The 57,671-nt window shown below is 29.4% G+C and carries 64 protein-coding genes and 8 pseudogenes (1 of these 72 cut by a window edge); 68 read left to right on the forward strand and 4 right to left on the reverse strand.

The annotated features are described in order from the left end of the window. From rpsM to DZ67_RS0104570, 45 genes and pseudogenes are all read left to right on the forward strand, one after another. Window positions 1-354, forward strand: partial view of a 30S ribosomal protein S13 gene (gene rpsM, locus DZ67_RS0104355; protein WP_024787456.1) — the 3' portion only. It extends 15 nt beyond the left edge of the window; the window shows 354 of its 369 coding nt (coding positions 16-369); the start codon falls outside the window, past its left edge; its stop codon occupies window positions 352-354. Window positions 355-364: 10 nt separating this feature from the next. Further along, complete coding sequence (rpsK, locus tag DZ67_RS0104360; RefSeq protein WP_024787457.1) at window positions 365-757, forward strand: 30S ribosomal protein S11; 393 nt, start codon at window positions 365-367, stop codon at window positions 755-757. Window positions 758-759: 2 nt separating this feature from the next. Next, window positions 760-1,386, forward strand: coding sequence for a 30S ribosomal protein S4 (gene rpsD / locus DZ67_RS0104365; protein ID WP_024787458.1), 627 nt, complete (start codon window positions 760-762; stop codon window positions 1,384-1,386). A 13-nt stretch (window positions 1,387-1,399) separates the two neighbouring features. Beyond that, window positions 1,400-2,392 carry a DNA-directed RNA polymerase subunit alpha gene (locus tag DZ67_RS0104370; RefSeq protein WP_024787459.1) on the forward strand — a complete coding sequence of 331 codons (993 nt, stop codon included), beginning with the start codon at window positions 1,400-1,402 and terminating at the stop codon, window positions 2,390-2,392. Beyond that, window positions 2,392-2,760, forward strand: coding sequence for a 50S ribosomal protein L17 (gene rplQ / locus DZ67_RS0104375; RefSeq protein ID WP_024787460.1), 369 nt, complete (start codon window positions 2,392-2,394; stop codon window positions 2,758-2,760). The genes DZ67_RS0104370 and rplQ overlap by 1 nt, the downstream gene beginning before the upstream one ends. Window positions 2,761-2,829: 69 nt before the next feature. After that, window positions 2,830-3,126: a NifU family protein gene (locus DZ67_RS0104380; protein ID WP_035907112.1), complete on the forward strand. Its 297-nt coding sequence runs from the start codon at window positions 2,830-2,832 to the stop codon at window positions 3,124-3,126. Further along, window positions 3,101-3,466: a hypothetical protein gene (locus DZ67_RS09810; protein ID WP_024787462.1), complete on the forward strand. Its 366-nt coding sequence runs from the start codon at window positions 3,101-3,103 to the stop codon at window positions 3,464-3,466. Before DZ67_RS0104380 ends, DZ67_RS09810 begins: the two co-directional genes overlap by 26 nt. Further along, a complete protein-coding gene (locus DZ67_RS0104390; protein WP_024787463.1) occupies window positions 3,463-4,665 on the forward strand; it encodes a UDP-N-acetylmuramoyl-L-alanyl-D-glutamate--2,6-diaminopimelate ligase in 1,203 nt (400 codons plus the stop codon). The genes DZ67_RS09810 and DZ67_RS0104390 overlap by 4 nt, the downstream gene beginning before the upstream one ends. A gap of 125 nt (window positions 4,666-4,790) precedes the next feature. After that, window positions 4,791-5,165, forward strand: coding sequence for an aspartate 1-decarboxylase (panD, locus tag DZ67_RS0104395; protein ID WP_024787464.1), 375 nt, complete (start codon window positions 4,791-4,793; stop codon window positions 5,163-5,165). Further along, the gene (locus tag DZ67_RS0104400) at window positions 5,165-5,368 is read left to right on the forward strand and encodes a hypothetical protein (RefSeq protein WP_024790793.1); all 204 of its coding nucleotides are present in this window, start codon (window positions 5,165-5,167) and stop codon (window positions 5,366-5,368) included. Before panD ends, DZ67_RS0104400 begins: the two co-directional genes overlap by 1 nt. Beyond that, entirely contained in the window at window positions 5,358-5,678 is a 321-nt protein-coding gene (locus tag DZ67_RS0104405) for a type II toxin-antitoxin system RelE family toxin (protein ID WP_024790794.1), read from the forward strand. Before DZ67_RS0104400 ends, DZ67_RS0104405 begins: the two co-directional genes overlap by 11 nt. A 28-nt stretch (window positions 5,679-5,706) precedes the next feature. Beyond that, on the forward strand, window positions 5,707-5,967 hold the full coding sequence (locus tag DZ67_RS0104410) for a YbaB/EbfC family nucleoid-associated protein (protein ID WP_369792212.1): 261 nt from the start codon (window positions 5,707-5,709) through the stop codon (window positions 5,965-5,967). Next, complete coding sequence (locus DZ67_RS0104415; protein ID WP_024787467.1) at window positions 5,964-6,854, forward strand: DUF7488 domain-containing protein; 891 nt, start codon at window positions 5,964-5,966, stop codon at window positions 6,852-6,854. Before DZ67_RS0104410 ends, DZ67_RS0104415 begins: the two co-directional genes overlap by 4 nt. A 3-nt stretch (window positions 6,855-6,857) precedes the next feature. After that, window positions 6,858-7,697: a polyprenyl synthetase family protein gene (locus DZ67_RS0104420; protein ID WP_024787468.1), complete on the forward strand. Its 840-nt coding sequence runs from the start codon at window positions 6,858-6,860 to the stop codon at window positions 7,695-7,697. Then, a complete protein-coding gene (locus DZ67_RS0104425) occupies window positions 7,694-7,996 on the forward strand; it encodes a nucleotidyltransferase family protein (protein WP_024787469.1) in 303 nt (100 codons plus the stop codon). The genes DZ67_RS0104420 and DZ67_RS0104425 overlap by 4 nt, the downstream gene beginning before the upstream one ends. Further along, window positions 7,989-8,333, forward strand: a complete 345-nt coding sequence (locus DZ67_RS0104430) for a HepT-like ribonuclease domain-containing protein (protein WP_024787470.1) — start codon at window positions 7,989-7,991, stop codon at window positions 8,331-8,333. The genes DZ67_RS0104425 and DZ67_RS0104430 overlap by 8 nt, the downstream gene beginning before the upstream one ends. A gap of 2 nt (window positions 8,334-8,335) precedes the next feature. Then, on the forward strand, window positions 8,336-10,189 hold the full coding sequence (tkt, locus tag DZ67_RS0104435) for a transketolase (protein WP_035907381.1): 1,854 nt from the start codon (window positions 8,336-8,338) through the stop codon (window positions 10,187-10,189). After that, window positions 10,186-11,283, forward strand: coding sequence for a pyridoxal-phosphate-dependent aminotransferase family protein (locus DZ67_RS0104440; RefSeq protein WP_024790797.1), 1,098 nt, complete (start codon window positions 10,186-10,188; stop codon window positions 11,281-11,283). Before tkt ends, DZ67_RS0104440 begins: the two co-directional genes overlap by 4 nt. Next, a complete protein-coding gene (locus DZ67_RS0104445; protein WP_024787473.1) occupies window positions 11,284-12,093 on the forward strand; it encodes an ATP phosphoribosyltransferase regulatory subunit in 810 nt (269 codons plus the stop codon). It begins immediately after the preceding gene. Beyond that, the gene (locus DZ67_RS0104450; protein ID WP_024790798.1) at window positions 12,086-13,327 is read left to right on the forward strand and encodes an adenylosuccinate synthase; all 1,242 of its coding nucleotides are present in this window, start codon (window positions 12,086-12,088) and stop codon (window positions 13,325-13,327) included. The genes DZ67_RS0104445 and DZ67_RS0104450 overlap by 8 nt, the downstream gene beginning before the upstream one ends. 153 nt (window positions 13,328-13,480) lie before the next feature. Beyond that, complete coding sequence (locus DZ67_RS0104455) at window positions 13,481-13,903, forward strand: flagellar FliJ family protein (protein ID WP_024787475.1); 423 nt, start codon at window positions 13,481-13,483, stop codon at window positions 13,901-13,903. After that, a complete protein-coding gene (locus DZ67_RS0104460) occupies window positions 13,890-14,330 on the forward strand; it encodes a Sua5/YciO/YrdC/YwlC family protein (protein ID WP_024787476.1) in 441 nt (146 codons plus the stop codon). The genes DZ67_RS0104455 and DZ67_RS0104460 overlap by 14 nt, the downstream gene beginning before the upstream one ends. Window positions 14,331-14,343: 13 nt before the next feature. Next, a complete protein-coding gene (locus tag DZ67_RS0104465) occupies window positions 14,344-14,820 on the forward strand; it encodes a hypothetical protein (RefSeq protein ID WP_024787477.1) in 477 nt (158 codons plus the stop codon). Continuing rightward, window positions 14,817-15,983: a nucleotide sugar dehydrogenase gene (locus DZ67_RS0104470; RefSeq protein ID WP_024787478.1), complete on the forward strand. Its 1,167-nt coding sequence runs from the start codon at window positions 14,817-14,819 to the stop codon at window positions 15,981-15,983. Before DZ67_RS0104465 ends, DZ67_RS0104470 begins: the two co-directional genes overlap by 4 nt. Window positions 15,984-16,061: 78 nt before the next feature. Continuing rightward, window positions 16,062-17,105, forward strand: coding sequence for an NAD-dependent epimerase (locus DZ67_RS0104475; protein WP_024787479.1), 1,044 nt, complete (start codon window positions 16,062-16,064; stop codon window positions 17,103-17,105). 52 nt (window positions 17,106-17,157) lie between these two features. Further along, a complete protein-coding gene (locus DZ67_RS0104480; protein WP_035907118.1) occupies window positions 17,158-17,538 on the forward strand; it encodes a four helix bundle protein in 381 nt (126 codons plus the stop codon). Continuing rightward, a complete protein-coding gene (gene galE, locus DZ67_RS0104485) occupies window positions 17,535-18,599 on the forward strand; it encodes a UDP-glucose 4-epimerase GalE (RefSeq protein WP_051428175.1) in 1,065 nt (354 codons plus the stop codon). Before DZ67_RS0104480 ends, galE begins: the two co-directional genes overlap by 4 nt. A gap of 101 nt (window positions 18,600-18,700) precedes the next feature. Next, window positions 18,701-18,931: an antitoxin gene (locus DZ67_RS0104490; protein ID WP_024787482.1), complete on the forward strand. Its 231-nt coding sequence runs from the start codon at window positions 18,701-18,703 to the stop codon at window positions 18,929-18,931. Beyond that, complete coding sequence (locus tag DZ67_RS0104495; RefSeq protein WP_024790799.1) at window positions 18,924-19,235, forward strand: type II toxin-antitoxin system PemK/MazF family toxin; 312 nt, start codon at window positions 18,924-18,926, stop codon at window positions 19,233-19,235. Before DZ67_RS0104490 ends, DZ67_RS0104495 begins: the two co-directional genes overlap by 8 nt. A gap of 9 nt (window positions 19,236-19,244) precedes the next feature. Then, the gene (gene galU, locus DZ67_RS0104500; protein WP_024787484.1) at window positions 19,245-20,057 is read left to right on the forward strand and encodes a UTP--glucose-1-phosphate uridylyltransferase GalU; all 813 of its coding nucleotides are present in this window, start codon (window positions 19,245-19,247) and stop codon (window positions 20,055-20,057) included. A gap of 1 nt (window position 20,058) precedes the next feature. After that, window positions 20,059-21,786 carry a glutamine--fructose-6-phosphate transaminase (isomerizing) gene (gene glmS / locus DZ67_RS0104505; protein ID WP_024791787.1) on the forward strand — a complete coding sequence of 576 codons (1,728 nt, stop codon included), beginning with the start codon at window positions 20,059-20,061 and terminating at the stop codon, window positions 21,784-21,786. Window positions 21,787-21,826: 40 nt separating this feature from the next. Next, window positions 21,827-23,148, forward strand: a pseudogene (locus tag DZ67_RS11240) (mannose-1-phosphate guanylyltransferase/mannose-6-phosphate isomerase). A 69-nt stretch (window positions 23,149-23,217) separates the two neighbouring features. Continuing rightward, window positions 23,218-23,310: pseudogene (locus DZ67_RS11245) on the forward strand (four helix bundle protein); the annotation flags it as partial. 27 nt (window positions 23,311-23,337) lie between these two features. Further along, window positions 23,338-23,754: pseudogene (locus DZ67_RS11250) on the forward strand (GDP-mannose 4,6-dehydratase); the annotation flags it as partial. Window positions 23,755-23,832: 78 nt separating this feature from the next. Then, window positions 23,833-24,372, forward strand: coding sequence for a PDDEXK nuclease domain-containing protein (locus tag DZ67_RS10855; protein WP_236620019.1), 540 nt, complete (start codon window positions 23,833-23,835; stop codon window positions 24,370-24,372). Beyond that, a pseudogene (locus tag DZ67_RS11255) lies at window positions 24,368-24,713 on the forward strand (NAD-dependent epimerase/dehydratase family protein); the annotation flags it as partial. The gene DZ67_RS10855 and the pseudogene DZ67_RS11255, both read left to right, overlap by 5 nt. Before the next feature lie 140 nt (window positions 24,714-24,853). Next, a pseudogene (locus DZ67_RS0104530) lies at window positions 24,854-25,078 on the forward strand (phosphoadenosine phosphosulfate reductase domain-containing protein); the annotation flags it as partial. A gap of 862 nt (window positions 25,079-25,940) precedes the next feature. Further along, window positions 25,941-26,113, forward strand: a pseudogene (locus DZ67_RS11260) (adenylyl-sulfate kinase); the annotation flags it as partial. A gap of 11 nt (window positions 26,114-26,124) precedes the next feature. After that, complete coding sequence (locus tag DZ67_RS11265; protein ID WP_442911234.1) at window positions 26,125-26,241, forward strand: adenylyl-sulfate kinase; 117 nt, start codon at window positions 26,125-26,127, stop codon at window positions 26,239-26,241. 74 nt (window positions 26,242-26,315) lie between these two features. Beyond that, window positions 26,316-26,695, forward strand: a pseudogene (locus tag DZ67_RS11270) (3'(2'),5'-bisphosphate nucleotidase CysQ family protein); the annotation flags it as partial. Window positions 26,696-28,029: 1,334 nt separating this feature from the next. Continuing rightward, window positions 28,030-28,305, forward strand: a complete 276-nt coding sequence (locus tag DZ67_RS0104550; RefSeq protein WP_024791790.1) for a hypothetical protein — start codon at window positions 28,030-28,032, stop codon at window positions 28,303-28,305. 77 nt (window positions 28,306-28,382) lie between these two features. Beyond that, a complete protein-coding gene (locus DZ67_RS0104555) occupies window positions 28,383-28,589 on the forward strand; it encodes a hypothetical protein (RefSeq protein WP_024791791.1) in 207 nt (68 codons plus the stop codon). Window positions 28,590-28,715: 126 nt separating this feature from the next. Continuing rightward, window positions 28,716-29,063, forward strand: a complete 348-nt coding sequence (locus tag DZ67_RS09835) for a sugar transferase (protein WP_330216780.1) — start codon at window positions 28,716-28,718, stop codon at window positions 29,061-29,063. A 182-nt stretch (window positions 29,064-29,245) separates the two neighbouring features. Next, complete coding sequence (locus DZ67_RS0104565) at window positions 29,246-30,400, forward strand: type II toxin-antitoxin system HipA family toxin (RefSeq protein ID WP_024787500.1); 1,155 nt, start codon at window positions 29,246-29,248, stop codon at window positions 30,398-30,400. Next, the gene (locus tag DZ67_RS0104570; RefSeq protein ID WP_024787501.1) at window positions 30,369-30,590 is read left to right on the forward strand and encodes a helix-turn-helix domain-containing protein; all 222 of its coding nucleotides are present in this window, start codon (window positions 30,369-30,371) and stop codon (window positions 30,588-30,590) included. The genes DZ67_RS0104565 and DZ67_RS0104570 overlap by 32 nt, the downstream gene beginning before the upstream one ends. 113 nt (window positions 30,591-30,703) lie before the next feature. On the opposite strand, the gene DZ67_RS0104575 is transcribed toward DZ67_RS0104570, so the two are convergent. The 4 genes from DZ67_RS0104575 to DZ67_RS0104585 form a co-directional block, all read right to left on the reverse strand. Further along, window positions 30,704-31,888, reverse strand: coding sequence for an ATP-binding protein (locus DZ67_RS0104575; protein WP_024787502.1), 1,185 nt, complete (start codon window positions 31,886-31,888; stop codon window positions 30,704-30,706). A gap of 303 nt (window positions 31,889-32,191) precedes the next feature. After that, window positions 32,192-32,380, reverse strand: coding sequence for a sugar transferase (locus tag DZ67_RS11275; RefSeq protein WP_201767441.1), 189 nt, complete (start codon window positions 32,378-32,380; stop codon window positions 32,192-32,194). Further along, a complete protein-coding gene (locus DZ67_RS10700) occupies window positions 32,368-32,748 on the reverse strand; it encodes a sugar transferase (protein ID WP_201767418.1) in 381 nt (126 codons plus the stop codon). The genes DZ67_RS11275 and DZ67_RS10700 overlap by 13 nt, the downstream gene beginning before the upstream one ends. A 362-nt stretch (window positions 32,749-33,110) precedes the next feature. Next, a complete protein-coding gene (locus DZ67_RS0104585) occupies window positions 33,111-34,241 on the reverse strand; it encodes a Wzz/FepE/Etk N-terminal domain-containing protein (RefSeq protein ID WP_024791792.1) in 1,131 nt (376 codons plus the stop codon). Window positions 34,242-34,286: 45 nt separating this feature from the next. Here DZ67_RS0104585 and DZ67_RS11280 point away from each other — a divergent pair. The 23 genes and pseudogenes from DZ67_RS11280 to DZ67_RS0104710 all read left to right on the forward strand — a co-directional run bounded on the left by DZ67_RS11280 (window position 34,287) and on the right by DZ67_RS0104710 (window position 57,647). Further along, window positions 34,287-35,609, forward strand: a pseudogene (locus DZ67_RS11280) (nucleotide sugar dehydrogenase). After that, window positions 35,610-37,346 (forward strand): ABC transporter ATP-binding protein/permease, encoded by a 1,737-nt coding sequence (locus DZ67_RS0104605; RefSeq protein ID WP_024791796.1) that lies wholly within the window; start codon window positions 35,610-35,612, stop codon window positions 37,344-37,346. It abuts the pseudogene before it with no gap. A gap of 24 nt (window positions 37,347-37,370) precedes the next feature. Beyond that, window positions 37,371-37,652, forward strand: coding sequence for a glycosyltransferase family A protein (locus tag DZ67_RS0104610; protein ID WP_024791797.1), 282 nt, complete (start codon window positions 37,371-37,373; stop codon window positions 37,650-37,652). Between the two features lie 377 nt (window positions 37,653-38,029). Continuing rightward, entirely contained in the window at window positions 38,030-38,359 is a 330-nt protein-coding gene (locus DZ67_RS0104615) for a methyltransferase domain-containing protein (RefSeq protein WP_024791798.1), read from the forward strand. A gap of 138 nt (window positions 38,360-38,497) precedes the next feature. Then, window positions 38,498-38,770 carry a hypothetical protein gene (locus DZ67_RS0104625; protein WP_024791799.1) on the forward strand — a complete coding sequence of 91 codons (273 nt, stop codon included), beginning with the start codon at window positions 38,498-38,500 and terminating at the stop codon, window positions 38,768-38,770. Window positions 38,771-39,571: 801 nt separating this feature from the next. Next, window positions 39,572-41,398, forward strand: coding sequence for an asparagine synthase (glutamine-hydrolyzing) (gene asnB / locus DZ67_RS0104635; protein WP_024791800.1), 1,827 nt, complete (start codon window positions 39,572-39,574; stop codon window positions 41,396-41,398). A 122-nt stretch (window positions 41,399-41,520) separates the two neighbouring features. Beyond that, a complete protein-coding gene (locus DZ67_RS09850; RefSeq protein ID WP_201768316.1) occupies window positions 41,521-42,492 on the forward strand; it encodes a glycosyltransferase in 972 nt (323 codons plus the stop codon). After that, window positions 42,464-44,614: an STT3 domain-containing protein gene (locus DZ67_RS0104645; protein WP_024791801.1), complete on the forward strand. Its 2,151-nt coding sequence runs from the start codon at window positions 42,464-42,466 to the stop codon at window positions 44,612-44,614. The genes DZ67_RS09850 and DZ67_RS0104645 overlap by 29 nt, the downstream gene beginning before the upstream one ends. After that, window positions 44,614-46,380, forward strand: a complete 1,767-nt coding sequence (gene asnB / locus DZ67_RS0104650; protein WP_024787515.1) for an asparagine synthase (glutamine-hydrolyzing) — start codon at window positions 44,614-44,616, stop codon at window positions 46,378-46,380. Before DZ67_RS0104645 ends, asnB (DZ67_RS0104650) begins: the two co-directional genes overlap by 1 nt. Beyond that, a complete protein-coding gene (gene pglA / locus DZ67_RS0104655) occupies window positions 46,361-47,464 on the forward strand; it encodes a N,N'-diacetylbacillosaminyl-diphospho-undecaprenol alpha-1,3-N-acetylgalactosaminyltransferase (protein WP_024787516.1) in 1,104 nt (367 codons plus the stop codon). The genes asnB (DZ67_RS0104650) and pglA overlap by 20 nt, the downstream gene beginning before the upstream one ends. Further along, window positions 47,457-48,062 carry a sugar transferase gene (locus DZ67_RS0104660; RefSeq protein WP_024787517.1) on the forward strand — a complete coding sequence of 202 codons (606 nt, stop codon included), beginning with the start codon at window positions 47,457-47,459 and terminating at the stop codon, window positions 48,060-48,062. The genes pglA and DZ67_RS0104660 overlap by 8 nt, the downstream gene beginning before the upstream one ends. Beyond that, window positions 48,049-48,990, forward strand: a complete 942-nt coding sequence (locus DZ67_RS0104665; RefSeq protein ID WP_024790831.1) for an ATP-grasp domain-containing protein — start codon at window positions 48,049-48,051, stop codon at window positions 48,988-48,990. Before DZ67_RS0104660 ends, DZ67_RS0104665 begins: the two co-directional genes overlap by 14 nt. Beyond that, a complete protein-coding gene (locus DZ67_RS0104670; RefSeq protein ID WP_024790832.1) occupies window positions 48,974-49,597 on the forward strand; it encodes an HAD family hydrolase in 624 nt (207 codons plus the stop codon). The genes DZ67_RS0104665 and DZ67_RS0104670 overlap by 17 nt, the downstream gene beginning before the upstream one ends. After that, window positions 49,594-50,250: a type II toxin-antitoxin system PemK/MazF family toxin gene (locus DZ67_RS11160; protein WP_330216776.1), complete on the forward strand. Its 657-nt coding sequence runs from the start codon at window positions 49,594-49,596 to the stop codon at window positions 50,248-50,250. Before DZ67_RS0104670 ends, DZ67_RS11160 begins: the two co-directional genes overlap by 4 nt. Window positions 50,251-50,260: 10 nt before the next feature. Next, window positions 50,261-50,572, forward strand: coding sequence for a DegT/DnrJ/EryC1/StrS family aminotransferase (locus DZ67_RS11165; RefSeq protein WP_330216777.1), 312 nt, complete (start codon window positions 50,261-50,263; stop codon window positions 50,570-50,572). Window positions 50,573-50,610: 38 nt separating this feature from the next. Continuing rightward, window positions 50,611-51,141 (forward strand): DegT/DnrJ/EryC1/StrS family aminotransferase, encoded by a 531-nt coding sequence (locus tag DZ67_RS11170; protein WP_330216778.1) that lies wholly within the window; start codon window positions 50,611-50,613, stop codon window positions 51,139-51,141. Continuing rightward, window positions 51,128-51,409 (forward strand): nucleotidyltransferase domain-containing protein, encoded by a 282-nt coding sequence (locus tag DZ67_RS0104685; protein ID WP_024787521.1) that lies wholly within the window; start codon window positions 51,128-51,130, stop codon window positions 51,407-51,409. Before DZ67_RS11170 ends, DZ67_RS0104685 begins: the two co-directional genes overlap by 14 nt. Continuing rightward, the gene (locus DZ67_RS0104690) at window positions 51,397-51,843 is read left to right on the forward strand and encodes a hypothetical protein (RefSeq protein ID WP_024787522.1); all 447 of its coding nucleotides are present in this window, start codon (window positions 51,397-51,399) and stop codon (window positions 51,841-51,843) included. The genes DZ67_RS0104685 and DZ67_RS0104690 overlap by 13 nt, the downstream gene beginning before the upstream one ends. Next, window positions 51,827-53,566, forward strand: a complete 1,740-nt coding sequence (locus DZ67_RS0104695; protein WP_024787523.1) for a nucleoside-diphosphate sugar epimerase/dehydratase — start codon at window positions 51,827-51,829, stop codon at window positions 53,564-53,566. The genes DZ67_RS0104690 and DZ67_RS0104695 overlap by 17 nt, the downstream gene beginning before the upstream one ends. A 48-nt stretch (window positions 53,567-53,614) precedes the next feature. Continuing rightward, window positions 53,615-54,733, forward strand: coding sequence for an HlyD family secretion protein (locus DZ67_RS0104700; protein ID WP_024791802.1), 1,119 nt, complete (start codon window positions 53,615-53,617; stop codon window positions 54,731-54,733). 47 nt (window positions 54,734-54,780) lie between these two features. Then, complete coding sequence (locus DZ67_RS09865) at window positions 54,781-56,067, forward strand: DHA2 family efflux MFS transporter permease subunit (RefSeq protein ID WP_236620003.1); 1,287 nt, start codon at window positions 54,781-54,783, stop codon at window positions 56,065-56,067. Between the two features lie 5 nt (window positions 56,068-56,072). Next, the gene (locus DZ67_RS10865; protein WP_236620004.1) at window positions 56,073-56,291 is read left to right on the forward strand and encodes a hypothetical protein; all 219 of its coding nucleotides are present in this window, start codon (window positions 56,073-56,075) and stop codon (window positions 56,289-56,291) included. 54 nt (window positions 56,292-56,345) lie between these two features. Beyond that, on the forward strand, window positions 56,346-57,647 hold the full coding sequence (locus DZ67_RS0104710; protein WP_024791803.1) for a TolC family protein: 1,302 nt from the start codon (window positions 56,346-56,348) through the stop codon (window positions 57,645-57,647). Window positions 57,648-57,671: the final 24 nt, after the last annotated feature.

Consider the following 57,671-nt stretch of genomic DNA (forward strand, 5'->3'; position numbering starts at 1 on the left):
GGTGTGGACTTACCAAAAAACAAAAAAGTAGAATATGCGCTTCCGTATATTTACGGAATCGGATTAACTCTTAGCAGAAAAATCTTAAAAGACACTGGGATTGATCCAAACAAAAGAGTTTATGAACTCAGCGAAGAAGAAGTTTCAACATTAAATAAAGAAATTCAAAGCAATTACATAGTAGAAGGTGAACTTAGAAAAATAGTTCAGCTTAATATCAAAGAACTTATGGATTTAGGGTGTTACAGAGGATTAAGACACAGACGCGGCCTTCCTGTAAGAGGGCAAAGAACAAAAACAAATGCAAGAACCAGAAAAGGTAAGAAAAAAACTGTTGGTGCAAAAGCAAAATAAAGGGTGAATGATGGCAAAAAGAAAAGTAGTTAAAAAGAAAAAAATTAAAAAACAAGTAGGACGCGGAATAGTTTATATTTCAGCTACATTCAATAATACAATGATTAGCGTTACTGATGAAATGGGTAATGCTTTATGCTGGAGCTCTTCAGGGCATTTGGGATTTAAAGGAAGTAAAAAATCCACTCCGTTCGCCGCACAGCAGGCAGTTGAAGATGCTATGGCTAAAGCAAAAGAATATGGAATTAAAGAAGTGGGAATTAAAGTACAAGGACCAGGTGGCGGTAGAGAGACAGCAGTTAAAACTGTCGGTGCAATTGAAGGAATTAAAGTACTTTGGATGAAAGACATTACTCCTCTGCCACATAACGGTTGTAGACCAAGAAAAAGAAGAAGGGTGTAACGATGGCAAGATATACAGGACCGGTTGAAAGAATCGAAAGAAGACTTGGAGTAAGTTTAGAGCTTAAAGGTGAAAGAAGATTAGCGGGTAAATCCGCACTTGATAAAAGACCTTACGCACCGGGTCAACATGGACAAAGAAGAACAAAAATTTCCGAATACGGATTACAGCTTAGAGAAAAACAAAAAATTAAATATTATTACGGTGTACTTGAAAAACAATTTAGAAAATTTTTCCAAGAGGCAAACAGACAAGAAGGCTCAACAGGGGAAAACTTAATTAAATTACTTGAGAGAAGACTTGACAATGTTATTTACAGAATGGGATTTGCATCTACCAGAAGATTTGCAAGACAGCTTGTAACGCACGGACATATTTTGGTTAACGGTAAAAAAGTCAATATTCCTTCATATTTGGTAAAAGAAGGTGACAGAATAGAAATTAAAGAAAAAACCAAAAACAATCCTCAAATTCAAAGAGCTTTAGAACTGTCTAAACAAACTGGAATAGCCCCTTGGGTTGATGTAGATATTGATAAAAAAGTAGGCGTATTCCAAAGAATTCCTGATAGAAGTGAAGTAAACATTCCGGTAGAAGAAAGATTAGTAGTTGAGTTGTACTCTAAATAATAGGGGTTAAAAAATGAATAAAATTAAAACAGAAGTTATTGTCCCAAGTGAAGTTTCATATAAAGAAGAAGAAAATAAAGCAAATATTGAAATTTATCCTTTTGAAGCGGGATTTGGGGTAAGCGTAGCCCATCCCATAAGAAGGGTTCTTATTGCCTCCACTCCAGGTTTTGCCCCAGTCGCTATGAAAATAGAAGGGGTAAAACACGAGTTTGATTCACTAAAAGGTATGCTTGAAGATGTTGCAAGCTTTATTATTAATATTAAAAACATCAGATTTAAATTAAAAGAAGGTGACGAGGCAGTCGTGGATTATCATTTTGTAGGTCCTAAAGAAATTAAAGGGGCCGACTTGGAAAATGATAAAATAGAAATTGTTACACCTGAATCATATATAGCCACGCTTAATGAAGAAGGCGAGCTTAAACTTACATTAATTATAAAAAGAGGAATGGGATTTGTAGCCGTTGAAAATTTCAGAGATTCCCTTCCTGAAGGATTTATAGGACTTGATGCATATTTCAGCCCGATTAAAAAAGTTGTTTATAATATAGAAAACATATTGGTTGAAGACGACCCTAATTTTGAAAAAGTTATTTTCGAAATTGAAACAGACGGGCAAATTTCTCCTATAGAGGCGTTTAAAAATGCAATAGATGCGTATTTGAAACAATTCAGTATATTTACAAAAGAATTTAACATTGAAACAAAAACAGCCAAAAATGTAATTTTGGATGATACTTACGATATATTATTCGAACCGATAGAGGGCTTAAATCTCAGAAGTAGAAGTTTTAATGCGCTTGATAGGGCCGGAATCAAATATGTCGGTGAACTTGTTTTAATGGGTAAAGAAAAAATAGCCAATATTAAAAATCTAGGGGCAAAATCACTTGAAGAAATATTTGATAAATTAGATGAAATAGGATTTTCTATCAATAAAACACTGCCGCTTGAAATTAAAAAAGTTATTGAAGAAAAACTATCAAAACTTAAGGAGATTTAATGAGACACAGACACGGATACAGAAAACTGGGAAGAGACAGCGAGCACAGAGCTGCGCTTCTTAGAAACTTGGCATGCGATTTGATTGAGCATGAAAAAATTGAAACAACTGTTCCTAAGGCGAAAGAACTTAGAAGATATATTGAAAGATTAATAACTCGTGCAAAAAATGCGGATTTTAATACGCACAGATTCATATATTCAAAACTTGGAAGCAACAAAAGAGCAAAAGCGGCGACTCAGAAATTAATTGATATTATTGCTCCTAAATTCAAAGAAAGAAACGGCGGATATACAAGAATTATCAAAACAAGATTCAGAATCGGCGATGCGGCTGAATTGTGTACAATTGAACTTATTCAGGATTAACCCTCTTTTTCTTTTCCCCTATTGATTTAATTAATTTAATTTGTTATATTTAGCAAAAAAAGGATAAATATGGCTGAAATTCCATTTTCCAATGAAGAGCTTAAAGAGGCTGTAGGCAGCGTAATTGAAGAGCTTCGTCCGATGCTTCAGATGGACGGGGGCGATGTTACATTGATAGATGTTCAAAAACCTGTTGTATTTGTTCAGCTTCAGGGAGGGTGTGTCGGATGTGCTAGTGCCGGGGCCACGCTTAAATACGGTATTGAAAAAGCCCTGAAAGAAAAGATTCATCCGGATTTGGCAGTAATGAATGTACCGCACGGATATGAGGATAAATTAGATGAGTTACTCAAATATTCATTCTGAAATAAAAGCTATTTTAAAAGAGGCGATTGAGAAAAAAGATTATAAAAAAGTTATGAAAATAATAAATTCCCTGTTTTTGGAAAATGATATAAATCCTGAAGCAATGAACGGTATTTTGTTTAAAGATGTAAAAGAAATCATTAAAACAAAAGAGGATTTGGAAAATATAATTCTTTCAACCAAAGTAATTTTTGAAAAAAAAGAAGAAGTGCTTGAATTTTTTGAACTTTTATTAAAATACGGATTCAGGGAAAACGCTATTAATTATTTTGAAGAATTGATATTTAATATAGATGATTTGGATTTAATAGAAGGATTTAATACACTTTTAAAACAATGAATTATGAAGAATTAATAAATAAAAATTTAATTACCGATAATACAGAAGAATTAAATAAAAATAAAATTTTTTTAAAAACTATTCAAAACGCAAAATATTCAAAACATATAACCTCTTTTTTAACCCCGGAAGATTTGTTAAAAGATGTAAAAACAAAATTTATAGGAATAACCGGTACCAACGGAAAAACAACCACCGCTTTTGTACTCGGGTATCTGCTGAAAAATTTAGGATACATTGTGGCTGTTCAGGGAACGGAGGGACTTTTTGTAAACGGAAAAAAAGTTGAGGAAAAAACGCTTACAACCCCTTCAATATTTACTACAATAAAAAGGCTTTACAGATATAAACCAGATTTTTTTATTATGGAAGTAAGCTCACACGCAATTGCGCAAAACAGAATTGAAGGAATAAAATACTCGGCAAAAATTCTGACTTCTTTTTCGCAGGACCATTTAGATTATCATAAATCAATGCAGGAATATAAAAAAGTAAAAGAGAGTTTTTTTCAGGACGAAGCGGTAAAAGTAATAAATGGTAAGTTAAAAGTTAAAAATGAAAAGTGTAAAGTGGAAATATGTGGTTATGATTTTAATGTAAATTGTGAAAATTTATATGTTTTAGAAAAGCCAATTGTTGATAATATCCCTATGGCTGGAGAATTTAACAAAATGAATTTTTCTCTTGCAATTAAAACAGTTGAATTATTAACTAACTATTCACTGCTCACTACTCACTATTCACGTTTTAGAGGAGTGCCCGGCAGAATGGAAACAGTATCCATTAATCCTCTGATAATTGTAGATTTTGCGCATACTCCTGACGGAATGCAAAAAGTAATAAGCTCCGTTAAAGGTAAAAAACTGGTTGTTTTCGGTGCAGGAGGAAACAGGGACAGGGAAAAAAGAGCAAAGATGGGTAAAGTAGCTGATAATTTGGCTGAATATATAATTCTTACAAACGATAATCCAAGGTGTGAAAATCCTGTTAATATAATAGAAGATATAAAAAAAGGAATTAAAAAAACGCCTTTTGAAATAATCGTAAATAGAAAAGAGGCTATAAAAAGGGCTGTTGCAATTTCAAAAAATTTTGACGCAGTTCTGATTTTAGGAAAAGGAGATGAAAAATATATGGAATTTTGCAATAAAAAAATCCATTTTAATGACAAGCAAGAAATATTGAAATACTTGCACTAAATTAATATTAGATTAATGTTTTAATATATAATGCGAATGTGATATAATAATATAAAGATATATAAATGCAAATACCAAAAAAAGAATATTTAATTGAGGGGGAATTCTGTGCTTAAGGAGATCAAATGAATATAAAAATGCTTTATAGCAAAATTCACAGGGCAACCGTAACAGATGCCAATTTAAATTATGTGGGCTCCATTACCATAGATGAAGAACTGATTGAAAAAGCAAAAATGCTTGTAGGTCAAAAAGTGGATATTGTAAATATCAATAACGGTGAGAGATTTTCCACTTATGTAATTAAAGGAAAAAAAGGCAGCGGCGAAGTGTGTTTAAACGGTGCGGCGGCAAGAAAAGTACATGTAGGGGATAAAATTATTATTATTGCATATGCATCTATGGATTTACAAGAAGCAAAAACTTTTAAACCATCTGTTATAATTGTAAATGACAATAATGAAATAATTGAAATTACAGATAATTTAAAGGCTGAGTGATGAAAACTATTGAAATAAAAATAAAAGATAACGATTTAGAAACAATTTTATCAATTTTAAATAATTTGAAAGACGGTCTTATCAATAAAATAACCGTTAAAGAACTTGAACAAGAATTTAAAGAAGTAAAAAGGGAATTAAATTACTTAAAAAATAATAAAATTAAACCTCAAAAATTAGAAGATTTTTTAAATGAAATATGAAGTTAGGATTTTAGAAACTGCTAAAAAAGATATTAAAAAATTAACAAAAAAATATAAAAATATAAAAGAAGATTTAAAGGAATTATTAAATATTTTAGAAAAAAATCCTAAAAACGGGATAGAATTAGGAGATTCTTTTTATAAATTAAGAATAAAAAATTCTTCTTCTAAAAGAGGAAAACGGGGAGGATTTAGAGTTATATATTATTTGATAGAAAAAGAGAATGAAATTTGGATATTAAAAATTTATTCAAAAAGTGAAATAGATAATTTACCTAAACAGTATCTGTTATCTTTATTAAAGGAGTAAAATGTATGGAAATATGGATTTAAACGAAATGATGAAAAAACTTCAGGAAAGTATGGCTGAGGCTGACACTAAAACATATACCGCTACTGCGGGAGGGGGAATGGTTGAGGCAACCGTAAACGGAAAATTTGAAATAATAGATTTGAAAATAGATGATTCCCTGCTTGATGACAAAGAATCAATGCAGATTTTAATTATGAGTGCTGTGAATGATGCTGTTAAAATGGCTTTGGAAGATAAAAAATCGCAGGCTCTCAATATGTTCGGCGGGCTTAATTTGGGACAATGAAAAAAATAATATTTATAATCCCCCTTTTTCTGTTTGCTTTTATAGATTTAACTCCCTGTCTTAAAAAATATTCTTTTATTGAAAATTCAATTCCTGTTTCTAAAAATTCAAGTATTATTTTTGGTAATAAAAACTGTATAAAATACGACCCTTTTACAGGAATGTGCCTAATTAAAGAAAAGAATAAAAAAACGGTTAAATTTTATGATAATCCAAAGCTTGCATGGTGGATGGCATCAATTAAAAAAAATAAAATTTATGTGGGGAATTTTGCTGAGGATATGAACTTCTTAACCCCCGCAAAAATCAGTGTAAAAACACTTAAAAATTCTGTTATCTCAGATATGTTCTGTAGGGCTTACGGGATAGGCAGGGGAGATGGCTTTATAAAAAGTGAATATATAAAACATTTTATAAAGTACGGCTGTTGGGGGGATGTAGGAATTGATACTGATGAAAATATGAAAATTATCTCTTTTGACCCTTTTTATGTAAAAGGGCTCAGGCTGGGAGAAAAAATAATTTCAATAAATGCCCGTCCGGCAACCCCGCAGATTTTTTCAAAATATATTTTGCTTGGAAAACCAGGAAATATTGTAGAGATTAAAACTGCCAAACATATATATAAAATCAAGATTAGAAAAAAAGAATACGGTTTTACACCTCTAATGCATTTCGGAATTGTTGTAGATAAAAATTTAACAGTTATAAAACTTCCAGATAATCTGAAAGAAAAATATTATATTAAAGAAGGCGCAAAACTGATAAAAATAAACAACAAAAAAATTTCTTCTTTCAATGAGCTTAAAAAGGTACTTTCCACTTATAAAAATGTTACAATTACATTGAATTTTCAAGGTATAATATTAAATATTCCCTTAAGGTAAGTAATGGAAGATTTTATAAAAAAAAATTTAATTAGTGCCAAAAGCTTTCATCCTTTTTTTGAAAAAGCATTAAACGAAATGCTAATAGCTGGAGGAAAGAGATTCAGACCCAGACTTCTTTTGGCGGTGGTAAACGCATATAACCCGCTTTTAGCGGATAATGCAAAATATGCGGCTTTTGCTATTGAGCTTATTCACACATATTCTTTAATTCACGATGATTTGCCCGCAATGGACAATGCGGCTCTCAGACGCAATCATCCAACCCTTCATACAACTTATGATGAAACAACCGCTATTTTGGTCGGGGATGCCTTAAATACATATGCTTTTGAGGTTTTAAGCAAAGCCCCTATGCATAATGATATAAAAACAGAACTTATTAAAACTCTCTCAAATGCGGCAGGTCCGAACGGAATGGTTTTAGGGCAGGTAATTGACTGTTATTTTGAAAATAAAAAGCTTAATTTGGATGAGCTTAAATTTTTGCATATAAATAAAACGGCAAAATTAATTGCGGCAAGTCTTAAAATGGGTGCGATTATTGTAAATAAAACCGATTTGGCGGAAAAATTATATGATTTTGGTATTAAACTCGGACTTCTTTTCCAAATTCAAGATGATTTACTTGATTTGCTTGATTCATCAAAAACAGGTAAAACAACGGGTGTGGATGAAAATAAAAATACATTCGTTACTGTTTTGGGAGAAAAAGAAGCAAGAAAAAAGGCGGATAATTTAGCAGGTGAAATAGAAAAAGAAATGGGAAATTTTGATGAAAATTTAAAAAATGAATTGAAAAAACTGTTAAATAAATATTTAAATAGGCATAATACAAAATGAAAAGTATAAAAAATAAGGTTTTAGAGTATTTAAAAGAAAATAAAGAGTATTTTAGGAAAAAATATGGAATAAAAAAAATTTATCTTTTTGGAAGTGTGGCGAGGGGAGAAGATAATGAAAACAGTGATATTGATATTATGGTAGAGTTTATATCAGATAAATTTCATACTTTTGATAACTATTTCGATTTAAAGTATAAATTAGAAGATAAATTTAAAAGAAAAATTGATTTAGCTACAAAAGAGATGATAAGAGAAAAGTTAAAAAAAAATATTTACAAGGATATTATTAATGCATAGAGATAAATCTCTTTTTTTAGATGACATATTAGAATCTGTTAATGCTATTGAAAGTTATGTTGTTTATATAGATTTTGATGAATTTAAAAATGACAGAAAAACTTATCAGGCGGTAATTAGGGAATTTGAAATAATAGGAGAAGCTACTAAAAATATTTATCAAGATTTAAAAAAAGTTTATCCGAATTATGATTGGAGAAAAATTATAGATTTTAGAAATATTGTTTCTCATAACTATTTTGGAATAGATTTTTTAACAATATGGAATACAATTTTTGATAAATTACCAGAATTAAAACAAATAATAGAAAAAATTTTAAAGGAAGGATTAGAATGAATATGAAGAAAAAAATGGCTGATACAATAAGGTTTTTGGCGGCTGATATGGTGCAAAAGGCGAATTCGGGGCATCCCGGAGCCGCTTTGGGCTTGGCGGATATAATGGTGGAGCTCAGTGAAGTTATTAATCTGACCCCGCATAACCCTCATTTTATAAACAGGGACAGACTGGTTTTTTCAGGCGGGCATGCAACGCCGCTTATTTATTCTATGCTCTATTTATGGGGGTATGATATTACAATGGATGATTTGAAAAATTTCAGGCAGCTTGGCAGCATTACTCCCGGACATCCAGAATTCGGGCATACTCCTGGGATTGAAGTGACAACAGGTCCTTTAGGTCAAGGCGTGGCAAATGCCGTAGGCTTTGCAATGGCCAAAAAATTTTTACATAAAAAATTTCCGGAAATTGACCATAAAATATGGTGTCTGTGCGGTGACGGGGATTTGGAAGAGGGCATAAGTTATGAAGCCTGTTCAATTGCCGGAAGCGAAGGGCTTGAAGATTTGATTTTAATATACGACAGTAATAATATTTCTATCGAAGGAGAGGTTGGCAAAGTATTTAAAGACGATATTAAAAAAAGGTTTGCTTCCCAAAATTTCAGAGTGCTTGAAATGAACGGGCATGATTATGAAGATATTGCCAAAACGCTTAAAAAAGCGCTTCAAACGGACGGAAGACCTACAATTATAATAGCAAAGACAATTATAGCAAGGGGTGCTGTCGGGCTTGAGGGAAGCGAAAAAACCCACGGAGCGCCTCTTGGTGAAGATGTTATAAAGAAAAGTAAAAAAGCGGCAGGATTTCCTAATGATAAAACTTTTTTTGTGCCTGATGATGTACTGGTCAGGTTCAGGTGTGTAAAAGAAAAAGGTGAATTATTAGAAGCCGAATGGAGAAAAAAAGCAAATACCAAGGAAATTGAAGAATTTTTTAACAGGGATTTTAATAAAATTAAATGGCCTGAATTTGAAAAAAATGTCAGCCTTGCCACAAGAAAAAGCAACGGAGAAATTTTAAATGCAATTGCAAAGGCAGTTCCGTCTTTTCTTGGCGGAAGTGCGGATTTGGCCCCTTCAAACAACACCCATTTAAAAAATGAAGATGATTTTCCTCACGGGAGAAATTTGCATTTCGGTATCAGGGAACACGCAATGGGGGCTATAAACAATGCCTTTAGCGCATACGGGTTTTTGCCTTACGCTGCCACATTTCTGGTATTCAGCGATTATTTAAGGGGAGCACTGAGAATATCGGCGCTAAGTTCACATAAAAATTACTGGATATTCACACACGATTCCATTGCTTTAGGGGAAGACGGGCCGACCCATCAGCCGATTGAGCATTTAACGGCGCTTAGGGCTATTCCTAATCTTTATGTTTTCAGACCTGCGGATGCGAATGAAAATGTAAACTGCTGGAAGGCGGCACTTAATATCGATGCACCGGTTGCTTTTGCCCTCAGCCGTCAGGGGCTTAAAAATATAACCCCTAAAAATATTGATTTAAGCAGGGGGGCTTATGTTTTAAGGGAAGGCGACGGAATTACAATCCTTGCTAGCGGAAGTGAAGTGAATTTGGCTGTGGAAATTGCCGAAAAAATTAATGCAAGGGTTGTAAGTGTGCCTTGTTTTGATCTGTTTGATAAGCAGACACAGGAATTTAAAAAAGGACTCTTAAAAGGAAAAGTTATTGCCATTGAAGCCGCACGGGGGCTTGAGTGGTATAAATATGCCGATATGGTGATTGGAATGGAGAGTTTTGGCTCAAGCGGAAAGGGAAGCGAAGTTTATAAATATTTTGGATTTGACGCTGAAAAAATTATAAATAAAATAAAGGATAACAAATGATTTTAGCAACACCGGGACCGGTAGAAATTCCTTATTTTGTAAGGGAAACTTTTTTGGGTGAAACAATACACCACAGAACCCCTGAATTTAAACAAATTCTGCTTGATACTCTTGAAAGATTTAGAAAAGTGACCCATCTGCCCGAAGCAGTATTTTTGACAAGTTCCGGAAGCGGGGCTATGGAGGCGGCTGTAACGAACATTGTAAAACAAAAAGCCCTAACAATAAATGCCGGGAAATTCGGTGAAAGATGGGGGAAAATCTGCAGTGCGTTTAATATCCCTTTCAGGGAAATAAAATATGACTGGGATACCCCCGCTGCGGCAGATGATATTGTTGCGGCTGTCGAGGAAGATGAAGAAATAGATTCAATATTTATTCAGATTTGTGAGAGTGCGGGAGGGCTCAGGCATCCTGTTGAGGACATTGCGGCCGAAGTTAAACTGATAAACCCCGATATTATAATAGTGGCAGATGCTATTACCGCTATGGGGGTTGAAGATATAGATACCGCAAATATCGATGTTTTGGTAGGCGGAAGCCAAAAGGCGTTTATGCTTCCTCCGGGACTTGCAATGTTAGGTCTCAGTGAAAAAGCCGTTCAACGAATAGGAAAAGGAAAAGGTTTTTATTTTAACCTTGCAAATGAAATAAAAAAACAGCGTGATGGCTCAACATCTTTTACGCCTGCAACAAGTCTTGTTATTGCATTAGATGAAGTGCTTAAAAAATTAGAAGAAATCGGATTTGATAAACATTATGAAAATACTGCTAAAAGACACAGTGCGCTTCTTGCGGCTATTGAAGAAATAGGACTTACTGTTTTTCCTCAGGTGCCGGCACCTTCAATGGCTGCGGTTTACAGTGAAAAAGCGGAGGAAATTATAAAAATTTTAAAAGAAAAATATGAAATCAATGTTGCGGGAGGCCAGGATTTTATGAAAGGCAAACTCTTTAGAATCAACAATATGGGAATAATTGACGAAAACAAAATGCTTTATATCGTAAATTCGCTTGAACTTGCCTTAGATGAGCTTGGAATTAGAAAATATGACGGCAGTGCACTCAGAATATATACCGAGGAGAGAAAATAGATGATTTTTAAACATGAAATTCCGTCCGGGAGCAGATTTTATTTCGGCAGGAGTGCCAAAATAAAAAGGGAAATAGAAAATGTGGCAAGTGAAGTTTTTGATGCCAATGAGTTCGAAGAAATAATCACCCCCTATTTTTCCTACCATCAGCAAATTGCGTTAAGCGAAAAAGAAATAATAAAATTAACCGATACCCAAAATAGAAATCTGGCCCTCAGGGCCGATTCTTCCATCGATGTAATAAGGCTTGTTATTAAAAGGCTTAAAACCGAAGCTAAAAAATGGTTTTATATTCAGCCTGTTTTCAGATATCCGAGTCATGAAATATATCAAATAGGCGCTGAATGGCTTGAAGGGGATTTAAAAGAAATTGTAAATATAAACAAACAGATTTTTAAAAGGCTTAACAAAAATTACACCCTTCAGATTTCACATATTAAAATTCCAAGGGTTGTATGTGAATTAACGGGGCTTCATTTGGAAGATATAAAAAAAATGAGAATATACAAATTTAACGAAACCTGGCTGCAAAAACTTCTTTTTGTAAATTCAAAAAAGGATTTGGAGGATTTAAGCGTTTATCCGGGCGAAATTCAAAAATACTTAAAAGAAATTAAAGATATTGCAAACGAAGAAGACATAATCGCCCCTCTTTATGTAACGAATTTAAGATATTATACGGGAATTTTTTACAGATTTATAAAAGATAATGTTGTTTTTGCAAAAGGCGGAAGATACAAGGTGGACGGAATCGAAAGTGTAGGCTTTTCTGTTTATACGGATAATCTTTTAAAGGATATGAATGGTTGATTTGATTGTAGGACTTCAATGGGGAGATGAGGGAAAAGGGAAAATAGTAGATTTGGTTGCAAAAAACTATGATGTTGTAATCCGCTCTCAGGGCGGGCACAATGCGGGACACACCGTTGTATTGGACGGTAAAAAATACGCCCTTCATTTACTGCCAAGCGGTGTATTAAATCCAAACGCCGTGAATGTGATAGGCAACGGGGTTGTTGTTTATCCTCCCCAGCTTATAAAAGAGATAAAAGATTTTGATAAGAATATAAAAAACAGACTGCTTATTTCCGATAAAGCGCATATGATACTCGATCATCACATAGCCATCGATAAGGCCCGCGAAAGACTCAGGGGTAAAAATGCAATAGGTACGACAGGCAGGGGAATAGGCCCTGCATATGCGGATAAGATTGTAAGAGCCGGTGTAAGGATGGGTGAACTTAAAGATATTGACAAACTGATTGGAAAACTGAGTGATTATTATGAAATGAACAAAGGCTATTTGGAATATCTCGGGGTAAAAATTCCTGATATTAACGATGTTAAAAAACGGTTAATCTTTTATAAAGAGGAACTTTTTGAAAACATTACAGACACTACAAAATATCTTTGGGATAACATAAGTAAAAATATGCTGCTTGAAGGTGCCCAGGCAACGCTTCTTGATATAGACCACGGGACTTATCCGTATGTTACAAGCTCAAACACGATAGCTTCCGGGGCGTTAACCGGCAGCGGAATTCCCCCTAAAAAATTAAACAAAGTCACAGGCATTGCAAAAGCGTATACAACAAGAGTCGGCAACGGCCCTTTTCCTACAGAGGAATCAGGTGAAGAGGGAGAGAGAATAAGAAAACAGGGAGCAGAATTCGGTACCACCACCGGAAGGCCTAGAAGATGCGGATGGTTTGATGTTGTGGCGGCAAAATACGCCATTACCATTAACAGCTGTGATGAAGTGGCGTTGATGAAGCTTGACGTGCTTGACGGATTTAAAGAGGTAAAAGTGGGTGTGGGATATGAAAGAAACGGAAAAAGACTTGATTATTTCCCGAGTGATTTGGATGACGTAAAACCGGTTTATGAAACACTTCCCGGATGGGACGGAAGCAGCGGGGCAAGAAAATGGGGCGATTTACCTGATAATGCCAAAAAATATATAGAATTTTTGGAAGAAAAAACAGGTTGTAAAATAAAATATATCTCAACCGGGGCCGAGAGGGAAGATACGATAGTGAGGTGATGAGTTGTGAGTTGTGAGTAGCCAAGAGGCCAAGCAATTAAGTGAAAAGTGTAAAATGAAAAATGGAAAATGGAAAATGAGCGAAAATGAGCAAAACGAATTACGCTCATCTGGCTATCAAAAGCGGCCATGATGAAAAATGAAAAGTGAAAATTGAAAACAAAATTCAGTTCTGTTGTAAAAATAAAAAAACAGGTTGTCCAGAAACTTGAAAAAGATGTACAAAAAATAAATTTTTCTATAACTAAGCTGAATAAAAAAATAGAAAACCTGCAAAATATTCTTTTTTCCCTGACTCTTCCTGAAAACGGGAATTTCTCTCTTTTTTCACAGATTAAATCCCAGCAGCATCTGTTAAGGGGGGAGATGGAAAAATTAAAAAATCAAATTATTGTTTTAGAAAACAGAAAAAATGAACTTATGAATGAGCTTAAAAAAGCCAATATTGAATATGAAAAAATGAAATATTTGGAAAATGAAGAAATAAAAAAAATACTTAAAAAAGCAAAACTGAAAGAAGCCAAAGAAATGGATGAAATTGCAATACTTCTTAGGAAAAAAAATGAATCCAAATAAAATTTATTTAACTCAAACCGATACAACCGCCGGATTTTTATCACAGGATAAAGAAAAATTAAATAAAATAAAAAACCGTCCTTTAAATCAGCCCATATTAATGGAAGTCGACAGTTTAAAAACTTTAAAACAATTTACAAGGGTGCCGGACAAGTTTAAAAACAGGGTTAGAAGAAGCAAAAAAACCACTTTTATATATCCCAATAAAAAAAGTTTCAGGGTGGTAAGAGATGAGTCGCATTTAGAATTTTTGAAAAAATTTTCCTGGATGTATTCCACTTCCGCCAATAAAAGCGGCAGAGAATTTGATGAAATGTGGGCTAAAAACACAGCCGATGTTACAGTGGAAAATAAAAGAGGCCTTTTTGAGGGAAAACCTTCTAAGATTTATAAACTTTCAAGAAATAAAATAAAAAAAATAAGATAATGGAAAATTGACAATGGATAATGGAAAATTTAATTTAAAAAAGTCATTTTACATTTTACATTTTACATTTTACATTTTTATTTTTGGTTGTGCCACTAAAACAACGCCTGTGTATGCGGTAATTGACACTCCTTTTGTAAAAGCGGCCGATCAGGGATTTTTGGAAAAAGGATTTAATTATAAAAAACTTATAATTTATAAAGACGCCAGTGTTCCGGTTGAATTTACTATTTACAAAAACAGTGTTTGCTTAAATAAAAAATGTGTTTCAAAAAATAGATTTATCAAAAAACTCTCCCCCGGTTATCCAAAAAATCTTATAGATAAAATCATAGAAAAAAAACCTATTCAAAATTTGGGTAAAATTATAAAGTTAAAAAAAGGTTTTTTGCAAAAAAATGAAAGATTTTATTATTTGGTAACTAAAAAAAAGGTTTTATTTAAAGATAAAAAGAAAAAAATTTTAATTATGATAAAGGAAATAAAATGAAGATAGCAATAGCTGGAACAGGATACGTGGGGCTAAGCAATGCGGTGCTTCTTTCACAAAACAACGAAGTTGTGGCTCTTGACATAATCCCTGAGAAAGTGGAAATGGTAAATAAAAGAATGTCTCCTATCGAAGATAAGGAAATAACCGAGTTTTTTCAGACAAAAAAACTGAATCTAAAAGCCACCACTGATAAAAAAGAGGCTTACGACGGGGCTGAATATGTGGTAATAGCAACTCCTACGGATTACGACCCTGTTACCAATTATTTTAACACAAAATCCATTGAGAGTGTAATAAAAGATGTAATAGAAATAAATCCATCAGCCACAATAGTAATCCGCTCAACCATCCCGATAGGATATACAGAAAGAATAAAAAAAGAATTTAATTTTAAAAATATATTTTTTGTGCCTGAGTTTTTAAGGGAGGGGAAAGCTTTGTATGACAGTCTGTATCCGAGCAGGATTATTGTGGGTGAAAAAAGCGCTAAAGCCGAAATATTTGCCAATTTACTCAGAGACGGGGCATATAAAGAGACAATTCCGCTTGTTTTTACAAACAATACAGAAGCCGAAGCGGTTAAACTGTTTGCAAATACCTATCTTGCCATGAGGGTTTCATTTTTTAATGAACTGGACAATTTTGCCATATCAAAAGGTCTTAATACAAAAGAGATAATTGAAGGTGTGTGTCTGGACCCGAGAATCGGAATGCATTATAACAACCCTTCATTCGGATACGGCGGATACTGTCTTCCAAAAGACACAAAACAGCTTTTGGCAAATTACAGGCTTGATAACGTTCCGCAGAGACTTATTGATGCGATAGTGGAATCAAATGTAATAAGAAAAGAATTTATTGCAAAAAGAATACTTGATAAAAAACCGGAAACAGTCGGTGTTTACAGGCTCATTATGAAAGCGGGAAGCGATAATTTCAGAAGCAGCGCCATATTTGATGTGGTTGAAATGTTAAAACCTTTTGTAAAAATAGTAGTTTATGAGCCAAAGGCAAAAGGGAATGAAATAGAGGGTGTTGAATTTAGCGACAGTTTGGGCGAACTTAAAAAATGCGATGTGATTTTGGCAAACAGAATTGATGAAAATTTAGAGGATATTAAAGAAAAAGTTTATACAAGGGATATTTATTCTAAAGACTAAATATTAATTAATAATGGAAAATGGAAAATGTAAAATGGAGAATAAATATAAATAATAAATAAGTAAAAAAGGAATAATATGAAAATATTAGTAACAGGAACGGCAGGATTTATAGGATTTCATTTGGCCAACAGACTTGCAAAAAGAGGGGATGAGGTAGTAGGGCTTGATAGTATAAATGATTATTATGATGTGAATTTAAAATATGCAAGATTAAATGAGGCCGGAATTGACAAGGAAAAAATAGAATATAACGAAATTGTAGAGTCTAGTAAATATCCGAATTACAGGTTTATAAAACTGAATCTTGAAGATAAATTTAATCTTTTTAAACTTTTTGAAAAAGAAAAATTCGATAAAGTATGCCACCTTGCGGCACAGGCGGGGGTGAGGTATTCCCTTAAAAATCCGGATGCTTATATCAGTTCAAATATAGTAGGGCATATGAACATACTGGAAGCCGTAAGGCAAACAGGTGTAAAATCTTTAGCTTATGCAAGCAGCTCGAGTGTATACGGGCTAAATAAAAAACAGCCTTTTTCAACAGATGACAATGTGGACCATCCGGTCAGCCTGTATGCCGCCACAAAAAAAGCAGAGGAGCTTATGAGCCACACATATTCATATCTTTACAACATTCCTACAACGGGGCTGAGATTTTTTACCGTTTACGGGCCCTGGGGAAGACCCGATATGGCTTTATTTAAATTTGTAAAAAATATACTCAAAAATAAACCGATTGATGTATATAACTATGGCGATATGCAAAGGGATTTTACATATATAGACGATATTGTTGAAGGTGTCGTGAGGGTAATTGACAATCCTCCAAAACCAAATCCTCAGTGGAACGGAAGGCCGAGCGAGAGTGTGGCTCCTTATAAAGTTTACAATATAGGAAACGGCGCTCCGGTTAAACTTATGGATTTTATAGAGGCAATTGAAGAAGTACTTGGTAGGGAAGCTAAAAAAAACCTGCTTCCAATGCAGCCCGGGGATGTTGCAAGCACGTGGGCCGATACAACTGATTTGCAAAAAGATTTAGGCTATAAACCTTATACAGATGTTAAAGAAGGGATTAGAAATTTTGTTGAGTGGTACAGGGAGTTTTATAAATGTTGAATGATGAATGATAAATGTTGAATGATGAATGAGAAATTTTGGATGTTAAATTATGAATAAGAAAGGAAAAATTAAAGAAAATAATTTAATAGTTAAAAAGAGTTATGAATTTGCTCTTGAAATTGCAAAAATTTATAAATATATAATTGAAGTGAAAAAAGAATATATAATGTCAAAACAATTATTAAGATGTGGGACTTCAATTGGAGCAAATGTTCAAGAAGCTCAAGCTGGTATAACTAAAAAAGATTTTATTGCTAAAATGAGTATAGCGGCTAAAGAAGCAAGAGAAACAAGGTACTGGATAAAATTATTAATAGATAGTGGATATTTTGAAGAAAATAAAAATTTGTTAAAAGAAATTGATTCAATAATCAATATTTTGACTAAAATTATTAAAACATCACAACAAAATCAAAAAGGGCTAAAATGAAAACAAATTCAACATTTAACATTAAACATCTAACATCTATCTTAGTTACCGGCGGGGCCGGATATATAGGAAGCCATGTGGTAAAGCTTTTATTAGAAAACAGTGATTATGATGTAACTGTAATAGATAATCTGGTGAGTGGATTTAAAGATACAATTGATACTCTAAAAACAATTAGAGATTTTCAGTTTATTGAAGCAAATCTTAGCAACTGGAATGAAATTGAAGGTATTTTTAAAACAAAGCAATTTGATGCGATTATCCATTTTGCGGCAAGTCTGATAGTGCCTGAGAGTGTGGAAAAGCCTTTAAAATATTATTTAAACAATACAGCAAACACTGCTAATTTAGTAAATTTGGCCGTTAAATACGGAGTGGAAAAATTTATATTCTCTTCTACGGCGGCGGTATACGGCGAACCGGATATAAAAGTGAAAAGTGAAAAGTTAAAAGTGAAAAATGTCGGTATTAGTGAAGATTTTCCTACAAATCCGATAAATCCGTACGGACAGAGTAAACTGTTCAGCGAAAATATTATTCAGGATGCTGCTAAAGCTCACGGATTAAAATATGTAATTTTCAGATATTTTAATGTGGCGGGGGCGAGCCCCGATTTGATGATAGGGCAGAAAACAAAAAATGCAACCCATTTAATAAAAGTGGCTAGTGAATGTGCAGTGGGGAAAAGAGATAAAATGTATATATTTGGAGATGATTATCCTACACCTGACGGAACCTGCATAAGGGATTATATTCATGTAGTTGATTTGGCAGATGTGCATATAAATGCAATTGAATATCTAGATAATAATAAAAGTGATATTTTTAACGTAGGATACGGCAGGGGTGCCAGCGTAAAAGAGGTAATTGATACAATGAAAAAAGTCAGCGGAGTTGATTTTAAAGCGGAAAATGCTAAGAGAAGGGCGGGAGATCCAGCAATGCTGATTTCAGACAATTCAAAAATAAAAGAAAAAATGAAATGGCAACCAAAATATGATGATTTGGGATTTATTTGTAAGAGTGCATATGAGTGGGAGAAAAAGCTAAATAAATTATGAATGTTGAATTATGAATGTTGAATTATAAATGTTGAATTATAAATGTTGAATTTGATTTTTAATGTATATTTGTATATACTTTTAATAAAAAAGGTTCTTATATGGAGGCAATAGCAAAAGTTTTTATAAGTGGGAATTCACAGGCAATTAGAATACCTAAAGAATTTCAAATAAATTCAGAAAAAGTAAAAATAATAAAAGAAAATGATAAATTAATAATTATTCCAATAAATAGCAGAAAAGGTTGGGATGAAGCATTTAAAAAAATGCACAAAAATAATGATGATAAACTTTTAATTGATGATAGTTTAGATTGGGATATGGATGTATAATCAATATTCAATAGTGCTTGTAAATTTAGACCCTACAATTGGTTCTGAAATTAAAAAAACAAGGCCTTGTGTTATAATTTCTCCAAATGAAATGAATTTTAATATAAATACTCTAATAATTGCACCGATGACTTCTAAAACAAGAAATTATCCAACTAGGATTAAAGCAGGAGAAAATTCTTATATTGTATTAGATCAAATAAGAACTATTGATAAAAAAAGAATAATAAAAAAATTAGGAAAAATAGATAGAAAAGTTATTTATGAAGTAAAGAAAATTATAAATCAAATGTTAGTAGAATAAGGAGAAAAAATGATAAAAAAAGTACTGTTTCCTGCGGCGGGGTATGGCACAAGATTTTTACCGGCCACAAAGTCGGTTCCAAAAGAGATGCTGCCGGTTGTTAATAAACCCCTTATTCATTACGGAATAAAAGAAGCTATGAATGCGGGAATTTTTGAAGTAGGGTTTGTAACAGGAAGAAACAAAAGGGCTATTGAGGATTATCTGGATTTTTCCCCAGAACTTGAAAATAAAATAAAAGATTCAAGTAAAGCCTCTTTGCTTAAAGAAACAAATGAAATGATAGAAAAATGCACTTTTACATATGTAAGACAAAAAGAGATGCTTGGACTCGGACATGCGGTTTTGAGTGGCGAACCACTCATTGGCAACAATCCTTTTGCGGTTGTTTTGGCGGATGATTTGTGTGTGGGGGAAGTTTTAACACAGATGGTTAAACTTTACAAAAAATATAAATGTACAATAATAGCTGTTGAAGAAGTGGATAAAAACGAAGTAAATAAATATGGAATTGTAGCAGGAAAAGAGATAGAAGATGGTGTAATTATGGTAGATGATATGGTTGAAAAACCGGATGTTGACAAAGCACCAAGTAACTTAGCAATCATAGGAAGGTATATTTTAACTCCTGATATTTTTGATTTATTAAGAAATGTTAAACCCGGAAAAGGCGGAGAAATTCAGCTTACTGACGCTATAAAAATGCAGGCAAAAGAAGGTATGGTAATAGCATATAAGTTTAAAGGAAAAAGGTTTGACTGTGGAAGCATTGACGGGTTTATAGAAGCAACTAATTATATGTATGGAAGAATGAAAGGTTAATATGTGCGGAATAGTAGGGGTTAAAGGGATTAAAAATCCACAGGATTTTTTACTTGAAGGTCTTAAAGAACTTGAATATAGAGGATATGACAGTGCAGGAATTGCCTTAATAGATGAAGGTGAGCTAAAAGTAATAAAAGCAGTAGGAAAGCTTAAAAACTTGGAAGAGAAGGTAAAAAATGTTACATTCAGTAATCCTACTCTTGGAATAGGCCATACAAGATGGGCAACTCATGGAAAACCTACAGAACTTAATGCCCATCCTCATATAGGAGAATTCAGTGCAGTTGTGCATAACGGAATCATAGAAAATTATCAGGAAATTAAAAAAGAGCTTGAAAAAGAGAATATCTCTTTTGTTTCACAAACAGATACTGAAGTAATTGTTAAACTTTTTGAGCATTTTTATGAAGGAGATGCTTTTGAAGCTTTTAAAAAAACTTTTGAAAAAATTGACGGTGCTTATGCGATTTTATTAATTACTGAAAAAGAGCCTGAAAAAATATTTTTTGCAAAAAAAGGAAGTCCTTTAATAGTTGCTAAAAACGAAGGTAAATTTTTCTTCGCTTCATCTGATGCACCGCTAATTGGCTATGCAAATACAGCTCATTATGTAGAAGATGGAGAATTTGGATATGTTGACAGTTTTAAACCTCTTCCTGCAAATAAAGAATCAGCAAAAAAAGGCGGATTTAGGTTTTATATGGAAAAAGAGATTTATGAACAATATGATGTTTTAAAAGAAAATACACTTGGCAGAAATACAAAAGATGGTATTGTGTTTGATGAATTAGACAAAAGCTTTTTTGAAGGAATTAATAATATAATTATTTCAGCATGCGGGACTAGTTATCATGCAGGACTTGTTGGAAAGTATTTAATTGAAAGAGATGCAAAAATAAGGGTAGATGTAGAAGTTGCAAGCGAACTTAGATATAGAAAACCTCTTCTTAGTAAAGATACTCTTTTTATAGTTATTTCTCAAAGTGGAGAGACAGCAGATACACTTGAAACTCTTAAAATGGCTAAAAAAGCTGGACTTAAAACCCTTGCACTTTGTAATATGGATAACTCTTCAATAGTAAGAGAGGCTGATAGGACAATACTGCTTAGAGCTGGAATTGAAAAAGGAGTAGCTTCTACAAAAGCATTTGCTACGCAAGTTATGACTTTATGGATGCTTAGTAATTATTTAGCAGATAAAAACGAATATGAAATTATAAATCAGGCAATTGAAGCTACAAAAGTAAATTCTAAAATTCATGAAAAAATAAAACGCCTCTCAAAAAGATACCTTCACGGGCACGGATTTTTCTTTATAGGAAGAGATATTTTTTATCCTCTTGCACTTGAAGGAGCATTGAAACTAAAAGAAATAAGCTATATTCACGCAGAAGGATACCCGGCAGGCGAGATGAAACACGGACCTATTGCCTTAGCTGACCCTGAGCTTTTTGTAGTAGCGCTTCTTAGCAAAAACATACTATTTGAAAAAACAAAATCAAATATTGAAGAACTAGCTGCGCGTGATGCCACAGTGTTAACAGTTTCAAGTGAAGAGATTGAATTAACCGATGATTATGTTAAAATTTCATTAGCAAATCATCCGATGATAGAATTTTTTGAAATGATGGTTATAACCCAGCTTTTAGCACTTGAAGTGGCTATTAGAATGGGAAATGATGTAGATATGCCAAGAAATTTAGCTAAATCGGTTACGGTTGAGTGAAATTTTTGGTAAAATTATGAAAAATTTTTAGGAGAAAGTTATGAAAAAAATAATATTATGCGGGGGGAGTGGAACAAGGCTATGGCCGTTAAGCAGAAAACTAATGCCAAAGCAGTTTATAAAACTTTTTGATAATAAATCACTTTTTCAGCTTACAGCAAAGAGAAATTCAAAACTATGCAATTCACAGCTTATAGTATCAAATGAAAATCAATATTTTTTAGCATTAGATCAATTAGAAGAGATAAATAAATTAAATAATACAAACTTTTTACTTGAACCTATAGGAAGAAATACTGCCCCGGCAATAGCTTTAGCTTCATTTAATTCAGATGAGGATGAAATACTTTTTATAACTCCAAGCGATCATTTAATAAAAAATGAAAAAAAAATATGAAGAAGCGATAACAAAAGCAAAAGAATTAGCCCAACAGGGATATTTAGTAACATTTGGAATAAAACCAAGTGAAGCTCATACAGGATACGGATATATAGAAGCAGAGATGTTATTAAATTTCATGAAAAGCCAGATTTTGGAATAGCGGAATGTTTATGTTTAAAGCGGGAGTGTTTTTAGAAGAGCTTAAAAAATATGCTCCTGAAATTTATGAAAAAAGTTTAGAAGCTTATAAAAATGCAAAAAAAGATAAAAATATTTTAAGAATAAGATTAGAAGATATGGAAAGTATTCCAGAAGAGAGTATAGATTATGCAGTAATGGAAAAGAGTGATAAAATAAAAGTAATTAAATCAGATTTTGAATGGAATGATGTAGGAAGTTTTGATAGTTTAGTCAAAGAAATAGATTCAAATGTAAAACCTGTTGAGATAGAAAGCAAAAATAACTTTTATTACAGCGATAATCCAAAAAAAACAGTTGCTACAATAGGACTTGAAGATTTTATTGTAATAGATACCAATGATGCTTTACTCATAACAAAAAAAGGCAAAACACAAAAAGTAAAAGATGTGGTAAAAAGATTAGAAAAAGAAAACAAAGACTTAACAAAGTTTCATACGAGAGTTTATAGACCGTGGGGAGTGTTTGAGAATTTAATAGATGAAAACGGATATAAAATAAAAAGAATAATAGTAAAACCCGGTAAAAGACTTTCCCTTCAAAAACATTTCCACAGAAGCGAACATTGGGTGGTAGTAAGCGGGACAGCAGAAGTTCAAGTGGGAGATAAAAAATATTTAGTAAGACCAAATGAATCAACATACATAAAAATGGGAGAGATTCACAGATTGTCAAATCCAGGTAAAATACCTGTGGTATTAATTGAAGCACAGGTTGGAGAATATACAGGCGAAGATGATATTGTAAGAATTGAAGATGATTTTAATAGAAGTATGTGCTAAGTGATAGGTGCTAAGATATGAAATGTGAAAAGTTAGATTTTTGGAAAAAATCTTCAAGAATGTGTGCTAATGGCATTATCTATAGCAAGTAATATTGCAGAAGGACTGGAAAAAGAATCTCTAAAAGAACAGATTAGATTTATAGAAATTTCAAAAGGTTCGGTAGCAGAATTTATTACTCAAGCATATATTGGAATAGAAATAGAATATATCGGTCAAGATGGGAGTTATTTAGCAGAATTTTTACTTGAAAAAGGTTATGAAGTTCATGGTATAAAAAGAAGAACAAGCCTTTTTAATACGAAAAGAATAGACCCCCGCATGAAGAAAATGTAAATTTCTTTTTACATTACGGAGATATGACAGACAGTATGAATATAACGCAGCACAATCACATGTAGCAGTTAGTTTTGAAGAACCGGAATATACTGCAAACGCGGATGGTATAGGGATTTTAAGAATTTTAGAAGCTGTAAGGCACACCATTTTATCCAAGAAGTCCTTATGCAGTAGCTAAACTCTATGCGTATTGGATTACGGAGTCCAAGACGTGGAGAAACATTTGTAACAAGAAAAATAACAAGAGGAATGGCAAGAATCCTTTTAACTTCAAAACCTTTTAAAAAGAAAACTATCAAGAAAATTGATAATTTTAAAAAGATTTAAAATTTAAATAAAAAAATTATTGAAGTTCAAAATAATTATAAATGGGGAAGTAAATTTTTAGAAAATCTAAGTAAAGATTTATCAAAAGCATTTCCTGATGTAAAAGGATTTTCTTATAGAAATTTAAAATTTATTAGACAATGGGTAAATTTTTGGGATAATGAAAAAGGGAAACAACTTGTTTCCTTATTGTTTCAAATCCCATGGGGACATAATATAGTCATAATTCAAAAGTGTAAAGATATTAATGAAGCTATATTTTATGTGGAAAACACTTTAAAAAACGGAATTAGCAGGAATGTTTTAATACATCAAATAGAAAGTGACCTGTATCATAAACAAAAAAAAGCTGTAAATAATTTTGATAATACTTTGCCAACTATTAGTGAGGATTATAAAGAAAAAGAGTTAGAAAATGCCTTAATTGAAAATATAAAAGATTTTTTAATTGAACTTGGCAGTGGGTTTGCATTTGTGGGTAAGCAGTATAAATTAGAAATAGAAAATCAAGAATTTATTGTTTTATCATCTAAAACTTCATTCATTTGTAGTAATTGAATTAAAAAATGGTGAATTTAAACTCTGGAATAAAAATAGTAAAATATATGTAGCAGGAGGGACAGGACTTGTAGGAAGTGCTATTATTAAAATACTTATAGAAACAGACAGCCTTTAAATGATAAAGTTAAATGGATAAAATTAGATTTATTAAATCAAAATGATGTGGAGGAGTTTTTAAAAAATGAAAAACCTGAATAGTATTTTTAGCAGCAGCAAAAGTTGGGGGAATTATTGCTAATAATACATATAGAGCAGATTTTATTTATGAAAATCTTCAAATTCAAAATAATGTAATTTATAATGCATATAAATACGGACTAAAGTTGTTATTGGTAATTCGTTATTAGTTATTGGGGAAAAAAGTTCAAAAGAAGGCAAACCAATGCGAGAATTTTTATATTCAAGTATAAAACAACATTAAAAGAAGGAATTGAAAAGGTATATAGAGTAGAAAATAATCTACCGACGACTGACTACTTGCTCATTATGGAAGTTTCGCGAAATGATAGAGTTTAGAGATAAAAGAGCAAAAGAGCTTGGAATGGAACTTTTAGTATATACTAACCCGGAAGGGATTGAAATGAACATCAATCCTTTTATTCATGGAAGTAAAGTTCATACTGATATAATGAAAACAGAGGCTCTTAAAAAAGCACTTAATAAATATGGTTTTGATGCAATAATTGGTGGAGCAAGAAGGAACTCTTGGATGTTATCCTTTAACGGGGGCTATAAATTCAAATGCTGATACTCTTCCTAAAATGACTTATAGATAAAGATCAGGAAGGCAGTATGGAAAAGAAAAAGATAGAATTAATAGTTAAAGGAATTAAAAATATTGTAGTTTTAAAATAAACTCTATATCTTTTTGAAGCATTTGTAGTTTGGATGGATGGAAGAACCTTTTAAATATAAAGAAGAATATATAAAGATTTATACTTCAAAAATTTTATTTAAAAAAGATGTAAATCATTTGATTTGTATGAAGAGAATAAAGGAACAGGAGCTTTTATATTAATAGATAAAATTACAAACAATACTGTGTAGTTTTAGAAAATTAACTAAAAAAGAGTATAAAGTTGATAAAGCATTAGAAGATGTCTCGATTTGTATAAAGAGACAGAATATTCGTTCAATTGTAAAAGGGATTAGCTGGCGTTTTATAGCTACCGGTACTACAATGAGTATTGTGGATTATTGGAAACAATAGCAAAAGTTGGGTTATATTGGGGGCATGAAAAAGCATGGCAAAGAATAAGATGGGGTAGAAAAAGAATTGAGCCTTTTAATTTTTACAGGACTTCCTCTAAGTGGTAAAACAACTATTGACTGAAGAATAGGACACTTAATCCAAACTCTTCAAAAAAATTCAGTTTCTACAGTTTGCAGTTTTGTATCTAGTATGTAAAGAAACATTATGTTAAATGAGACGATAGACAATAGTCAATAGACGATAGTCGATAGTATTTTTAACTATGTTAAAAATTTAAAAAACAGCACGGCAAAGCATTGCTTTTATTGACTATTGTCTGGAGTCTATAGTCTGGATACTGGAAAGGATTTTTATGAAAAACATTGTATGGCATCCTAATAAAGTTACAAGAAATGACAAAAAGGCTGTGTCCTTTGGTTTACAGGGTTAAGTGGAAGTGGTAAGAGCACTATTGCAAATGAATTAGAATATGAGCTGAATAAAATGAGATATCATACATATTTACTTGATGGAGATAATATAAGGCCAGAGAAATTATAGGAACTTTAAATGGAGAGATTAAAAATTTCACAGGAATTGATTCTCCTTATGAAAGACCATTAAGTCCATATTATTTCATCAGTAAGTTTAATAATAGATTATTTAAAAAATAAAAAATATTTAGACTTTAGATAATAGACGATAGACAATAGTATAATAAAATATTTAAAACAAATTTGAGTTTAATATAGATGATGTTTTAGAAATAGCAAGAAAAGCAGGAAAAGAAGTTTTAAATATTTATAATAAAGATTTTGAAGTAGAATATAAAGATGATAAATCTCCTTTAACTATGGCAGATAAAATATCTCATAATATAATTATAAAAGGACTTAAAAGAAAAAACTGGGAATATTTTTGGATGATAGACCCACTTGATGGGACAAAAGAGTTTATCAAAAAAAATGGAGAATTTACTATAAATATAGCTTTCCAATAGAAACAAAAGATCTATCAACTATCGACTATGATTTTATCTCTATTGGCAGTAGCTTAAAACTATGTCTTGTAGCAGAAGGAAAAGCAGATATTTATCCTCGCCTTGCTCCTACTATGGAGTGGGACACATATATCAACTGATTATGTATTTGATAATAAAGAAAAACTTAATGAAATATTTAGCAGTGTTATGATATGTAATATTTTTATATTCATATCAAATATCGCAATATTTGATTATTGGATTAAGTAATATTTTTGGAATTCAGACAATGCTTAATTTTAATAGAAATCCTTAATAATAGTGCCCTTATTTCAAGAAATAGGTTCAGCAATTTCAGTATTAGTTGTAGAATTATTCATAACAATTACTATGTATGGGAATTGCTATGATGAGAGAATTGAAAATATATTAGTACATAAAATTGAAAGAATTAAAGATAGTGAGGTTACAGCAAGAGTGCCGGTTTTTATTGGAAAAGATGATAGACACCATACTATCCAATCTTTGGGTATATACAAGAATTACCTCCAAAAGAGTTAAATGAACCTTGGGAAAAAGAATTTGAAATTAAAAATTTAAATGATTGGTTATGGCTTATGGATGATGATGGAAAACCATTTAATAATGAAACTTTAATAAAATTAAGAAATTTTCATAAAATAAGTGGATTGTTAGTATTAAAAATTTTATCTATAAAAAATAGAACTTTTTTATATAAAAACTGCTTTTTATAGGGAAAAAAATATCAAAAAAATAATTACCGAAATAATTATGTCTAATACCTTAATATTTTTTTTTTTTTCCTATTATTTTTTTTTTGATAAGTAAAAATATAAATAAAACGCTAGTTTTTTTTTCTATATTTATTATATTTTTAGCATCTGTAAATCATTTAATTTTAGCTGTCTTTTGCAACCTGATAATTTTTTTATGATAATTAAAAGAGTAATATTAATATTACATTCATTTTCATCTTTTGAAAATTTATCTAAATTAAGTTATAAAGGGAATTAGGTCTAGTTAATGTTTTTATAATATTTGTTCTGTTTTTTTATCAATTAAAAAGAAAAAATATTTTTACTTTTTATGATAGAAAATTTATTATAATATTTTTATTACTTATAGGTTTTTTTGTTTTTTATTATTGTTTATTAACGTCATAGACATGAAGTAGGTCATGTTTTAAAAGCATTAAAATTAGATAAACCCATAGTTATATTAATTAGAAATCCACAAGATGCTGTTATTTCGTTTTTTCTAAGAGAGAATGTGTCTATAAAAATAGATATTATATACATTTTTTTACAATACAGAGCTTTTAAAATATATGAAAAAATTATGGAAGAATGTACTATAAAATGAAAATATTAATGGTTCATAATAAATATAATTCTTTGCCTTTTGTTTCATTTTGGGTAGCAAAAAAATTTAAAATACCTGTGGTTTTAAGTCTCTTTCTTTGGTAACAAATATTCATAAATATATAAAAACATGGCATAGCAAAGTTGATAAATTTATAACATTAACGAATTTTCAAAAAAATAAATTTTTATCTTCTAATATGAATATTTCTGAAGAGAAATTTTTAGTTAAATCTAATTTTGTAGATGATTTTGGAAATGGATATAAAAATAGAGAAAATTATTTTGTATATGTTGGAAGATTGTCTATAGAAAAGGGAATAATAACTATGTTAAAAGCTTTTGAAAATACTAAATATAATAAAAAATTATAAACAATTAAAAGATAAAAAATATAGTTTTATTATCTGAAAAAAAAATTTCTAGTTATGTATGTGTAACAAATGTTCATATGTTAATAGAAGCATATTTGGATAAAAAATTTAAAGAAGTAGTAGATAATGCTGACATTGTTATTCCGCAAAAGATATTAAAATATTTATGGAATAGATCAAGACAGAATTGCAGGTATGGATTTAATGCCGGATTTAATAAGAGAATGTGCAAAATAAAAAAAGATATTTTTATTTTTGAAGAAATAGAAAAAAAAGCAAAGTGAATGAAAATGAAAAAAATAATATTATGGTTATATAGATTGATTCAAGATCCAAAGAGACTTTGGAAAAGATATTTATCAATTGTTTTAATATAAAATTCTAAATAAATTTTTGACATTGCGTTTTCTATTTTTACTAGATTAAATGGAAAAGAAATTAATTTGTATAAATTTAAAACTATGTATGAAAATAATGATAAAATTTTGAAAGAATTTTTAGAAAAAAATTCTCAGGCAAAAGAAGAGTGGCAAAAATACAGAAAACTAAAAACATATGATCCAAGAGTTACTCCCATAGGCAGATTTTTAAGGAAAACTTCTCTTGATGAGCTACCTCAATTTATAAATGTTTTAAAAGGTGATATGAGTGTAGTGGGACCTAGGCCTTATATAATGTCAGAATTTGAAGAGTATAATATTCCTAAAGAAATAGTGAATAAACTTTTATCTGTCAAACCCGGAGTTACAGAGTTATGAGTTATGAGTTGAATGGTGAGTTATGAGTTATGAGTTATGAATAGGGTCAGGACTTTATTTTTTAACTAAAATTAGTGATGAGTATGGGGAGGGAATGAAAGATTAAATAGATGTATAAAATACTTTACATTTTATTAAAAAATTGATATACTTGTAAAGTAATTTAAACAAAAAGTAAAATCATGATAGATATATTTCATCATAAACAACATATCGCAACTTTTGATAAAGAAGATAAAAAGTATATTTTAGAATATAAAAACTTTGATATTGAAAATTCAATTTCTCTTTCTCTCCCAAACACTCAAAAATATTATATAAAAGAAAATGAAATAATCCCTTATTTTGATACTTTTTTACCAGAGGGGTATTTGTTTGAAGTTTTTAAAAATTATTTAACAAAAAATTATGGATATATAGACGATTATTTGCTTTTTTCAATTTTGGCCCCGAATATAGAGGGGAGGATTAAATATGGTCAAACAAATGATTTTGATGTAAATTTTGAATTAGATTATATTTTAAAAAATGATACTAATGATACTTTTAATTATTTATTAAAAACTTTTTTGAAAAAAAATGCAATATCCGGGGTTCAGCCAAAAACTATGGCTGTTTTAAAAGATAAAGAAAATTTTGTATTTAAAAATTATATAATTAAAACCTGGGGAGATGAATTTGAGTATTTGGCTGAGAATGAATATATTTGTTTAAAAACATTAGAATTTGCCGGAATTAAAATTCCAAAGATATATCTTTCTAAAAATAAAAAATTTTTAGTAATTGAAAGATTTGACAGTGAAAATATAGGATTTGAAGAAGTAATTTCTCTTATGGATAAAACAAAAATTTTTAAATATACAGGAAGCTACGAACATGTTGCAAAAACAATTTATCAATATGTTAGTGATGTAAACGATATGGAGATTTTTTTTAAAATGATTGTAATGAATTATTTTTTAAAAAACGGAGATGCTCATCTTAAAAATTTTGGGCTTTTGTTTAGCGATGATTTTAATAAAATTTGGCTTGCCCCTGCTTATGATGTTGTAACTACAACTGCTTATATTTTTAAAGACAAACCTGCCCTTACAATGTTTGGAAGAAAAAAATGGTATGATGAGGAATTGATTGAATTTGGAGAAAAATACTGTTTTTTAAATAACGCAAAAGAGCTTTATTTAGAATGTAAAGAAGCTTTAAAAAAAGGGATTTCTTTTTTAAAAGAATATATTTCTAATAATCCTCATTTTGAAATAATCGGTAAAAGAATGCTTGATAGCTGGCAAAATAAGGAAATAACAGATGATATTATCAGATCTTGGAAAAATAATTAAAAAATTAAGAAAAGAAAAAAATTTATCACAGGAAGAATTGGCAAAAAAGGCTAATATTTCCCGTGCGACACTCTCTAAACTTGAAAACGGAAATTTAACTAAAATAAGTGTTGCAACATTTGATAAGATTTTAGGAATTTTGGGTTATACTATTGATATTAAGCCAAAAAATCCTTTTGTAAAAAGATAAAAACTATAGGGTCAGGAGTTTACTTTTTAACTGAAATGAGTGATTAGTTATGAATGTTAAATGTTAAATGTTGAATGTTAAATTAATTTCAATATTTTTTATTTTTATAAATTTTAATATAAAAATCCAAATAACCAAAGTGGAATTTTGTTTTGATGACCTATTTCAACACCGTCCACAACTATGAAAGAATTTTTTACATCTTTAATTTGGGAGAATGATTTATTTTTCCCTCCAATTTCAAAAGTATACCTCTCATCTACCAAAAAATCACCATTTTTAGGATAGGTTAACTTGTGTTCATATAATTGATTAGCAAAGAATGTTTCTCTAAGTGTTCCTGTTTTTGAATTTTCGCAGTAACAATAATTTAAATTTGTATTTTTAAGGTAAATTTTTTGAGGTTTTACAAAAATTGCATCTCCTCTTGTTTTGGAGTTTAAAATATTAAAAATATCCCCTTTTTCTAAATAATATATATACTGGTATAAATAATTTCTGCTTATTTCTATTTTTTGAGATAATTTTGTGATATTAAGTTCAAACGGTTCAGAAACACAAATCAGATAAATCAGTTTTTTTAGTTTGATTAAGTTTATAGGTTTAATATCGAAAATTAAAGACAAATCAGAATCAATAGAAGCATTTACAGCTTCTTCAAGTTTTAGACAATAAGTTTCGCTGTTATCAAAATAAAAAGGATAAGCCCCTTTTTGTAAATATTCATCAAAATATTCAAACGGTTTAATTTTTGAAATAATTTCAAATGTAATATTTTCATGATTTTGCAAAATCTCTTCTAACGGATAACTCTCAAAAGTATGATTTGTTTTTAATTCTAAAAATTCTCTGAAAGATAAATTGTTCATTTTGTAAACTACCGCTCTTCTGCTAAGGTCCGCTTTAGAATGTTCGAGTTTTATAGCGGACGAACCGGAAAAAATTACCTGTAAATCAAGGGTGTCATAAATTAATTTTAAGTCTTTTTCAAAATTAGGATATTTATGAATTTCATCAATCACTAAAACTTTTCCGCCTTTTTTTTCAAATTCTTCTGCTAAATCATAGAGTTTTAAAAAGCTGTATTCTAAAAATTCTGCGTTTATATAAAGTTTTTTATTTAAGGGAAAGGGGTTTTCTTTTAAATATTGCAGTAAAAATGTTGTTTTTCCCACACCTCTTGCGCCTGTAATTCCAATTAATTTTTCACTAAAATCGACTTTTTTAAAAAGATATCTTTTATAAGGTTTTGAGAAATTTGAAAGAAGTTTGGCAAATCTGTTTTTAAAATTTATCATATGAAACCTTTAGTTAACAAATTAATTTTTAACTTGTTTATTATACTTAACAAAGTCTGACCTGTCAAGTATATAGGGTCGGGACTTTACTTTTTGATTAAAATGTTATTTTATCCTTTTATAAAATGACAAAATATGATATAATTATCCTTGTTAACAAAGAAAAAAGGTTTTAAATGAAAGAAAGTTTTATAAAAATAAGAAAAAATAAGGGTCAGGATTTTACTTTTTAAATAATTTGAAAAAGTTAAAAGCGAAAAAATTGAAAAAGTTAAGTTTAATTAAAAATTGTCTTTAAAAAAATTATAACCCTTTCTTCCCAATCATCAGTTTTATAGTCTTAAAAATAGTTTTAATTTCAAGCCACAAAGACCAGTTTTTGATATAATATAAATCATACATAAGTTTTTGGTAAGTGTCTTCAAGATTCTTGCCATATGGATAATTTACTTGTGCCCAGCCGGTTATTCCCTGGGCGTTTATATGGCGTATATGGTAATAAGACCACTCTTTTCATATTTTTTAACAAGTTCATCCCATTCGGCTCTTGGTCCTATTATATGCATTTCACCTTTTAGGACATTCCAGAGCTGAGGAAGCTCGTCTATCCTGCTTTTTCTCATAAAGGCACCCCACGGGAAAATTCTCGGATCGTTTTTTTGTGTATAATGGTTAAAAAAATCAATATCTGTTCTCATTGAGCGAAATTTATAGCAGGTAAAAGGTTTTTTGTTTTTTTCAATTCTGGTCTGTTTAAATAAAATAGGTCCATCAGGGGATTCTTTTTTTATTCTATAAGCTGAATATATCATAATAGGAAGTGAAATTATTCCAAGAGGGATAGCTTTTGAAAAATCCATTATTCTTTTTAGGATGTATTGTCTTTAGAAAAAGGTTTTATTTTTTCAAGAAAAGAAGCTTCGTTTATCTCTTTTGGAATGTATAATTTATGAAGGTATTTTTCAAGGAAATTTTCAATTGTTATATATTTTATGCCTTTAAGCTCAAGCGAAGTTAGATATTTTATTAGTTCATTTGGAATAGTCGCTTTTGTGTTTAGAACAATTAATTTATATTTTTCTTTTTTTAGTTCATTTTCTATTTTTTTTATAATTTCATCTGAATTTTTTTCTTTATAAGAAATAAAATTTAGTTTGAATCCTTTTTTTTTAAGTAAATCTTTTTCTAACTCAATAAATTTATATTTTTCTCCCTAAAACAATCATTCTTCTTTAAAACCTTTTATAAATTCAATAAAAAATGCTAAAAATATTGAAAGTATAAATCCTGTAATAAAAGCTAATATTATTATCAATTTTTTCTTTGGTTTTATTGGATGGTCAAACATTAGAGGTTTGCCAATTTCTTTTGCTGCAAAAGTATTTTTTAGGGCAAGGTTAATTTGAACTATTTGATTTTTTAGATTTTCAATTTGTTGAGGGATATCAAATTTTAAAGATTTATTTAAATTATCGATTTTATTTTGCAAATTTTTAATATCGTCGTAAATATTAGGTATTGTTTGTGAAATTATTTTATTTTTTTGAAGGGATAAATCTTTGATTTGATTGGTGTAATCAGTAATCATGTTTTGATAGGAAATTATTTTATTTGAAATAATTAAATTAGAACTTATATTATTATTATTATTATTATATTTTATTAATTGATCTATAAGTTTTTTGTATTGGTTTATATTTTCATTTAGAAATTTTATTTTTTGAGCTATTGCTTTTATTTGGTTTTTATAATAATTAATCAAATTGTTTTTTAAATTAATTTTATTTTCTAAAAAATTTATTTGAGTTTTGATATTAGGAACAGTAACATTTTTAATTTTTTGAATTTGAAATTGGATGTTTTGTATTTCATTTTGTTTTTGAAGTTTATATTTTTCTATTTTATCTCTAAATCCGTTATGAATGGTATTTAACACTTCTGTTAATTTTTTTAAATCATAATTATTTGAAAGTCCGTTAATTTTAATAGTGATAAATAAATTCGATTTTTTAGGTACTGTAATGCCTGATAAATAAGCGTTAGGCATTTTTTTGAATTTTTTTTCCAATTCAACTTTGTAAATTGAACTTAAATATTCTCTTAAATTTTCAGGTGATATTATTGGTTTTGAATTTATCTGTCCTATAAGAATAGAGCTTTGAATTTCCCAAATAGGAGTTTTTAAAAATACATATAATCCTGCTAAAAAAGTAACTATAAAAGTAAAAATAATTATAAATTTTTTGTATTTTAAGATTGTTTTAATAAGCTCTTTTAAGTCTATTTCATCTTCTTCGCATTGATTAACAGGGATATATTGAACTGGTATTATCTGAGGTTCTTTTTTTTCCATTCTTTGCCTTTTTTTATGGTATTATACTAAATAAAAAGGCTAATTATGAAAATAATTTCAGTAATAGGCTTGGGCTATGTAGGGTTGCCACTTGCAGTAGCATTTAGCAAGAAATATAAGGTAATAGGATTTGATATAAATCATACAAGAATAGAAGAGCTTAAAAAGGGGATAGACAGAACCCTTGAAGTAAGTGAAGAAGAGCTAAAAGAATCAATAAATAATGGACTTGAATTTACAAGCAATTTAGAAGATATTAAAAAGGCAAATATTTATATTGTAACAGTTCCAACTCCAATAGATAGACATAAAAATCCTGATTTAACTCCTCTTATAATGGCTAGCAGAAGTGTTGGGAGAATATTAAAAAAAGATGATATTGTAATATATGAATCTACAGTATATCCCGGATGTACAGAAGAAGTGTGTGTGCCAGAGCTTGAAAAAGAGAGTGGTTTAAAATGTATTTTTTCTTCAAACTCACAACTCACAACTCACAACTCACAATTTTTTTGTTGGATATTCACCTGAGAGAATAAATCCGGGAGATAAAGAACATACTGTAACAAAAATAAAAAAAGTAACCAGTGGTTCAACTCCAGAGATTGCAAAAGAGATAGATGAACTTTATGCAAGTATAATTGAAGCAGGGACACATTTAGCTCCAAGCATAAAAGCGGCAGAAGCAGCAAAAGTAATAGAAAATTCACAAAGAGATATAAATATAGCTTTTGTAAATGAACTTGCTTTAATTTTTGATAAACTCGGAATTGATACATTAGATGTATTAGAAGCAGCAGGAACAAAATGGAACTTTTTAAAATTTAAACCAGGATTAGTTGGAGGGCATTGCATAGGAGTTGACCCATACTATTTAGCATATAAGGCAAAAGAGATAGGATATCATCCAGAAATTATTTTAGCTGGTAGAAGAACGAATGATAATATGGGAATATTTGTAGCGAATAAAGTGATTAAGCTAATGATACAAAAAGGACATACTATTAAAGGCAGCAAAGTATTAATCCTTGGAATAACATTTAAAGAGAATTGTCCAGATATAAGAAATAGTAGAGTTATAGATGTAATAAGAGAGCTTCAAGATTTTGGAATAAATGTAGATGTTTATGATCCTTGGGCAGACCCAAAAGAGGTAAAAAGAGAATACAATAATGATTTGTTAATTACATACTTAATCAAAAAAATACAAAATTAAAAAATTATGATTCTATTGTTCTTGCAGTAGCACATAATGAGTTTAAAGAAATAGAAAAAGAAATAAAACAACTCAAAACCCAAAACCCAAAACTCACAATTTATGATATTAAAGGCTTTTTTGATAAAAGTTTAGTGGATAAAAGGCTTTAATTGTTAAAAAAACTTAATTTTCTTCTTACAAAAAGAGATAAACTTTTTCTTTTATTTTTGCTTCTTTTTTCTATTTTTGTTTCTTTAATTGAAACAATAGGAATCGGTATTATTATGCCTTTTATTAGTGTTGCAAGTGATTTTAAAGAGATTCATTCAAATAAATATTTTGAATATTTTTATACTTTATTTCATTTTAAGAGTGAAATTAATTTTGTGGTAATGTTTGGAGTTGTTTTAATTATATTTTATATTTTAAGAAGTGTGATTAATCTATTTTATTTTTATTTGCTTAACAGATTTTCTTTTGGAAGATACCATTTGGTAGCATACAGGCTTTTTGAAAATTATATGGGGCTTAGTTATGAAAAATTTATAAATAAAAATTCTTCTCTTATGATAAAAAGCATAATAAACGATGCTAATAATGTAATAAACATTATTTCAAATTTTTTGTTTATGCTAAGTGAAATATTCGTAATGATTTTTATTTATGCAATGCTTGTATATGTAAACTGGAAAATGACTTTGCTTTTAACTCTATATCTTTTAATCAATGTGGCTATTCTTAAAATATTTGTTACTAAAAAAATAAAAAAAGCCGGAATTGAAAGGGATACTTTTCAGGCAAAATTTTATGAAATATTAAATAGCTCTTTTGGAAATTTTAAAATAATAAAACTTAAAACAAAAGATAAAGAAATTTTAGATAAATTTTCTTTTGCTTCTTTTGGATTTGCTAATGCTAATATTAAAAATCAAACCCTTGCTCAATTTCCAAGACTTTTTTTAGAAATGGTTGGATTCTCACTTGTAGCTTTTATAATTATTTATTTAGTTTTGAAATATCATACGGATATAAGAGGGGCACTTCCAATTCTTAGTATTTTTGTTTTAGGTCTTTATAGACTGCTTCCGAGTGTTAACAGGGTGTTTTATTCTTATAATCAGATTGTTTTTTATTCAAAATCATTAGATGTAGTGCATAATGAATTGATTTATGAGCCTGAAGAGTTAGGGGATGAAAAGATAGAGTTTAAAAAAGAGATAAAATTAGATAATGTCGGTTTTTCTTATGGAGAAAAAGAGGTTTTAAAAGATATAAATTTAGTAATAAAAAAAGGTGAAAAGATAGGAATTGTAGGTGAGAGCGGCAGTGGAAAATCTACTTTAATAGATTTAATTATAGGACTTTATCGTCCAAAATACGGTAAAATATTTATAGATGAAAATCTGCTTAATGAAAAAAATATAAAATCTTGGAGGCAAAAAATAGGATATATTCCTCAGATGATTTATTTAAAAGATGGAAGTGTGGCTGAGAATGTTGCTTTTTTAGAAAAGATTGATGAACAAAAAGTAAAAGAAGCTTTAAGAAAAGCCAATATTTTAGATTTTTTAGAAAAACATCACGAGGGAATTTATACTCATATAGGCGAAAATGGAATAAAGCTCAGTGGAGGTCAAAGACAAAGAATAGCAATAGCAAGGGCTTTATATAATGATCCTGAAATTTTAGTTTTAGATGAAGCTACAAGTGCACTTGATAATGAAACAGAAGCAAAAATTATGGATGAAATATATAAAGTAGGAGAAAATAAAACTATGATAATAGTAGCCCATAGACTTTCAACCCTTGATAGATGTGATAGGATAGTTAAAATAGTAAATGGTGAAATAAAGTTACTCCTACTTTTAATAGAGCTAATAAACTTCATAGAGTGTTTAATAGTATAAATAATCAAACATTAAAAAAAATTGATGATAAATATATTTTTGAATGATTCTACAAAAGAACTAGTTAAAAAATGGCAAAAAGAAGTTGATTGGCCAATAATTTATATTAAGCAAGAAAATAAAGGTAAAGCACAGGCTTTAGTAAAAGGTATTGAGATAACAAAAGGAGAGTTAACATTAATTGCTGACAGTGATGATGAGTTTTTACCTGAAACTTTTGAAACATTTTATAATATTTGGAATTCTTTTAGTAACAAAGAAAAAGATAAATGTAGCGGTATAGCAGTTTGGGGTTGTCCTTCTTAAAGAGAGTGTATTTAAATGGAAAAATTTACCATTAGGTGAAACTTGGGCTGCTATAAATTCTAAAAATTTAAAAAAATATTTTGTTATTCCAGAAGAGGCTAAAAAATTAAAATTTATTCCTGAGAGTTTTTTTTGGGATAAAATTGCTAATGAAATTATTAGTTTTTCATTTGTGATTCATATAGTTCTGTAACAAAGTATTTGAAAATTGCTTGGCGATATCCAAAAGTCTATTTAAAGCATATTATTAAGTTAATCTATTTTTCGTGGGGAATGGAGCAAGATAAAGCAGGAGAAAATTATTGGAATTCAGTTTGGAAGGAAAAAATGGTTATAGATGAGATAGATATTAATTGCATTAACTGAAAAACTATTATATGAATTATAAAGCTAATATTTTTCATCGTGATTTTTTTTCAAAAGATGAAACAGACAAATATGATATATTAACTTCTTTTGGTGTATTTGAACATTTTGAAAATATTGAAGATAGTATTGCTCATACAAGGCATTATTTGAAAGATAATGGAATTATACTTACTGTTATACCTAATATGAATGGTATTATTGGATTACTCCAAAAGTTACTAAATAAACCTGTTTATGATGTTCATATTCCTTATACAAGAGAAGATATTAAAAATGCACATGAAAAAGCAGGTTATAATACACTTTTTTGTAACTATTATGGTCTTTATGGTTATTAATTTGACAGGTAATAAATTTGGAAATATACTTCGTAAGTTGTTAGCGATACCAGGAAAACCTATATATTACCTTTACAAACTAACTAAAATACACTCTTTATCAGTTCCTCACTCTCTTCCGGTGGCGCAGAAAGAGTAATGTCAATTCTTGCTAATAAATTTGTTGAAACGAGAGAAGCTGTAATTGTTACAATGGCAAAAACTGACTCTTTCTATCCTTTGCATAAAAATATTAAACATATTAAACTTGATCTATTAAAAAATTCAAATAATATTTTCCAAAGTGCTATGAATAATTTATACAGAATAAAAGCTTTTGTAAAAATGTTTAAAATAGAAAATCCTGATGTAATTATTAGTTTTATGACAATAATTCCATGTAAAATTGCTACTATGGGTCTAAAATTCTAAATATTATTCGTCGATTTGTTTATCCATTTAGTGATGCTTTTATAACGCAAACTTATGCAGATCTTAAAAATTATAGTTTTTTAAAGCATTCTTATGTAATCTATAATCCAATAGAAACTGAAAGTTTTGACACAAATATAAAAAAACAAAATATAGTTTTAGGAGTAGGGCGACTTGATAAACAAAAAGGTAAAAATTAATAAAAAATTTTTATTTAGAGGAACTCTTCAAAAAAGGAGGGATTTCCAAATGTATTGATAGAAGCAATGGCTTTTGGTTGCAGTTGTTAGCTTTGATTGCCCTTATGGACCTAATGACAATGAAAGTTAGGGAAAAATACAGTATAGAAAGAATAGTAAATAAGTGGGAAAATATAATAAAAAAGGTTGTAAATGAATAAAATAACTGTTTTAATTTTCTAAGGCTTTTGATCTTTGGGCAATTACAGATTATTTTTTATCAAAATATTGAAATAATATTAAAATAATATTTAGGAGCAAATGGTGAAGGGATATATCTTTTTCAAAAAGTTTATTAAGTTATTTAGAAAGTGAAGTAGATAACTCTAAAATAGAAAAAGCTTTTGAATTTATAAAGTCAAAGAATGGAGTGTATTTAAGACGAAATAAAAGCTGGAAAAGGGTTAAATATAGAGATAAAGTTTTCAGGAAAAGTAGATAAGATTATTGCAAATTCTTATGCAAGTATTGAGTTTCATAAAGCGATTTTATAGCATTGTGGAATAGTTGTTAAGCCAAATAGTGTGGAGGATTTATATCGAGATTTTAAAAATCTGGTAAAATGTGTGGAATAGTGGGGTTTAATTTTAGTAATAAAAATTTACTAAATGAAATGCAAAAAGAAATTGCTCACAGAGGTCCTGATGACAGAGGAGAATTTATAGATAATAGTGTTAGTTTAGGGCATGTAAGACTTTCTATTTTAGATTTAAGTTCTTATGGGCATCAACCTATGGAGTTTGAAAATTTGGTTTTAGTTTATAATGGAGAGATTTATAATTTTAAAGAAATAAGAAAAGAGCTTGAAAAAGAAGGGTATAGATTTTTTTCTAATAGCGATAGTGAAGTTTTATTAAAAGCTTTTCATAAATGGGGTAAAGAGAGTGTAAATAAATTTAGAGGTATGTTTGCATTTGCAATATATGATAAATTAAATAAAAAACTTACTCTTTGTAGGGACAGGGTAGGAGTTAAGCCTCTTTATTACTATTTTGACGGTAAAAATTTTATTTTTGCAAGTGAATTAAAAGCTATTAGAAAATATAAAAAATTTCAAATAGACAAAATTTCTTTGGCTCAGTTTTTTGAGTATGGATATATTAGTAGAGATAGAAGTATTTTTGAAGGAATAAAAAAACTGCTTCCGGCTCATTTTTTAGAATTTAGTTTAGAAACTAAAAAAATTAATTTAAAACAATATTGGAAATTTAAAAATTATTTTAATATTTCTGCAAAAAAAGAAGAAGATATTATTGATGAATTAGAAGAAATATTAATTGAAGGTATTAAATACAGAATGGTTAGTGATGTTGATGTAGGGGTTTTTTTAAGCGGAGGAGTTGACAGCAGTTTAGTTAGTGCTGTTTTACAAAAATATTATGGAAACATTCATACATTTACTATTGGATTTAAAGAACAAAAATATAATGAAGCAAATTATGCAAGAAAAGTTGCTAATCATATAAAATCAAATCATACTGAATATATTTTAGATATAAATGAAGCAAAAGAAATTTTATTAAATAAATTTAGTGATATCTATGATGAACCTTTTGGAGACAGCAGTGGAATACCTACTTATTTGGTTTCAAAGATAGCAAAAGAAAATGGAGTAAAAGTTGTTCTTAGTGCAGATGGGGGAGATGAACTTTTTTGCGGTTATGAAAGGTATTGGTATGGGTATAATTTAGGCAGTAAAATAGAAAAAATTCCTTTAAAAAATTTATTTTATAAATTTATTAGTAATTTTGAGAGTTTGTTAATGAATATTCCTATAAAAAATATGGAACATAAACTTGGATTTTTAAAAAAAATTTTAAAAGAGAGTGAATGGCAGTTTATTTACGAAACAATGATTAAAAATTATAGAGATGATATAAAAAATTTGGGATTAAAAGAAAATAGAGTTATTAAAGATTATTTTAAATTTGGAGAAAAATTTTCTATTATGCAGGCAATGATGCTTTGGGATTTTTACAATTATTTGCCTGATGATATTTTAGTTAAAGTGGACAGAGCTACTATGGTAAATTCAATTGAAGGAAGAGAACCTTTACTTGATAATAAAATTATAGAATATTCAGCAACAATTCCGTTTAATTTAAAATATAAAAATGGTGAAAGTAAATATATATTAAAAAAAGTTTTAGAAAAATATCTTCCAAGAGAACTTATATATAGAAAAAAACAGGGTTTTGGAATTCCTATTTTTGAGTGGTTTAAAAGTGATTTGAAAGAATTGTTTAAAAAATATTTTAATGAAGATGATATTATAAATATGAATTATGTTAGAGATTTACAAAAAAGTTTTGAAAATGGCAAATATGTAAATATTAATAAATTGTGGTTTGTTTTAGTTTATAAAATGTGGAAGGAGAAGTATTATTAATATTTCAATTTTAATTTATTCCCTTGCAAGCGGAGGGGCAGAGAGGCAGGTTAGTATTTTATTAAAAAAGTTTAGTAAAGAGTATAATATAACTCTTGTTTTAATGAATGATACTATTTTTTATGAACCATTTGAGAGTGGAGTTAAAAAACTTCTTAAAGCTTCCTTTTTTAGCACTAAAATATAAAAAAATATTAAAAGAAAAAAATATAGATGTGAGTATTAGTTTTATGAATAGGCCTAATTATATAAATACTTTAGCTAAAATTTTTTGGAGTAAAACAAAAACTATTATTAGTGAAAGGGCTATGCCTTCACTTCAACATAAAAGTAGTATTCAAGGTAAAATAAATAAATTTTTAATTAAAGCTTTATATAAAAAAGCTGATATTGTTTTGGCTAATTCAAAAGGGAATCAAAAAGATTTAATAAAAAATTTTAATGTTAAATCAAAAGTTATTTATAATATGCTAGATTTTAATTGTAAAAAAGAAGAAAAATTTAAAAAATTTACTTTTATAACCATTGGAAGGTTAGATGAGGGGAAAAATCATAAATTACTTATTGAAGCTTTTAAAAAAGCTAATTTAGATGCAGAATTATTGATTATAGGAGATGGATATTTAAGAGATGATTTAGAGTTTATGATTAAGGATTTAGGGCTTAAAGATAAGGTAAAATTATTAGGTCGTCAAAAAGATGTTTTTAGATTTTTATCACAAGCTGACTGTTTTGTTTTTTCTTCAAACTATGAAGGCTTTCCAAATGTTTTACTTGAAGCTTTAGCTTGTAATTTACCTGTAATTTCTACAGATTGTAAAAGCGGTCCAAGAGAAATTTTAGCACCGGATACTACCTTTACAAAGCAGACTAAAGAAATAGAATTAGCTGAATACGGAATTTTAGTACCTGTTGGAGATGTCGATAAAATGGTTGAAGCTATGAGAATGATATATAAAAATAGTGATTTAAGATATAATTATGAACAAAAAGCAAAAAAAAGAATTAAAGAATTTGAAGTAAAAAAAATTATAAAAAAATGGGAAAAAATAATAGGAGAAAAAAATGAATTTTTTTGGATTTTTAAAGGTTGAAGATAAAAGTAACTGGAAAATTATTTTGTTTTATATATTAGTAGCTTATATTTTTAATATATGGGTTAGGTTTATATATGTGGATATAATTTCTCAAATCCCTGTCTGGCAGTTTAACGGCACTTATATTATAAATAATCCGGATGGGTTTTATTATGCAGAGGGTGCAAGGGATTTTATAAACGGATTTCACCAAAAAAACGACCTCTCTCCTATTTATAATGTTACTTCAGATTTTACTGCGCTTGTGAGTGAATTTTTTCATATTCCTCTGGATAAAGTAATTTTTTATTTACCAGGAATTATCGGAAGTTTGCTTGCTGTACCTTTAATTCTGATTGGTGAAGCAATAGGGGGCGCGTTTTTAGGATTTTTGGCAGCTCTTATGGCGCCTATGGTTTGGAGTTATTATCACAGGACGATGTTTGGATATTATGATACCGATATGTTGACGGTCGTACTTCCCACATTTGCAATATGGGGGGTGCTGTGGAGTTTAAAAAATAAAAATATAAAATATTTCTTTTTAACCCCTTTAATTGAAATTTTTATGATTTACTGGCATGACGGACTTTATAATGTAGCAAACGGTATTTTTATAATGAGTTTTGTATATTTATTATATTTGAAATTTGTAAAAAAAGAAAATATTTTTATTGAGAGTCTGTTTTTACTGTTTTTGATAGTACCTCTTTTACCAATAGATATAAAAATTAAAATAGCTGTTTTAATATTGCTGCAAATATCGGTTTTTTATTTAAAAAATAAAATCAATTTAAAATTTGAAAAAATTTTTTATTTGATAGTTTTGGCAATTTATGTTTTTATTATTGGAATACCTTGGATTAACGGTGTGTTACACAGCAGCTATTTTACAAGGGCTGTTGTTAATTCAGATGAAGGATTTAAATATTATGACGTTGTTAACACCGTAAGAGAAGCAAGTCATATCAGTTTTAATACACTGGTTCACAGAATAAGCGGAAGTTATGCCGGATTTTTTGCAGGAGCATTGGGTTATTTATTGTTAATTATCAGATATCCTCAAATGATTATTTCTCTTCCAATGGTTGTATTAGGACTTTTTGCAGAGAGAGGCGGTCTTAGATTTACTATTTTTGCAGTTCCTTTTTTTGCGTTAGGGGATGCTTATATAGTTTATTTGATAGGAAAATTAGTTTCAAAAGCATTGATTAATGAAAAAATTTCTTTTTATTCTAAGTATATAGTATCTTTTTTATTAATGTTGGGGTTTATTTATCCAAATTATAAACATATTCATGAGTATATTACACCTGCTGCAATGAATAAAAATGAAATTGAAACACTTGTTAAATTAAAACATCTTTCTAAAAGAAACGATTATGTGTTAAGTTGGTGGGATTATGGGTATCTTATCAGGTATTATTCAGATGTTAAAACATTGGTTGACGGAGGAAAACACAGCGGGGATGTCGATTTTCCAGTAAGTTTTGCCTTGACAAGGTCGGAGCTTCCTTCATATAATAGTGCAATTTTAGATGTATATTTTACTGAAAAACATTTTATTGATAAGAAAAAATTTGATTTTATAAAAGATATAGAAAATTATTATAAAGTTAAAATTAATACGACCAAAGATTTGGAAAATTTTTTATCACAAAAAATTCCTCTTCCAAAAATCAAAGAGAACATCTATTATTTTTTACCGTTAAAAATGTTGGATATTTTTCCTACTGTTTCTGTGTTTGGTTCCATAGATATAAAAACGGGAAAAGTTCAAAACCACTTTTTTTATAAAGGCAGATTAAAAAAACAGGGAAGATATTTATTGCTTGGACAAATCCCGATAGATTTAAGTAAAGCTGAAATTATTTTAAATCAAAGAACTATACCGGTTAAAGAGATAGATTTAGTTGCGTATACAAAGGGCGGTAAGCTTTCAGTGAGAAAAGAGAGACTGAGAAAGAGTGGATTAAATTTAATTATCATGCAGAGTTACGGTGAAGGATTAATTTTAGATGACTTTTTTTATAACTCTACTTATATTCAGATGTTTATATTTGAAAATTATGATAAGAATTTATTTAAACCTATAATTATTACTCCTTATGTTAAAATTTACAAGGTGGTTAAACATTAATGTGCGGTATTACCGGGTTTAATTTTGAAGTAGATGAAAATTATATTTTTAACTCTTTACACCACAGAGGCCCTGATGAAAAAGGAAAAATAAAATTAAATAATTTTTCTTTTTTTCATACCCGTTTATCAGTTCAGGATATAACTCATGGTCATCAACCTTTTAGATTTAATGAATATGTTATTGTTTTTAACGGAGAAATTTATAATCATTTAAAATTAAGAAATTTACTTAAAGACTTTAATTTTAAAACCTCTTCCGATACAGAAACACTTCTTTATCTTTTTATTAAGTATAAAGAAAAAATGTTTGAAAAAATAGATGGGATGTTTGCTTTTGCTATTTTGAATATAAAAAAAAATACTTTATTTTTAGCAAGAGACAGAGCCGGTAAAAAACCTCTTTTTTATTATAAAAAAGATAAAAAATTTGGATTTAGCAGTGAACTTAATGTTTTTAAATTTATGAATTTAGGTATTGATGAAGATGAAATAAAACTTTTTTTATCTACAGGGTTTTGCTCAACTCCTTATAAAAAAATCAAAGAATTTCCTGCCGGAAGTTTTGCGTATGTTAATTTAGATAATTTAGATATGAAAATAGAAAAGTATTTTGATATTTATGATTTTTATACAAAAGAAAAAATTGATTTAAATTTAGAAGAACTTGATAATATTCTTACAAAATCGGTAAAAGACAGATTATTAGCAAGTGATGTGGAAGTCGGAGCGTTTTTAAGCGGAGGGATTGACAGTGGACTTGTGGTGGCAAAGATAAGTGAATTTAAAAAAATAAAAACTTTTACTGTCAGGTTTGAAGGAAGTTTTGATGAAAGTAATTTGGCAGGATTAGTTGCTAAAAAATACGGAACGGAACATTATTTAATAGATATTAAAATGGATGTAAAAAACAATATTGAAAAAATATTAACTTCTTATGGAAAACCTTTTTTTGACAGCAGTGCAATTCCCAGCTTTTTTGTAAGCAGGGAAGCTAGAAAGTATGTAAAAGTTGTATTAAACGGAGACGGCGCTGATGAGTTGTTTGCCGGTTATAGAAGATATGTGCCATTAGCATTAGGATTAGATAATGTTGCTAAAAATTTTAAATTTTTATTACCTTTTCTTTCTCCTAATAGTAGAGGAGTTAAAATGTTTTTATATAGGTTAATCAGGGCTTCAAGTAAAAAAGGAATTCATTGGTATAATGTTTTATTGAATGATTTATTTGAAGATATTTATGAATTTAAAAGTAAAAAAATAGATGATTTAGATAAATTTATAAAAAATGTAAAATTAAATAATTTGGATAAATTAATGTATTTAGATTTTGTTTTAAATTTAATAGAAGATTTGGTTGTGAAAATGGATATTGCCACAATGATTAATTCACTTGAAGCAAGAAGCCCATTTTTGAGCAAATATTTTTTAGAATATGCTCCATTACTAAAGTCTAAATATAAAATAAATTTTTTAACTACCAAATATGCCCTAAGGTTTTTAGCTAAAAAGTATCTACCACAAGAGTTAGTTAATGCTAAAAAAAAGGGATTTGAAATTCCTTTAACTGATTGGGTAAACAATGAGCTCAAAGATATTATAATGGATTATTTAAATTACGGTTTTTATAAAAATTTTGTAGATGAAAAGTTTGTTAAAAAAATAATTAATAGAAAACTAAATATTCCGGAAGAAAAAAGGGCTAAGATTATTTATCTGCTTTTCAGTCTGGAAGTTTGGAGGGCTAATGAAAATAGCGTTTCTTAGTCATTTTGATTTAAATTTATATCTTTTTAGACTACCTATTATGAAAGAACTTATAAAAAGAGGAAATGAAGTTTATGCTGTATGTCCAAAAGGTAATGTGTTTGATGAATTTAAAGATTACGGAGTGAATGCGGTTGAATATAAAATTGATAGAGGTAGTCTAAATCCTTTTAAGGAAATTGAGACAATAAGAAACATAAAAAAAGTAATTAAAAGTATAAAACCGGATATTTTACATACTTTTATGCATAAACCGAATATTTACGGAAATTTGGTTTTTCATAAAAATACAATAAATACTATAACAGGTCTTGGCAGTTTTTTTATTTATAATGATTTAAAAAGTAAAATAATTAGAAATATCATAGAAACTGGATACAAATTTACTGCAAAATCTTCAAAAAAAGTAATTTTTCAAAACAGTGATGATTTAGAATTATTTATAAATAAAAATATAATTCCAAGAGAAAAAGCAGTTTTAATTAAAAGCAGCGGGATTGATACCACTGAATGGAAAATGGAGGATTTAGGATTTAGGATTGAGGATTTGGGGATAAAAAAGGATAAACCGACTGTTTTGATGATTGCAAGGGTAATTAAAGACAAAGGTGTAGAAGAATATATAAAAGCTGCTGAATTACTTAAAGAAAAGGCCAATTTTTTATATGTAGGTGATGTAGACAAGGGAAATAAGAATACATTTTTACCTGATTGGAAAAATGTAAAATTTTTAGGATTTAGAAGAGATATAAAAGAATTAATTTCCATTTGTGATATTTTTGTTTTGCCTAGTTACAGAGAAGGAGTACCAAGAACACTTCTTGAAGCCGCTTCTATGTCAAAACCGATTGTTACAACAAATGCTCCTGGATGCAGGGAAGTTGTAGAAGATAATAAAAACGGATTTTTAGTGTCTGTTAGAGACTATAAAACATTAGCTAAAAAGATAGAAATCTTAATTGATAATACTGAGTTAAGGGAAGAATTTGGAAGATATTCAAGAGAAAAAGCAGTAAATGATTTTGATATAAAAGTTGTAGTAGATAAATATTTAAAAGTTTATGAGGAAATTTTAAGTGTATAAAAAATTTTTTAAACCTTTGACGGATAAAGTTTTGGCTTTAATTTTAATTATTTTATTTTCACCTATTATGCTTTTAACGGCAATTGCAATATACCTGTGGGATGGAAGACCTGTTATCTTTATGCAAGAGCGTCCCGGATATAAAGGAAGAATTTTTAAAATATATAAATTTAGGACAATGACTAATGAAAAAGATGAATTTGGAAATTTGCTTCCTGATGAAAAAAGATTAAAAGGAATTGGTAAAATTATTAGAAAACTAAGCCTTGATGAACTGCCTCAGCTTTTTAATGTATTAAAAGGTGATATGAGTTTTATTGGGCCACGGCCTCTTTTAGTTGAATATTTGCCTTTATATAATGAAGAACAGAAAAAAAGACACGATGTTTTACCCGGAATTACTGGACTTGCTCAGGTTAAAGGAAGAAATGCAATAAGCTGGAGAAAAAAATTTAAATATGATGTTTTTTATGTAAAGCATTTAAGTTTTAAGCTGGATTTATATATAATTTGTCAAACAATTATAAAAGTTTTAAAACAAGAGGGAATATCCCAACAAGGACATGCCACAATGGAGAAGTTTAATGGGAAAAATTAATGTTTTAATAACCAGTGCTGGTAGAAGAGTCAGATTAGTTGAAAATTTTAAATTATATGCAAATGTATTTACTTGTGATATGAATCCAAGTTTGAGTGCGGCTTGCCAGGTTAGTGATTATTTTTTTAAGGTTCCAAGAGTTACCGATAAAAACTATATAGATTTTTTATTACAACAATGTAAAAATTTGAATATAAATATGATTGTACCTACAATTGATCCAGAATTGGAAATTTTAGCTAAAAATAAAGAAAATTTTAAAAAAGAAGGAATTTTTATTGCTGGAAGTAGTGAAAATATATGTAAAACTTTTGCCTTAAAATCTTCTACTTATAAATTTTTTAAAGAAAACGGTTTTTTGACTCCTGAAATTGTAGATGATATTGAAACTGCAAAATATCCTCTTTTTGCAAAGCTTAATAATTCTTCTTTATCAGTCGGAGCTCAAAAAGTAAATTCAATAGAAGAAGCTAAAATATTGTTAAGTAAAAATAAAAATTATGTATTTCAAGAATATATAGATGCAACAGAGTTTACAGTAGATGTTTTTATAAATAAAAAAGGAGCGGTTATTTCAATTGTGCCAAGAGAGCGAATAGAAGTCAGATGCGGGGAAATTAATAAAGGAAGAACCAAAAAAGACAGTTTAATTATCAGTGAAGTTAAAAGATTATGTAATAAATTAAACGAAGCATATGGCGTATTGACTATTCAACTTTTTAAAAAAGATAATAAAATATATTTTATAGAAATTAATCCCCGCTTTGGAGGTGGATATCCTTTGAGTTGGCAAGCAGGCGCTGATTATGCTAAATTTTTGATAGATGATTATCTAGGAAAAGAACTGAAATATTTTGAAGAATGGAAAGATAATTTAATAATGTTAAGATATGACAATGAGGTATTGATAGATGGTAATAGTATTTGATTTAGACGATACTTTGTATGATGAAATAGATTTTGTAAAAAGTGGATTTAGAGAAATTAGCAAATATTTAGGAGATGAAAAATATTTTAATTTTATGTGGGAAGAATTTTTGAAAAATGGAAGCGGTAAAATTTTTGATAAGTTAATAAAAACTTTTAATATTGATACTGATGTAAAAAAACTAATAGAAATTTATAGATTTCATAAACCAAATATAACTTTGCCAAAGGAAAGTAAAGAAATTTTAGAATTTACTAAAAATTATGATACAGCTTTAATTAGCGATGGATATTATATGATGCAGCAGAATAAATTTTTAGCTTTAAATTTAGATAAATATATAAAATATCCCATTTTTACAGATTTTTATCATACTAAAAAACCTGAATTAAAACCTTTTAAAATGGTTATGGAAAAATTTCCTAATAAACAATATGTATATATATCAGACAATCCTAAAAAAGATTTTATTGCTCCTAAAAAATTGGGTTGGATTACTGTAAGATTTAAAAACAAAAAAGGAATTTATAAAAATATTCCTAACTGTGCTGATTATGGAGTTTATTCAAGAAAAGAGATTGTAGAGAAATTAAAGGAATTAGTATGAACGAATTTGACAAATGGAATGAATTAAAAAAACAAATAAATAATAAAGAGATAAATCTAAAATTTAGAGGCGGTGATATATTTTTTATGTCGATTGGTAAAAATGTTGGAAGTGAGCAAGTTGGAAAAGGTGAAGAGTTTTTAAGACCGGTTTTAGTATATAAAAAATTGTCAAAAACTACATTTTTAGGTATTCCTCTTACAAGTACGAAAAAAGATTGGTATTTTGAATTTCATTATAAAAACAAAATAAGTTATGCGATGTTTAATCAAATGAGAACTTTCGATATTAAGAGAATTAAGTTTAAATATGGAAGAATTAAATTTAATACATTTAAAAAACTTAGCAAAAAGTTAGAAGAATTTATTACTCCCTTAAAAAGGGAGGAAGACCCCTTAGGGCGTATAAGTGATAAAAGTATATCACAAACAAATAAAAATGTCAATAAAATTTACCTCTCACCCCCTCATATGAGCGGAAAAGAAATAGAGTATGTAAAAAAAGTATTTGAAAGCAATTATATAGCGCCTCTTGGAGAATATGTTGATAAATTTGAAAATTCAGTAAAAAATTATACCGGTGCAAAATCCGCCCTGGCTTTATGTAACGCAACAAGTGCTTTGCATTTAGCTCTTAAGAGTTTTGGGTATTAAAGATTCTCAGGTGGCGGTATCAACTTTTACTTTTATAGGTTCGGTTAACCCACTTCTTTATGAAAGAAATGAGCCTGTTTTTATAGATGTAGATAAATATTGGCATATGGATTCAGAGCTTTTAGAAAAAGCAATCAAAGAAAATAATATAAAAGCGGTTGTTTTACCTCATATTTACGGGCAGGTTGCTGATATTGAGCCGATAAAAGAATTATGCGAAAAAAATAATATCTATTTAATAGAGGATGCTGCTGAGAGTTTAGGGGCGTATTATAATAAAAGACAAATGGAAATGGAGAAATTATTCATTCTGGAACAATAGGTGTTTTTGGGGTTTACAGTTTTAATGGAAATAAGCTTTTGACTACAAGCAGCGGGGGAGTGTTGGTCAGTAATGATGGGGAGCTTATAAAAAACGCAAGGTTTCTTTCAACTCAGGCAAAAGAGAGTGATTTTATAGAATATGTGCATAAAGAGATTGGCTTTAATTACAGGATGAGTAATGTTTTGGCGGCTATCGGTGTGGGGCAGATGGAGGTTGTTGAAGAGAGGATTGCAAAAAAAAAGGAAATTTTTGAGTGGTATCAGGAATTTTTAGATGAAGAGTTTATGCCGGAATTACCTAACACCAGGGGAACAAGATGGCTTACAACCGTTGTTTTTAAAAACAAAGACCCCTGGAAAGTTATGCAAAATCTTAAAGATAATCAAATAGAAAGCAGACCTCTTTGGAACCCGATGCATTTACAATCTCTATTTAAAGGGGTTAAAAGTTATTTGAACGGAAGAAGTGAAAAATTATTTAAAAAAGGACTTTGTCTTCCGAGTGGTACTGCTTTGAGTAAAAATGATGTCAAATATATTTGTGAGGTAATAAATGAGGTTAAGTGAAAAAGAGATTTTATCTATAAAAAAAGCTTTTGTTAAGATTTTTAAAAATGGAGAAATCTATCTTTTTGGCAGTAGAGTAGATGATAATTTAAAAGGCGGTGATATAGATTTGTATATTGTTTCTTCAAACGCTAATTTAGAAAAAAAGATAGAATTTTTAGTTTATTTAAAAAAGTTAATAGGTGATAGAAAAATTGATGTAGTAATAAATAAAAAAGGGCTTATTGAGAAAAATGCAAAAAAAGGTATATTATTATGGAAGAATTAAAAGAGTTGTTTAAAGCGATAGATAAAATTATTAAAAATGCTTTAATTGATTATAATGCTTTACTTCAAAAAGAAATTGATTCGGATTTTTTAGAGGATGTGGAAAATAGAAGATTAGCTAACAGTTTTTTATTTTATTTTGCAAAACTACAAGATAAAATAGGAGTAAAATTATTTAAAAAAGTTTTATATGAACTTCAGGAAATAGATAGTTTTGCTATTCCTTTTAGGGATGTTTTAGATATTTTAGAAAAATTAGAAATAATTGAAGCTGATGAATGGTTGAAAATTAGAGAAATAAGAAATGAATTATCTCATGAATATCCAGATGATATAGATGAATCGATAGAAAGTTTGAAATTAGCAATTAATTTTTTTCCAAATATGTTAAATATTTATCAAAACTTAAAGGAAAAAATTGAAAAATCTTCTTAAGCCCACAAAATTAAAAAGGGCTCTGTTTTTTTTAGCGGGTGATATTTTAATTTCTATTTTTACTCTTTTTTTAGCGTATCTTTTGAGGTTTAATTTTTCCATTCCAAAAGAATATTTAAATAATTTTTATGAAATAGCTTTTGTTTTTATTTTTTTTAAAGTAGCTTTTTATTATATTTTTAAGCTTTATTTTGTAAGCTGGAGGTTTTTTTCGCTTAAGGAGCTTAAATCTCTGCTATTTGCCACCACTTTGGCTTATTTGGCAGGAGGGAGTGTTTTACTTGTTTTTAGGCATTATTTTATTCCTTTTCCGAGAAGTGTAATTATAATAGATTATTTCTTATCAATCCTTTTTATAGGCTTTTTCAGAATTTCCAAAAGGCTTTTAATAGAAAAACTCTCAACCGATAAAAAACCGGCTGTTATAATCGGGGCCAATGAAAAGGCTGTTTCACTTCTAAAACAAAATATACCTTATTCGGTTTTGGAAATTTATGACAGTGAAAAAAATATAGTGGGGGCATATCTTTACGGATATAAGGTTGAAGATATTTCAGAAATTGACGGCAATATTAAAACGGCAATTATTACAAAGGAGATGAGTCAAAAAGAACTTGACGGACTGGTCGGATTTTTGCAATCAAGAGGTATTGAAGAAATTAAAATATATAATCCTTTTGAAAATAGAATTAAAGATGTCTCTATTGAAGATTTATTAGCCAGAAAACCGAAAGATTTGGACAAAAACGCTATTGAACAATTTGTAAAGAATAAAAAAATCTTAATCACAGGTGCGGGCGGCAGCATAGGAAGCGAAATAGCGAGACAGTGTGAAAAATACGGCTCAAGTGAGCTTGTTTTGGTGGATAACAGCGAATTTAACTTATATTCGATTAATGAAGAGCTGAATATAAAAAGAAAACTTTATTTAACAGATGTAACCAAAAAAAATGATTTGGAAGAAATATTTAAAAACGAGAAGCCTCAAATTGTAATCCATGCGGCGGCATACAAGCATGTGCCTATGTGTGAATATAATCCGAAAAGTGCGGTTATCAATAATATCATGGGCACAAAAAATGTAATTGATTTATCTATAAAATATGAAATAAAAGATTTTATTTTAATTTCAACCGATAAAGCGGTAAGGCCTACAAACATAATGGGTGCAACTAAAAGGGTGTGCGAGCTGTATGCACAAAATATTGATTCTAAATTTACAAAAATATGTGCCGTAAGGTTTGGAAATGTGTTGGGCAGCAGCGGAAGCGTAGTGCCAAAATTTAAAAAATGTATAAAAAATAATGAGCCTCTTCCTGTTACCCACCCGGAAATTACCCGTTATTTTATGTTAATTCCGGAAGCCTGTCAGCTGGTATTGCAGGCCGGAAGTATGGCAAAAAAGGGTGAAATATTTATACTGGATATGGGAGAGCCGGTAAAAATTGTAGATTTAGCTAAAAAAATGCTTAGACTTTACGGAAAAGATGAAAACAGTATTGAGTTTGTGGGTCTCAGGCCCGGGGAAAAACTTTATGAAGAGCTTTTAATTGATGAAGCAGATAAAAAAACAAAATATAAAGATATTTTTGTTGCAAAACCCACTTTTATGGATATTGATGAGTTAATTAAAAAAATTGAAGAATTAATAAGATTAGATGATGAAAAATACATTATTAAAAAATTAAAAGAAATAGTCCCCGAATTTGAACATAAAGATTGACATATCAATTCTCCTGTGATAAAATTTCTTAAAAAAACAGGGGAATAAATGAAAAAAAGAATAGCTCTGATAGTTTTTGGTGTTTTATTAGTTATTTCGGTTTTTTTACTGATTAAATATATTATATTTTCACATAATTATGCCACTTCAAATGCCGTGTTTGTAAAAACCGATTCTCTTACAAATCTTTCTTTTAAAATTCCCGGGAAAATAGAAAATATTTATGTAAAAGAGGGTGATAGTGTAAAAAAAGGGAAATTGCTGGCGAAACTTGATACAAAAGATTTGGAAATTCAAAAAAACGAACTTATTAATCAGATAAACGCTTTAAAGCAAAAAATTCAGGCAAGTATTATCCAAAAAGATAAATTAAGCAAAGATATAGATGAAAACATAAATTTAATAAATACTCAGATTAAGAAGCTTGATAAACTGATTGAAGCTAAAAAATATGCGATAAAAGCAAAAGAAAACAAACTTCAAAAACTTGCAAATGATTATAAAAGATTCAGCAGACTATATAAAAACAGAAAAATTTCATATGAAAAATATGAAAATGTAAAAACAGCTTTTTTTGTTTTGCAAAATGAAATAAATGCGGATAAAAAAATGCTGGAAAGTATGAATGAAGATAAAAATGCATTGTTTATAAAATTAAATATTGCAGAAAATAACAAAAAAGAAGTAATTAGATTAGCTAAGTTAACTGATTCAATGAAATCTCAGTTAAAAGTTTTGAATGATAAACTGGCTTTTATAAACCAGCATATAAAAGAGAGTTTTATATATGCTCCTTTTAACGGGAAAATAGCCAAAAAATTTGAAAACCCCGATGAAGTGGTAAATGCGGGCAGTAAAATTTTAAGTATTGTGAATCCAAAAGATTTGTATGTATTGGTTTTGCTTGAAGAGACTAAATTAAAAGGTATAAAAAAAGGAAATTATGCAAAAATACATATTGATGCAACAAATAGAGATTATGATGGGTATGTGGAAAAAATACTTCCAGCAAGTGCCGCTACATTTGCGCTCGTCCCAAGAGACATAAGCAGCGGGGAATTTACAAAATTAGCCCAGAGGTTTTATGTAAGGATTAAATTTAAAAAAATTCCAAAAGATGTGCTTGTTGGGATGAGCGGGGAAGTTGAAATAGCAAAAAGCTATTAACTGAGTGAAAAATGAAATAATAAAAATTTTAGTGAAAGCAGTAAAAAATGCAACCTAAACTTTTCACTTTTAATTTTACACTTTACATTATTTTAATCATTACCGGTGCTTTTATGGCTGTTTTGGATACCACGATAGTGGATATTGTGGTGCCTCGCTTAAAGGGGCCGCTGTCAACCGATATGTACGGGGTTCAGTGGGTGATTACCGCTTATATGACGGCTGCTGCCGCCGGGCTTTTGGTGGTTGAGTGGCTTATTAAAAGATACGGGAACAAATGGGTTTATATTACAGGTGTTGCTGTTTTTACAACAGCTTCTTTTCTTTGCGGAATTTCAAATTCACTCGGGTTTATTATAAGTGCAAGGGTAGTGCAGGGATTTGCCGAGGCTCTTATTATGGTTACAAGCCATATGATGATTTTTTCTCTTTTTCCTGCTGATAAAAAAGGTGTGGCAATGGGTATTTTTGCTTTAGGCGTGGCTTTTGCTCCGGCAATTGGGCCAACTTTAGGAGGATATCTGACCGAATGGTTTAGCTGGAGGGCCGTATTTTTTGTAAATGTACCGATTGGAATAATTATTGTTATTTTTGGAAGTCTGCTTTTGCCGGATATTGGCAAAAAAGAAAATTATTCTCTAAATATAATCTCTTTTGCATTTCTTTCAATTTCAACCGTGGCTCTTTTGATAATGCTTAGTAAAGGTCAGCAGTTTGGGTGGTTTAATTCTTCTTTTATAGTTTATTTGGCATTTGTTTCCTGGATAGCTTTTTTATTTTTTTTAATCAGCGAATATTTTTCAAAAAATAAATTGTTTGATTATTCGTTATTTAAAAACCCCTTTTATACACTGGGAATTTTAATCTATTTTGTTTTGCTTGGTTTTTCAATGTATCAGTATTTTTATTTAATTCCTGTATTTTATGAGCATATAAAGGGACTTAGTTCCATACAATCCGGTCTAGGAGTACTTGGATTTGGTATTTGGATTGGAATTGTTAGTATTATTGCTGGAAATGTAAGTGATAAAATAGGGCCAATTCCCGTGCTTGTAGCTGCTGCTATTATTTATTTAATTACTTCTTTTTATCTTTTCCCACCGATTAATTACTATATGAGTTTTAGCGAAGCGGTTATCAGGACAATGCCTTTTGGAATATCTATGGGAATGTTTTTTGCGCCTGTAACGGTACTTATTATGAATGCCGCTAAAAACAAAGGCGAACAGGCAATTGTGGTTATGGATTATGTGAGGTTTGTGGGAGGGAGTTTCGGTACTGCAATTGCTACAAATTCTATGTTTTATTACCAGGCAAAAGAGTATGAGGGATAGTCAGTTTGCAAAATTATGAGCTTGTTTATGATATTTTTGAAAAAATGAAATATGCTTTCGGTGAAACGGGCGAAGTTATTTTAAGAAACTTGCAGGAATTTATGGCTATGAATTACGGGTTTAAGTATGTTTGGCTAAATGCCGCTTTCTGGGGACTTCTTGGAAGTGTTTTTGTGTTTTTGCTGCCTATTGCTAAAAGATGGGTAATAAGAAATGAAAAATAAAATTGACACAGCAATATTTCTCTGATAAAATATTTCAAATAAAAAAGGATAAAAATGAAAAGGCTTGCTTTAATATTTCCTCTATTTCTCAGGGCCGAGAGTTTTAACGATATAGCAAAATCTATAACAAATTCACTGAATTATAAACTTGCAAAAAAACAGGTGGAAATTTATGAAAAAAAATTAAAACTCAGCGAAGCAAAAAATTACGGGAGTGTTGATTTAAGTTATGCTTATGTCAGACTTCATCAAAATCCTGTTATGAAAATGAACACAGATGTGGCCGTTGGAGCGCAAAACGCGGGAAGCGCCCCGGTTTATCCACTGATTTATCAAAATGTGAATACTGAAATTCAGGCAGGAAGAAAAAATAATTTTACGGGGGTTTTGAAATATTCATATCCGCTCTTTACAGGTTTTGCTATAACTAATTTAATTAAAAAATCAAAAATAGAATTGATACAAAAAAAGCTGGAACTTAAAAACACCAAAAGGGTTTTATTATTAAACGCCGCAAAATTATATTCAAATATTTATGCTCTAAATGCAAAGATTGATGCACTAAACAAAGCTAAAGCGGCTGTAATTAGTGCAAAAGAAAAGGCTTTTTCGTTTTATAAAGAAGGTCTTTTAAATAAATCCGAGGCGGATGAAATAGATGCGAAATATTATGAAATAAATGCAAAAATAGACAGTGCCCTTTTGCAAAAAAAAGCCCTTTTAAATATTTTCTCAAATCTTGTCAATAAAAAAATTAAAAAAATTGATGGTTTAAATGTCCCTTCTTTAAAAGAGGAAAATATTTTAAAACGACCCGATGTTTTGGCAATAAAAGAAAATCTTAATTTAAGCGAAACAATGGTAAATTTAGCGAAATCAAAATTTTATCCTCAAATCGGTATTGAAATAGGATTAAAAAAGGAAGCAAACACATTCGGACTTGATCAAAACTATTATCAAAACAGAGATAAATCTTACGGGGCTGTTGAATTAAATTATAATATTTTTGACGGAGGTGCCGATAAAGCCAATATAGAAGAAGCCAAAATAGCAAAACTGCAAAGTCTTATTTATTATCAAAACTATTTAAATTCTGCCGAGACTGAGTATAAAAATGATTTATTAAAAATTAAGGCTCTAAAAGAGATGTATAAATCAGCTAAGTCAGAAGTCGAAGCAAGGCTCAGTTATTATGAATATATTAATGCTAAATTTGAAGAAGGCTTGGCGGATTCAGCCGATTTGACGGACGCCATTGCCAAACTGGCTGCTGCTAGGGCTAAAAAAGAGGATGTAAAATCCCAAATTTTCTTTTATACAATAAAAGCCAATTTAGACGGGGGAAGCAATTTTTAATGTAAAATGTAAAATGGAAAATGA

Origin of the sequence: Lebetimonas sp. JS138, from assembly GCF_000523335.1 — a bacterium.
Lineage (GTDB): Bacteria > Campylobacterota > Campylobacteria > Campylobacterales > Nautiliaceae > Lebetimonas.

Bases quoted from the DNA above. Each gene is read 5' to 3' on its own strand.
- rpsK (WP_024787457.1), top strand. From the start codon at position 365: ATGGCAAAAAGAAAAGTAGTTAAAAAGAAAAAAATTAAAAAACAAGTA.
- rpsD (WP_024787458.1), top strand. From the start codon at position 760: ATGGCAAGATATACAGGACCGGTTGAAAGAATCGAAAGAAGACTTGGA.
- DZ67_RS0104370 (WP_024787459.1), top strand. From the start codon at position 1,400: ATGAATAAAATTAAAACAGAAGTTATTGTCCCAAGTGAAGTTTCATAT.
- rplQ (WP_024787460.1), top strand. From the start codon at position 2,392: ATGAGACACAGACACGGATACAGAAAACTGGGAAGAGACAGCGAGCAC.
- DZ67_RS0104380 (WP_035907112.1), top strand. From the start codon at position 2,830: ATGGCTGAAATTCCATTTTCCAATGAAGAGCTTAAAGAGGCTGTAGGC.
- DZ67_RS09810 (WP_024787462.1), top strand. From the start codon at position 3,101: ATGAGTTACTCAAATATTCATTCTGAAATAAAAGCTATTTTAAAAGAG.
- DZ67_RS0104390 (WP_024787463.1), top strand. From the start codon at position 3,463: ATGAATTATGAAGAATTAATAAATAAAAATTTAATTACCGATAATACA.
- panD (WP_024787464.1), top strand. From the start codon at position 4,791: ATGAATATAAAAATGCTTTATAGCAAAATTCACAGGGCAACCGTAACA.
- DZ67_RS0104400 (WP_024790793.1), top strand. From the start codon at position 5,165: ATGAAAACTATTGAAATAAAAATAAAAGATAACGATTTAGAAACAATT.
- DZ67_RS0104405 (WP_024790794.1), top strand. From the start codon at position 5,358: ATGAAATATGAAGTTAGGATTTTAGAAACTGCTAAAAAAGATATTAAA.
- DZ67_RS0104410 (WP_369792212.1), top strand. From the start codon at position 5,707: ATGATGAAAAAACTTCAGGAAAGTATGGCTGAGGCTGACACTAAAACA.
- DZ67_RS0104415 (WP_024787467.1), top strand. From the start codon at position 5,964: ATGAAAAAAATAATATTTATAATCCCCCTTTTTCTGTTTGCTTTTATA.
- DZ67_RS0104420 (WP_024787468.1), top strand. From the start codon at position 6,858: ATGGAAGATTTTATAAAAAAAAATTTAATTAGTGCCAAAAGCTTTCAT.
- DZ67_RS0104425 (WP_024787469.1), top strand. From the start codon at position 7,694: ATGAAAAGTATAAAAAATAAGGTTTTAGAGTATTTAAAAGAAAATAAA.
- DZ67_RS0104430 (WP_024787470.1), top strand. From the start codon at position 7,989: ATGCATAGAGATAAATCTCTTTTTTTAGATGACATATTAGAATCTGTT.
- tkt (WP_035907381.1), top strand. From the start codon at position 8,336: ATGAAGAAAAAAATGGCTGATACAATAAGGTTTTTGGCGGCTGATATG.
- DZ67_RS0104440 (WP_024790797.1), top strand. From the start codon at position 10,186: ATGATTTTAGCAACACCGGGACCGGTAGAAATTCCTTATTTTGTAAGG.
- DZ67_RS0104445 (WP_024787473.1), top strand. From the start codon at position 11,284: ATGATTTTTAAACATGAAATTCCGTCCGGGAGCAGATTTTATTTCGGC.
- DZ67_RS0104450 (WP_024790798.1), top strand. From the start codon at position 12,086: ATGGTTGATTTGATTGTAGGACTTCAATGGGGAGATGAGGGAAAAGGG.
- DZ67_RS0104460 (WP_024787476.1), top strand. From the start codon at position 13,890: ATGAATCCAAATAAAATTTATTTAACTCAAACCGATACAACCGCCGGA.
- DZ67_RS0104465 (WP_024787477.1), top strand. From the start codon at position 14,344: ATGGATAATGGAAAATTTAATTTAAAAAAGTCATTTTACATTTTACAT.
- DZ67_RS0104470 (WP_024787478.1), top strand. From the start codon at position 14,817: ATGAAGATAGCAATAGCTGGAACAGGATACGTGGGGCTAAGCAATGCG.
- DZ67_RS0104475 (WP_024787479.1), top strand. From the start codon at position 16,062: ATGAAAATATTAGTAACAGGAACGGCAGGATTTATAGGATTTCATTTG.
- DZ67_RS0104480 (WP_035907118.1), top strand. From the start codon at position 17,158: ATGAATAAGAAAGGAAAAATTAAAGAAAATAATTTAATAGTTAAAAAG.
- galE (WP_051428175.1), top strand. From the start codon at position 17,535: ATGAAAACAAATTCAACATTTAACATTAAACATCTAACATCTATCTTA.
- DZ67_RS0104490 (WP_024787482.1), top strand. From the start codon at position 18,701: ATGGAGGCAATAGCAAAAGTTTTTATAAGTGGGAATTCACAGGCAATT.
- DZ67_RS0104495 (WP_024790799.1), top strand. From the start codon at position 18,924: ATGTATAATCAATATTCAATAGTGCTTGTAAATTTAGACCCTACAATT.
- galU (WP_024787484.1), top strand. From the start codon at position 19,245: ATGATAAAAAAAGTACTGTTTCCTGCGGCGGGGTATGGCACAAGATTT.
- glmS (WP_024791787.1), top strand. From the start codon at position 20,059: ATGTGCGGAATAGTAGGGGTTAAAGGGATTAAAAATCCACAGGATTTT.
- DZ67_RS0104555 (WP_024791791.1), top strand. From the start codon at position 28,383: ATGTTAATAGAAGCATATTTGGATAAAAAATTTAAAGAAGTAGTAGAT.
- DZ67_RS0104565 (WP_024787500.1), top strand. From the start codon at position 29,246: ATGATAGATATATTTCATCATAAACAACATATCGCAACTTTTGATAAA.
- DZ67_RS0104570 (WP_024787501.1), top strand. From the start codon at position 30,369: ATGATATTATCAGATCTTGGAAAAATAATTAAAAAATTAAGAAAAGAA.
- DZ67_RS0104575 (WP_024787502.1), bottom strand. From the start codon at position 31,888: ATGATAAATTTTAAAAACAGATTTGCCAAACTTCTTTCAAATTTCTCA.
- DZ67_RS10700 (WP_201767418.1), bottom strand. From the start codon at position 32,748: ATGGATTTTTCAAAAGCTATCCCTCTTGGAATAATTTCACTTCCTATT.
- DZ67_RS0104585 (WP_024791792.1), bottom strand. From the start codon at position 34,241: ATGGAAAAAAAAGAACCTCAGATAATACCAGTTCAATATATCCCTGTT.
- DZ67_RS0104610 (WP_024791797.1), top strand. From the start codon at position 37,371: ATGATAAATATATTTTTGAATGATTCTACAAAAGAACTAGTTAAAAAA.
- DZ67_RS0104615 (WP_024791798.1), top strand. From the start codon at position 38,030: ATGAATTATAAAGCTAATATTTTTCATCGTGATTTTTTTTCAAAAGAT.
- DZ67_RS0104625 (WP_024791799.1), top strand. From the start codon at position 38,498: ATGTCAATTCTTGCTAATAAATTTGTTGAAACGAGAGAAGCTGTAATT.
- asnB (WP_024791800.1), top strand. From the start codon at position 39,572: ATGTGTGGAATAGTGGGGTTTAATTTTAGTAATAAAAATTTACTAAAT.
- DZ67_RS09850 (WP_201768316.1), top strand. From the start codon at position 41,521: ATGAACCATTTGAGAGTGGAGTTAAAAAACTTCTTAAAGCTTCCTTTT.
- DZ67_RS0104645 (WP_024791801.1), top strand. From the start codon at position 42,464: ATGAATTTTTTTGGATTTTTAAAGGTTGAAGATAAAAGTAACTGGAAA.
- asnB (WP_024787515.1), top strand. From the start codon at position 44,614: ATGTGCGGTATTACCGGGTTTAATTTTGAAGTAGATGAAAATTATATT.
- pglA (WP_024787516.1), top strand. From the start codon at position 46,361: ATGAAAATAGCGTTTCTTAGTCATTTTGATTTAAATTTATATCTTTTT.
- DZ67_RS0104665 (WP_024790831.1), top strand. From the start codon at position 48,049: ATGGGAAAAATTAATGTTTTAATAACCAGTGCTGGTAGAAGAGTCAGA.
- DZ67_RS0104670 (WP_024790832.1), top strand. From the start codon at position 48,974: ATGGTAATAGTATTTGATTTAGACGATACTTTGTATGATGAAATAGAT.
- DZ67_RS11160 (WP_330216776.1), top strand. From the start codon at position 49,594: ATGAACGAATTTGACAAATGGAATGAATTAAAAAAACAAATAAATAAT.
- DZ67_RS0104685 (WP_024787521.1), top strand. From the start codon at position 51,128: ATGAGGTTAAGTGAAAAAGAGATTTTATCTATAAAAAAAGCTTTTGTT.
- DZ67_RS0104690 (WP_024787522.1), top strand. From the start codon at position 51,397: ATGGAAGAATTAAAAGAGTTGTTTAAAGCGATAGATAAAATTATTAAA.
- DZ67_RS0104700 (WP_024791802.1), top strand. From the start codon at position 53,615: ATGAAAAAAAGAATAGCTCTGATAGTTTTTGGTGTTTTATTAGTTATT.
- DZ67_RS09865 (WP_236620003.1), top strand. From the start codon at position 54,781: ATGCAACCTAAACTTTTCACTTTTAATTTTACACTTTACATTATTTTA.
- DZ67_RS0104710 (WP_024791803.1), top strand. From the start codon at position 56,346: ATGAAAAGGCTTGCTTTAATATTTCCTCTATTTCTCAGGGCCGAGAGT.